Origin of the sequence: Thiohalocapsa marina (genome assembly GCF_008632335.1) — a bacterium.
GTDB classification, from domain to species: Bacteria; Pseudomonadota; Gammaproteobacteria; order Chromatiales; family Chromatiaceae; genus Thiohalocapsa; species Thiohalocapsa marina.
Map to the genome: position 1 here is coordinate 228,952 of NZ_VWXX01000004.1, position 44,134 is coordinate 273,085.

33 protein-coding genes and 2 tRNA genes are annotated in these 44,134 nt (G+C 65.7%); 23 read left to right on the top strand and 12 right to left on the bottom strand.

Annotation, left to right across the window (positions count from 1 at the left end; genetic code table 11):
* Window positions 1–67 precede the first annotated feature (67 nt).
* The 4 genes from F2Q65_RS04975 to F2Q65_RS04990 all read right to left on the bottom strand — a co-directional run bounded on the left by F2Q65_RS04975 (window position 68) and on the right by F2Q65_RS04990 (window position 3,362).
* Window positions 68–1,387: a TldD/PmbA family protein gene (locus F2Q65_RS04975; RefSeq protein WP_150091021.1), complete on the bottom strand. Its 1,320-nt coding sequence runs from the start codon at window positions 1,385–1,387 to the stop codon at window positions 68–70.
* Window positions 1,384–2,835, bottom strand: coding sequence for a TldD/PmbA family protein (locus tag F2Q65_RS04980; RefSeq protein ID WP_150091023.1), 1,452 nt, complete (start codon window positions 2,833–2,835; stop codon window positions 1,384–1,386). Before F2Q65_RS04980 ends, F2Q65_RS04975 begins: the two co-directional genes overlap by 4 nt.
* Window positions 2,836–3,093: 258 nt before the next feature.
* Window positions 3,094–3,169: transfer RNA gene (locus F2Q65_RS04985), tRNA-Glu, on the bottom strand.
* A gap of 117 nt (window positions 3,170–3,286) precedes the next feature.
* Window positions 3,287–3,362: transfer RNA gene (locus tag F2Q65_RS04990), tRNA-Ala, on the bottom strand.
* 151 nt (window positions 3,363–3,513) lie between these two features.
* Between F2Q65_RS04990 and htpX the strand changes: the two genes are divergently transcribed.
* From htpX to F2Q65_RS05035, 9 genes are all read left to right on the top strand, one after another.
* Window positions 3,514–4,389, top strand: a complete 876-nt coding sequence (gene htpX, locus F2Q65_RS04995) for a protease HtpX (protein ID WP_150091025.1) — start codon at window positions 3,514–3,516, stop codon at window positions 4,387–4,389.
* A gap of 191 nt (window positions 4,390–4,580) precedes the next feature.
* Complete coding sequence (gene uvrA, locus F2Q65_RS05000) at window positions 4,581–7,406, top strand: excinuclease ABC subunit UvrA (RefSeq protein WP_150091027.1); 2,826 nt, start codon at window positions 4,581–4,583, stop codon at window positions 7,404–7,406.
* Between the two features lie 223 nt (window positions 7,407–7,629).
* On the top strand, window positions 7,630–8,373 hold the full coding sequence (gene cysZ, locus F2Q65_RS05005) for a sulfate transporter CysZ (protein WP_150091029.1): 744 nt from the start codon (window positions 7,630–7,632) through the stop codon (window positions 8,371–8,373).
* Between the two features lie 214 nt (window positions 8,374–8,587).
* Window positions 8,588–10,006, top strand: a complete 1,419-nt coding sequence (locus F2Q65_RS05010; RefSeq protein ID WP_150091031.1) for a form I ribulose bisphosphate carboxylase large subunit — start codon at window positions 8,588–8,590, stop codon at window positions 10,004–10,006.
* Window positions 10,007–10,175: 169 nt separating this feature from the next.
* Window positions 10,176–10,532, top strand: a complete 357-nt coding sequence (locus F2Q65_RS05015; RefSeq protein WP_150091033.1) for a ribulose bisphosphate carboxylase small subunit — start codon at window positions 10,176–10,178, stop codon at window positions 10,530–10,532.
* Window positions 10,533–10,669: 137 nt separating this feature from the next.
* A complete protein-coding gene (locus F2Q65_RS05020) occupies window positions 10,670–11,476 on the top strand; it encodes a CbbQ/NirQ/NorQ/GpvN family protein (RefSeq protein ID WP_150091035.1) in 807 nt (268 codons plus the stop codon).
* 12 nt (window positions 11,477–11,488) lie between these two features.
* Window positions 11,489–11,920 (top strand): GxxExxY protein, encoded by a 432-nt coding sequence (locus F2Q65_RS05025; protein ID WP_150091037.1) that lies wholly within the window; start codon window positions 11,489–11,491, stop codon window positions 11,918–11,920.
* Window positions 11,921–11,967: 47 nt separating this feature from the next.
* The gene (locus F2Q65_RS05030) at window positions 11,968–14,349 is read left to right on the top strand and encodes a nitric oxide reductase activation protein NorD (RefSeq protein ID WP_150091039.1); all 2,382 of its coding nucleotides are present in this window, start codon (window positions 11,968–11,970) and stop codon (window positions 14,347–14,349) included.
* A 261-nt stretch (window positions 14,350–14,610) separates the two neighbouring features.
* Window positions 14,611–15,204 (top strand): Uma2 family endonuclease, encoded by a 594-nt coding sequence (locus F2Q65_RS05035; RefSeq protein ID WP_150091041.1) that lies wholly within the window; start codon window positions 14,611–14,613, stop codon window positions 15,202–15,204.
* A gap of 109 nt (window positions 15,205–15,313) precedes the next feature.
* On the opposite strand, the gene F2Q65_RS05040 is transcribed toward F2Q65_RS05035, so the two are convergent.
* From F2Q65_RS05040 to F2Q65_RS05050, 3 genes are all read right to left on the bottom strand, one after another.
* Window positions 15,314–15,799, bottom strand: a complete 486-nt coding sequence (locus F2Q65_RS05040; RefSeq protein WP_150091043.1) for a hypothetical protein — start codon at window positions 15,797–15,799, stop codon at window positions 15,314–15,316.
* A gap of 222 nt (window positions 15,800–16,021) precedes the next feature.
* Window positions 16,022–16,327 (bottom strand): hypothetical protein, encoded by a 306-nt coding sequence (locus tag F2Q65_RS05045; RefSeq protein ID WP_150091045.1) that lies wholly within the window; start codon window positions 16,325–16,327, stop codon window positions 16,022–16,024.
* Between the two features lie 118 nt (window positions 16,328–16,445).
* A complete protein-coding gene (locus tag F2Q65_RS05050) occupies window positions 16,446–17,489 on the bottom strand; it encodes a nucleotidyltransferase family protein (RefSeq protein WP_170265532.1) in 1,044 nt (347 codons plus the stop codon).
* Window positions 17,490–17,702: 213 nt separating this feature from the next.
* On the opposite strand from F2Q65_RS05050, the gene F2Q65_RS05055 reads away from it, so the two are divergent.
* Window positions 17,703–18,326 (top strand): twin-arginine translocation signal domain-containing protein, encoded by a 624-nt coding sequence (locus tag F2Q65_RS05055; RefSeq protein WP_150091049.1) that lies wholly within the window; start codon window positions 17,703–17,705, stop codon window positions 18,324–18,326.
* Between the two features lie 36 nt (window positions 18,327–18,362).
* Here F2Q65_RS05055 and F2Q65_RS05060 read toward each other — a convergent pair whose 3' ends face one another.
* The 4 genes from F2Q65_RS05060 to F2Q65_RS05075 all read right to left on the bottom strand — a co-directional run bounded on the left by F2Q65_RS05060 (window position 18,363) and on the right by F2Q65_RS05075 (window position 21,045).
* Window positions 18,363–19,007, bottom strand: coding sequence for a hypothetical protein (locus F2Q65_RS05060; RefSeq protein WP_150091051.1), 645 nt, complete (start codon window positions 19,005–19,007; stop codon window positions 18,363–18,365).
* A gap of 69 nt (window positions 19,008–19,076) precedes the next feature.
* Entirely contained in the window at window positions 19,077–19,901 is an 825-nt protein-coding gene (locus F2Q65_RS05065; RefSeq protein ID WP_150091053.1) for a glycosyltransferase family A protein, read from the bottom strand.
* A 33-nt stretch (window positions 19,902–19,934) separates the two neighbouring features.
* Window positions 19,935–20,777, bottom strand: coding sequence for a phosphoenolpyruvate carboxykinase (ATP) (locus F2Q65_RS05070; RefSeq protein WP_150091055.1), 843 nt, complete (start codon window positions 20,775–20,777; stop codon window positions 19,935–19,937).
* Window positions 20,770–21,045, bottom strand: coding sequence for a PqqD family protein (locus F2Q65_RS05075; protein ID WP_150091057.1), 276 nt, complete (start codon window positions 21,043–21,045; stop codon window positions 20,770–20,772). The genes F2Q65_RS05070 and F2Q65_RS05075 overlap by 8 nt, the downstream gene beginning before the upstream one ends.
* Window positions 21,046–21,236: 191 nt before the next feature.
* Between F2Q65_RS05075 and F2Q65_RS05080 the strand changes: the two genes are divergently transcribed.
* The 13 genes from F2Q65_RS05080 (at window position 21,237) to F2Q65_RS05140 (ending at window position 43,197) form a co-directional block, all read left to right on the top strand.
* Window positions 21,237–23,582, top strand: a complete 2,346-nt coding sequence (locus F2Q65_RS05080) for a glycosyltransferase (RefSeq protein ID WP_170265534.1) — start codon at window positions 21,237–21,239, stop codon at window positions 23,580–23,582.
* Between the two features lie 47 nt (window positions 23,583–23,629).
* Entirely contained in the window at window positions 23,630–25,546 is a 1,917-nt protein-coding gene (locus F2Q65_RS05085) for a glycosyltransferase family 10 domain-containing protein (RefSeq protein ID WP_150091060.1), read from the top strand.
* A gap of 574 nt (window positions 25,547–26,120) precedes the next feature.
* Entirely contained in the window at window positions 26,121–27,347 is a 1,227-nt protein-coding gene (locus tag F2Q65_RS05090) for an META domain-containing protein (RefSeq protein ID WP_170265536.1), read from the top strand.
* Between the two features lie 164 nt (window positions 27,348–27,511).
* Window positions 27,512–27,991, top strand: a complete 480-nt coding sequence (locus F2Q65_RS19610; RefSeq protein WP_211353947.1) for a hypothetical protein — start codon at window positions 27,512–27,514, stop codon at window positions 27,989–27,991.
* A 4-nt stretch (window positions 27,992–27,995) separates the two neighbouring features.
* A complete protein-coding gene (locus F2Q65_RS05100) occupies window positions 27,996–29,609 on the top strand; it encodes an ATP-binding protein (protein WP_150091064.1) in 1,614 nt (537 codons plus the stop codon).
* A gap of 17 nt (window positions 29,610–29,626) precedes the next feature.
* Window positions 29,627–30,880 carry an ABC transporter substrate-binding protein gene (locus F2Q65_RS05105; protein WP_211353948.1) on the top strand — a complete coding sequence of 418 codons (1,254 nt, stop codon included), beginning with the start codon at window positions 29,627–29,629 and terminating at the stop codon, window positions 30,878–30,880.
* Complete coding sequence (locus F2Q65_RS05110; protein WP_211353949.1) at window positions 30,877–31,803, top strand: carbohydrate ABC transporter permease; 927 nt, start codon at window positions 30,877–30,879, stop codon at window positions 31,801–31,803. The genes F2Q65_RS05105 and F2Q65_RS05110 overlap by 4 nt, the downstream gene beginning before the upstream one ends.
* Before the next feature lie 209 nt (window positions 31,804–32,012).
* Window positions 32,013–32,819: a carbohydrate ABC transporter permease gene (locus tag F2Q65_RS05115; RefSeq protein WP_170265538.1), complete on the top strand. Its 807-nt coding sequence runs from the start codon at window positions 32,013–32,015 to the stop codon at window positions 32,817–32,819.
* A gap of 4 nt (window positions 32,820–32,823) precedes the next feature.
* Window positions 32,824–34,017: an ABC transporter ATP-binding protein gene (locus F2Q65_RS05120; RefSeq protein ID WP_150091068.1), complete on the top strand. Its 1,194-nt coding sequence runs from the start codon at window positions 32,824–32,826 to the stop codon at window positions 34,015–34,017.
* A 214-nt stretch (window positions 34,018–34,231) separates the two neighbouring features.
* Window positions 34,232–36,220 (top strand): efflux transporter outer membrane subunit, encoded by a 1,989-nt coding sequence (locus F2Q65_RS19615; RefSeq protein ID WP_211353950.1) that lies wholly within the window; start codon window positions 34,232–34,234, stop codon window positions 36,218–36,220.
* A gap of 14 nt (window positions 36,221–36,234) precedes the next feature.
* Window positions 36,235–37,950, top strand: a complete 1,716-nt coding sequence (locus tag F2Q65_RS05130; RefSeq protein WP_211353951.1) for a helix-turn-helix transcriptional regulator — start codon at window positions 36,235–36,237, stop codon at window positions 37,948–37,950.
* Window positions 37,951–37,966: 16 nt separating this feature from the next.
* On the top strand, window positions 37,967–41,833 hold the full coding sequence (locus F2Q65_RS05135; protein ID WP_150091074.1) for a peptidase domain-containing ABC transporter: 3,867 nt from the start codon (window positions 37,967–37,969) through the stop codon (window positions 41,831–41,833).
* A complete protein-coding gene (locus tag F2Q65_RS05140; RefSeq protein ID WP_150091076.1) occupies window positions 41,833–43,197 on the top strand; it encodes an HlyD family type I secretion periplasmic adaptor subunit in 1,365 nt (454 codons plus the stop codon). Before F2Q65_RS05135 ends, F2Q65_RS05140 begins: the two co-directional genes overlap by 1 nt.
* Before the next feature lie 109 nt (window positions 43,198–43,306).
* On the opposite strand, the gene F2Q65_RS05145 is transcribed toward F2Q65_RS05140, so the two are convergent.
* Window positions 43,307–44,134, bottom strand: an 828-nt coding sequence (locus tag F2Q65_RS05145; protein WP_211353952.1) for a hypothetical protein, incomplete at its 5' end; no start/stop codon positions are given.

Consider the following 44,134-nt stretch of genomic DNA (forward strand, 5'->3'; position numbering starts at 1 on the left):
CTAAACTACGTCCCTGCACCGGGACCATGTTCTGACGGCTAGCGACTCTGGGCTGGCGATCCCGGGCTCAGAGCGCCAGTTCGATGCCGCCGACGAGGATGCCGGGGAGCAGGGCGCTGTCGCTGGAGCGTCCGCCGTAGGTGTCTGGTGAGAGGATCAATTCCCGCTCCGCCGTGAGGGCTTCAAGGCGGTCGCCGAGCAGATGATAGAGCGAGTCATCGAAACGCATCACCGCCAGGGGGGCCACGAGCGCCCCGTTCTCGACCCAGAAGGTACCGAAGCGGGTCATGCCCGTGACGCGACAGGCGTTACGATCAGACCAATTGCAGTACCAGAGGTTGCCGACATAGATGCCGGTGCCGAGCCGCGCCAGCACCTCGTCCGCGGGCAGATCGCCGGCGCCAACGGCGACGGACTCGGGCGACTCGACCGCCGCGTTGACCGGCTCGCCATACTCCTTGGCGCTGCGCGCATCCACCAGGCAATCCTTGAAGCGGCCCTGCTCGATCAGCGCCACCCGCGGCGGCTTGGCAAAACCCTCGTCGGTGAAACCGGCGCTCAAGCCCCGCCCGTGCTCTTCGTGGATGCTCAGGTCCGGATGCAGCCGCTGTTCGCCATTGACCAGCGCCAGCAGCGGGGTCTGGTGGGTGCGATGGTCCCGCAGCCCGAAACCGCCCCAGGCGAGCATGTCCATGAGTTCCTGAACCGCCGCAGGGGCCAGATAGGCGCGATAGCGGTCGGGCTCGATCCGCCGCTGCGGGCGCGCCATCACAGCCAGGCGCTCGCGCTGTCGGGCGATGCGCTCGGCAAGCGCCGCGGGCTGCCAGTCGAAGCCGCTATAGCTCTCCTTGACCGCCTTGTCGCGGTCCAGGTAGCAGCTCCAGTCCAGATTGAAGCTGTGGCTCTGCTGCCAGCAGCGATGCCCGATGGAGCTGGCGAGCCCGTCCGCCAGGCTGCCGGCGGCCCAGATACCCACCAGGTCGAGGCCTTCCGCAAATTCGGTGAGGGTGCCGATGGCCTCGTTGCTGTCGGGCAGCGTCGCCGGCAGATCGCGGTGAATCTCCAGCGCCGTCTCGCCGACGTTCAGGTAGGGGTCATCCGGCACATGGGGCAGGCGCTCGCGCAGCCGTTGCAGCAGACTCAGAGCCATGGCCTCATCGGCCGTCGAATCGCCGCTTAGTTGGCAGTCGCCTTCCACCTGCTTGCGGCCCTGGATCAGGGTCAGGCCCAGGTCGGCGCTGCGCACGCTGCCGGCCTGTCGGACCCGGTTCTGATTGAGCCGCACGAAGTCCGAGGCCTCCACGCCCAGGCGTGCGAACAGGACCTCGTCACCCTGCAGTCGGCCGTTCAGCCGATCCGCCAGACCAAAGAACGCCTCGCGCCTCATAACCCACCCCCGAACACCTCGACATCGCGGAACAGACAGGGCGGCGAGGCATGGCCCACATAGACCCCCTGGTTCGGCTCGCCCTTGCCGCAGTTGGTGACACCGCGCACTTCCAGCGTCTCAGGGCCGCCGACGCCGTCGAGCGTGCGCCAGAACCGGGCCGAAATGCCGCGGTAGCCCGGGTTGCGCACCAGGCCCTTGAGTTCGCCATCTTCGATGAGGCGACCCAGCTCGCAGCCGAACTGGAACTTGTTGCGGCTGTCGTCGATGGACCAGGAGCGGTTGCTGTCCATGAGCACGCCACGCTCGACCCGGGCGATCAGCGCGTCCAGGCTGCCCTCGCCAGGCTCCAGGTTGATGTTGGTCATGCGGTCGATGGGCGGCCGCGCCCACTCGCTGGCACGGGCATTGGCGGTGCCGGGCAGTCCCGCGCGACGCTGCGACAACACGCCGCCGAGGGGGCGCTCCAGGATGCCGTCGCGGATCAGGTGCACGCGTCTGGCCGGCGTGCACTCGTCGTCGGCGGCACAGCTCGCCAGCTCGCCGGGGACAGTGGGATCGAAGGTGACATTGAGCAGCGCCGAGCCGTAGCGGTAACTGCCGAACATCTCCGGCGTGACGAAGCTCAGGCCCGCATAGTTGCGCTCGTCGCCGAGGATCCGGTCGAGCTCCAGCGGATGGCCGATAGACTCGTGGATCTGCAGCGTCATCTGGCTCGGCAGCAGCACCAGATCGCGCCGCCCGCTCGGGCACTCCGGCGCCTCGACCAGGGCGATGGCCTCGCGGGCGACACGCTCGGCGTCCTCGATCAGACGACTCGCCGCGATGCGTTCGAGCCCGCCCTGACGGGCATGGTCTGCACCGCCGCCGTGGCGCGTCTGGGTCTGACCGTCGACATACGCCGTGGCGGACAGGCCCGGATGCACATACTCCCAGTGCTGCAGCACGTCGCCGCCATCGGCGGTGATGAGCCGCTGCACCGTCCGCCGGTGGCCGAGCCAGGCGACGCGTTCGACGATGCGCGCGTCCACGTCGAGCGCCGCGCAGGCCTCGAACAGCAGGTCGAGCTTGTCCCGCAGGGTCCGCGCGGCCCAGGGCTCGGTCACCGGAGACCGGTATTGCGCGCGCAGGGCGCTGCGTGGGTACAGACCGGCATCGAACAACCCACGACGCGCATGCAGCGCGGCGGCCCGCAGCGCCTGCTCCGACGCCCGCCGGAGCCCGGCCGCGCTGAGATCACTGGTCGCCGCATAGCCCAGCCCGCCATCCGCCAGCACTGTGACCATGGCGCCGCGTGACAGGCCAAGGCTGCTCGGCTCGGCGACGTCATCGCGGACCACCAGAGCCTCGTGTACCTCGTCTACCAGACGCAGGGTCCAGTAGCTCGCCCTTGGCGCCGACGCCGCAAAGGTGTCGACGATGTGCTGCAGTTCTTGCTCGAGATTCATCACGACAATCGGCATCCGCTACGGTTGGCGCCGGACAGTTCGGCGTCGATGAGTTTAGGGAAACGCTGATTCATTCAGCGTTTCCCGTGCAGGGCAGGAGGTCCCGCCATTGTTGGCTGCGCAAGCCGCTGAAAATGAAACGATTCGGAAACCGCGTTTTCGAATCGCGTGCTGATTTTTGGCCAGGATGGCACCGGGCGGCAAGAAGTCCGGGCAATAAAAAAGCGCCCCCGAAGATCGGCAGGCGCTTGATCGAATTGGCGTCCCCACGGGGATTCGAACCCCGGTTGCCGCCGTGAAAGGGCGGTGTCCTAGGCCTCTAGACGATGGGGACCTGAGACTGTTGGCGATGTTGTCAGCAGAAGGCCCGGTGCGCTGATTGCTGTCGGCGCTGGCCGGGCCTGATACTGTTCGCTGCGTTTTCGGACAAAATCGTCCGAAAATGATTTTTTGGTGGAGCCAGGCGGGATCGAACCGCCGACCTCAACACTGCCAGTGTTGCGCTCTCCCAGCTGAGCTATGGCCCCGTGCCAAGCCCTGCATATTAGGGGCTGCTGCCCGCGTTGTCCAGTCTTTTTTTGACCTTCGCGCCCACACCGGCCCTTGCGTCCATGGCACACAGCGTCCATGTTAGGGCGGCAACAATTTTCCTTACATTTCGCTGGGAGTCTGTTCGACATGTTACGCGTCCTTCTGTACGTCGGAACCAACTTCGCCATTCTGGCCGTGCTGTTCGTCGTGCTGAACATCCTCGGCATCGGCGACACCACCCAGGGCACCGGGCTGCTGGTCATGGCGGTGCTGTTCGGCTTCGGCGGCTCGCTGATCTCGCTGTTCATCTCTAAATGGATGGCCAAGCGCTCCATGGGCGTGCAGATCATCCAGCAGCCGACGACCCAGTTCGAGCAGTGGCTGTTCGAGATCGTGCAGCGCCAGTCCGAGCGGGCCGGCATCCGCATGCCCGAGGTTGGCATTTTCGAGTCGCCCGAGCCGAACGCCTTCGCCACCGGCTGGAACCGTAACGACGCCCTGGTGGCGGTCAGCACCGGCCTGCTGCAGCACATGACCAAGGACGAGGTGGAGGCCGTGGTGGGCCACGAGATCAGCCATGTGGCCAACGGTGACATGGTCACGCTGGCGTTGATCCAGGGCGTGCTCAACACCTTTGTCATCATCCTGGCGCGAGTCATCGGTGGCTTCGTCGATTCCGCCCTGCGCGGTCAGAATGATGAGGGCGGGCCGGGTATCGGCTACTTTGTGGTGTCCATCATCGCCGAAATCGTGCTCGGCTTCCTGGCCTCCATCGTGGTGATGTGGTTCTCCCGTTACCGCGAGTTCCGCGCCGACGCGGGCGGCGCCGATCTTGCCGGCCGGCAGAAGATGATCGATGCCCTGCGCGCGCTGCAGCGGGTGCATCAGCCCCACGACCTGCCTGCCGGCGAGTTCGCCGCCTTCGGCATCTCCGGCGGCATCGGCGACGGCATCAAGAAGCTGTTCGCCAGTCACCCACCGCTGGAGGAGCGCATCGCCGCACTGGAGAGCGGGCGCCGCTGAACAGCTCGTCACATCCGACCGTGCCAACCGCGGGCAGAACCGTCCCTGGAGACGCCCGCGGTTGCTTCTGACGCCGGTGCCCTGCGCGACTTGGCGTCAGCGGACAGCGCCCTGTTTTGCGCTTGCCCCCCGAAACCCCTCTCGTCTTTTCACTGTGCCCTCCGCGCCTCAGCGGTTAACGAAAGAGCCCCATGGACAGCATCCGTATCCGCGGCGCGCGCACGCACAATCTGAAGAATATCGATCTTGACCTGCCCCGGCAGGGCATGATCGTGCTCACCGGGCTGTCTGGGTCCGGCAAGTCGTCGCTGGCCTTCGACACCATCTACGCCGAGGGCCAGCGCCGCTACGTGGAGTCGCTGTCGGCCTATGCGCGGCAGTTCCTGTCGCTGATGGACAAGCCGGACGTGGATCAGATCGAGGGTCTGTCGCCGGCCATCTCCATCGAGCAGAAGACCACGTCGCACAACCCGCGCTCTACCGTCGGCACCATCACCGAGATCCACGACTACCTGCGACTGCTGTTCGCCCGGGTGGGCACGCCGCACTGTCCTGCGCACGGCAACCCCCTCACCGCCCAAACCGTCAGCCAGATGGTCGACCAGATCCTGGCACGACCCGCCGGCGAAAAACTGATGCTGCTGGCCCCGGTGGTCTCCGCACGCAAGGGCGAGTATCACCACCTGCTCAGTGAACTCAATGCACAGGGCTTCGTGCGCGCACGCATCGACGGCGACCTGTTCGAACTGGACGATCCGCCCGCGCTGGATCTGAAGAAGAAGCACGACATCGAGGTGGTGGTGGACCGCTTCCGGGTGCGCGACGACCTGCAACTGCGCCTGGCGGAATCCATCGAGACAGCGCTGAAGCTCTCCGGCGGCATCCTGCGGGTGGCGCGCATGGACGCCCCGGACGAGGCGCCGGAGACCTTTTCCGCCGCCTTTGCCTGCCCGGTCTGCGGCTTCAGCCTGCCGGAACTTGAACCCCGCCTGTTCTCGTTCAACAACCCCGCCGGCGCCTGCCCCAGCTGCGACGGACTCGGCGTGGAACAGTACATCGACCCGGCCAAGGTCATCACCCAGCCGGCGCTGAGCCTGGCCGACGGTGCCGTGCGCGGCTGGGACCGGCGCAACGGCTACTATTTTCGCATGCTGGAGACCCTGGCTCGGCACGACGGCTTCAACATCGACACCCCCTGGCAGGACCTGCCCGAGCAGATCCGACATCGGGTGCTGCAGGGCACAGGAACGGAAAAATTCAAGCTGAAGCTGCCGCACGAGCGTGGCAGCGGCAAGTTGCGCAGCTTCGAGGGTATCCTGCCGAACCTGGAGCGACGCTACCGCGAGACCGATTCCGCCAGCGTGCGCGAGGAACTGGCCCGCCTGATCTCCAGCCGCCCCTGCCCGGACTGCGGCGGCGCACGCCTGAACCCCGCCGCTCGCCATGTACTGGTGGGCGGACGCGGACTCGCCGAGGTGTCCGCCCTGCCGGTGGGGGACAGCCTGCGCTGGTTCGGCGAGCTGGCCCTGTCCGGCCAGCGGGCCGAGATCGGCGCCCGGGTGATCCGCGAGATCGCCCAGCGGCTGCAGTTCCTGGTGGACGTCGGCCTGGACTATCTGACCCTGACCCGCAGCGCCGAGACCCTGTCCGGCGGCGAGGCCCAGCGCATCCGGCTGGCCAGCCAGATCGGCGCCGGGCTGGTGGGTGTGATGTACGTCCTCGACGAGCCCTCCATCGGCCTGCACCAGCGCGACAACGCCCGGCTGCTGGGCACGCTCACGCGGCTGCGCGACCTGGGCAACACCGTGATCGTGGTGGAGCACGACGAAGACGCCATCCGCGCCGCCGATCATGTGGTGGACCTGGGCCCCGGGGCTGGCGTGCATGGCGGTCGCATCGTCGCCCAGGGCACCGCGGAACAGATCGCCGCCAATCCGGCCTCGCTCACCGGGCAGTACCTCAGCGGCACCCAGCGCATCGAGATCCCGTCGACGCGGCACGTCGCCGCCGGCGGCCAGGCATTGCGCGTCCTCGGTGCCGCCGGCAACAACCTGCGCAACATCGATGTCGCCATCCCGGTCGGCACCTTCTGCTGTGTCACCGGCGTGTCCGGCTCCGGCAAGTCGACGCTGATCAACGACACCCTGCACCCGGTGGCCGCCAGCCGGCTGAACAACGCTAGCCTGCGGCCGGCGCAGCATCGGGCAGTGGAGGGGCTGGAACACTTCGACAAGGTGGTGGACATCGACCAGAGCCCCATCGGTCGCACGCCGCGCTCCAACCCGGCCACCTATACCGGCCTGTTCGGCCTGGTGCGCGACCTGTTCGCGGCGGTGCCCGAGGCCCGCTCCCGGGGCTACACCAGCGGGCGTTTCAGCTTCAATGTCAAGGGCGGACGCTGCGAGGCCTGCAAGGGCGACGGTCTGATCCGGGTAGAGATGCACTTTCTGCCGGACATCTATGTGCAGTGCGACGCCTGCGGCGGCCGGCGCTACAACCGCGAGACGCTGGAGATCCGCTACAAGGGCAAGACCATCGACGAGGTGCTGGACCTGACCGTGGAAGACGCGCTGGCGTTCTTCGCGCCGGTGCAGGCCCTCAGGCGCAAGCTGCAGACGCTGATGGATGTCGGCCTCAGCTACGTGCGCCTGGGCCAGAACGCCGTGACCCTGTCCGGCGGCGAGGCGCAGCGCATCAAGCTCAGCCGTGAACTCAGCAAGCGCGACACCGGCCGCACCCTGTACATCCTCGACGAGCCCACCACCGGCCTGCACTTCCACGACGTGCGGCACCTGCTGGCGGTGCTGCACCGACTGCGCGATGCCGGCAACACGGTGGTGGTCATCGAGCACAACCTGGACGTGATCAAGACCGCTGACTGGATCATCGACCTGGGCCCCGAGGGCGGCGACCGGGGCGGCGAGGTGGTCGCCGTCGGCACGCCGGAACAGATCGCCGACTGCGCGGCCTCGCACACCGGCCGCTTTCTCCGTCCCCTGCTGCAACGCGGCTGGTAGCCGACGACAACGAAATCCTGCCTTTTTCGCGCCTTGTTCAACCGCAAGGACGCTGAGAACGCAGAGGCAATGCGGGGCATTTCTACTCTCTGTGTTCCTTTGCGTCTGCTGCGGCTCAGCGGTTTGAATTCGGCGCTGCTGGCCGGCAGCGGCTGGCGACTGACGACCAATAGCCGCATAATCCCCGGGTTTTATCCGCCTTCAACCCACCGGGGTCACCCTCATGCCGTCAAATCCCGCCCGGGGCGCGGCCTTCATGCTGCAAGGCATCCGCCTCATCGGCCGTCCCGGCCTCAAGCGTTTCGTGCTGGTGCCGTTGCTGGTCAACATCCTGGTCTTCTCCGCCGCCATCTGGTGGGGCGCAGGCCGGTTCGACGCGCTCATGACACGGCTGCAGGCCACGGTGCCGGGCTGGCTCGCCTGGCTGGAATGGCTGCTCTGGCCGGTGTTCGTCGTGGCGCTGCTGATCGTCGTGTTCTACACCTTCACGCTGGTTGCCAACCTGATCGCGGCGCCGTTCAACGGCCTGCTGGCGGAGAAGGCCGAGACGCTGCTGTCCGGCCACGAACCGACCCAGGGCGCGGATGACCTGAAGAAACTGATGCGCGCGCTGCCGCGCACGCTGCTGGACGAGCTGCGCAAGCTGCTCTATGCCGTGCTCTGGAGCGTGCCGTTCCTGATCCTGGCCTTCGCCGTGCCGCTGGTGGGCCCGGTGATCTGGTTCCTGTTCACCGCCTGGATGCTGGCGTTGCAGTACAGCGACTTCCCCATGGGCAACCACGGGCTCAGCTTCCGGCAGATGCGCGCGGCCCTGCGCCGGCGCCAGCTCATGAGCCTTGGCTTCGGCGCCGCCGCAGCAGGGCTGACGCTGATCCCGGTGGTCAACTTCATCGTCATGCCGGCGGCTGTCGCCGGCGCCACGGCGATGTGGGTTCGGGAACTCCGACCGGCTGAGCCGTCAGCCTGACCAGGAAGATTGACAATGGTCAATAATGCGCGCAACGCATAGGGGTTCTTCTATGGGTGAGATCAGAAACTCGAAACACACATTCCAACGCGCCCGCCTATACTAGCCGCCCATGAACTCCCGCCAGAAGTGTGGGAATTTGTAGCGGGCGCATCCGCGCGACTGCGTGACCACACGCAAATCACCACGACCCTTGATAGACGAGAGGCAACACATGGCGAAGAAATATGATGCCGGCGTAAAGGACTACCGCGAAACGTACTGGATGCCGGACTACACGCCGAAGGAGACCGACCTGCTGGCCTGCTTCAAGATCACGCCCCAGGCAGGCGTGCCGCGTGAAGAGGCCGCTGCCGCCGTGGCCGCCGAGTCTTCCACCGGCACCTGGACCACCGTCTGGACCGACCTGCTGACCGACCTCGACTACTACAAGGGTCGCGCCTACGCCATCGAGGACGTGCCGGGCGACGACAGCTGCTTCTACGCCTTCATCGCCTACCCGATCGACCTGTTCGAGGAAGGCTCGGTGGTCAACGTCTTCACCTCGCTGGTAGGCAACGTGTTCGGCTTCAAGGCCGTGCGCGCCCTGCGTCTGGAGGACGTCCGCTTCCCCATCGCCTACGTCATGACCTGCAACGGCCCGCCGCACGGCATCCAGGTCGAGCGCGACATGATGAACAAGTACGGCCGCCCGATGCTCGGCTGCACCATCAAGCCGAAGCTGGGCCTGTCGGCCAAGAACTACGGCCGTGCCGTCTACGAGTGCCTGCGTGGCGGTCTGGACTTCACCAAGGACGACGAGAACGTCAACTCCCAGCCCTTCATGCGCTGGCGTCAGCGGTTCGACTTCGTCATGGACGCCATCGACAAGGCCGAGCGCGAGACCGGCGAGCGCAAGGGTCACTACCTGAACGTCACCGCGCCGACCCCGGACGAGATGTTCAAGCGCGCCGAATACGCCAAGGAGATCGGCGCCCCGATCATCATGCATGACTACATCACCGGCGGCTTCTGCGCCAACACCGGTCTGGCCCAGTGGTGCGCCGACAACGGCGTGCTGCTGCACATCCACCGCGCCATGCACGCCGTGCTCGACCGCAACCCGCACCACGGCATCCACTTCCGTGTGCTGACCAAGATCCTGCGTCTGTCCGGCGGTGACCACCTGCACACCGGCACCGTCGTCGGCAAGCTGGAGGGCGACCGCGCCTCCACCCTGGGCTGGATCGACCTGCTGCGCGAGCCCTACGTCAAGGAAGACCGCAGCCGCGGCATCTTCTTCGACCAGGACTGGGGCGCCATGCCCGGCGCCTTCGCCGTCGCCTCCGGCGGCATCCACGTCTGGCACATGCCGGCACTGGTGACCATCTTCGGCGACGACTCCGTGCTGCAGTTCGGCGGCGGTACCCTGGGCCATCCCTGGGGCAACGCGGCCGGCGCCGCGGCCAACCGCGTCGCCCTGGAGGCCTGCGTCGAGGCCCGCAACCAGGGCGTGGCGATCGAGAAGGAAGGCAAGGAAGTCCTCACCAAGGCAGCGGCCAACAGCCCCGAGCTGAAGATCGCCATGGAGACCTGGAAAGAGATCAAGTTCGAGTTCGACACCGTCGACAAGCTGGACGTGGCGCACAAGTAAGCCGCCAGCGGCCCGCCGCCAGCCGGGCGTCAATCCATGACGCCCCGGCTGTCGGACTGATCGAACGTCAACACTGATTCGCCTGCCACCGCCAGTTTCGCCACCCGCACGCTTGCTGGAGGCTCGAGACTGGAGGCTGGCGGCCTCAAGCATCCGAGGATTTAACACAATGAGCGCAATGCAGGACTACAAGTCGAGCCTGGCCGACGTCACCAGCCGCAAGTTCGAGACCTTCTCCTACCTGCCCGAGATGGACGCCGAGCGCATCCGCAAGCAGGTGGAGTACATCGTCTCCAAGGGCTGGAACCCGGCCATCGAGCACACCGAGCCGGAGAACGCCTTCGACCACTACTGGTACATGTGGAAGCTGCCGATGTTCGGCGAGACCGACATCGACACCATCCTGGCCGAGGCCGAGGCCTGCCACAAGGCGCACCCCAACAACCATGTGCGCCTGATCGGCTTCGACAACTACGCCCAGTCCAAGGGCGCCGAGATGGTCATCTTCCGCGGCAACCCGGTCTGAGCCGCCTTCGCCCACGCGAAGCAATGACAACGGACTGACGAATAGCCCTGCTCCGCCCCGCGGGGCGGGGCTTTTTTCTTTCCGGATTGCCCGGCGCACCCGCGCCGCCAGCTCAACCAGACAGGCGAACCTCTGCCATGACAGACATCGACCGCGACCAGTACCAGATCAAGACCGAACCTTACTACCGCCCGGTGGCCGACGAGATCGCCATGTACGAGGCGGCCTACGCCGCGCGCATGCCGGTGATGCTCAAGGGCCCGACCGGCTGCGGCAAGTCGCGCTTCGTCGAGCACATGGCCTGGCGCCTCGGCAAGCCGCTGATCACCGTGGCCTGCAATGAGGACATGACCGCCTCCGACCTGGTCGGGCGCTTCCTGCTCGACATCAACGGCACCAAGTGGCAGGACGGCCCGCTGACCGTGGCCGCGCGCATCGGCGCCATCTGCTACCTGGACGAGGTGGTCGAGGCGCGCCAGGACACCACCGTGGTGATTCACCCCCTGACCGACCACCGCCGCGAGCTGCCGCTGGAGAAGAAGGGCGAGCTGGTGCATGCCCACCCGGACTTCCAGCTGGTCATCTCCTACAACCCGGGCTATCAGTCCCTGATGAAGGACCTCAAGCAGTCCACCAAGCAGCGCTTCGGCGGCCTGGACTTCGACTATCCGAAGACCGAGGTCGAGTCCGAGATCGTCGCCCACGAAGGCGGCGTCGACAAGGAAACCGCCGAGAAGCTGGTGCAGATCGCCCAGCGCTCGCGCAACCTCAAGGGCCATGGCCTGGACGAAGGCATGTCCACCCGCCTGCTGGTCTACGCCGCGCAGCTCATCAGCAAGGGCATCAGCCCCCAGGACGCCTGCCAGATGGCCCTGGTCACCCCGCTGACCGACGACCCGGACATGCGCGACACCCTTGGAGCGGCGGTAAATACCTACTTCTGAGGCCTTCGCAATTTGAACCGCAGAGACACAGAGGACGCAGAGAATGCGCAGAGATTCGACAAAGTTCAGGATGGACTCAACCGGTTGACAGAGCGGGTCATCGGCGCCTCGATCGAAGTGCATCGATGCCTTGGGCCAGGGTACCTTGAGGCGGTCTACGAGGAGGCGCTGGCGTGCGAGCTGACGGACCAAGGGATTGCGTTTCGGCGACAACACCCATTCGCCTGCGTCTACAAGGGGCACAGGGTTGGGGAAGGCAGACTCGACCTCTTCGTCGCCGATCAGCTCATCGTTGAGCTGAAGGCGATGGACTCGATCAGCGCGATACACCGGGCGCAGGTCATTTCCTACCTGCGGGCACTGAACCGGCCTCTCGGGCTGCTGATAAACTTTAATGTGCCGTTGCTCAAGCACGGCCTCCACCGGATCATTCTCAGCTCTTGACTCTGCGTCCTCTGTGCCTCTGCGGTTAACACAGGCAACCCAGCGCTATGAGTATCGAATTCACAGACTACGTCCAATGCCTCGACGAGAACGACCACGAGCACCGCGAGGCGCTCGAGTCGGCCTATCACGAGGCGCAGCGGGTGATGTCGCCGCGCGGCCTGCAGAACTATCTTGAGGGCATGCGCGCCATGTGCTCCATGGGTCGCGGGCAGGATCTGGTACTGACCTATGTGCAGGAGATGCCCGGGGTCGCCAAGGAGGTCGGCGAGGACGTGCTCCCGGACATCGTCGAGTCCATGATGAAGCTGGCCTCGCACACCTCCGGCAGCGTCATCACCATGATCCTCTCCACCATGCCGCTGGCCGCGTCGCGGCTCGGCGATGCCGAGGTGCTGCGTGGCTACCTGCGGCTGCTGCACCAGCTCGCCGGCAAGGCGCCGCGCGGGCTGCGGCCGATGATGGAGAACATGGACGAGCTGCTGTCCAAGCTCACCCTGGGCGGCCTGCGCCGCTGGGCGCTCTGGGGCGCCCAGGCCCATGCCCGCGACCTGGACGGCCAGATGGCCTACTTCGGCCTCAAGACCGAATCCGCCAAGGCGGTGCTGCAGAAGGAGCGTCGCGGCACGCTGTTCGTCGACAGCCAGCGCAAGCTCAACTTCTATCTGCGCGCGCTCTGGGGCCGGGCCTTCTTCATGCGCCCCACCGCCGGCGACTACGAGACCCGCCAAGGCCTGCGGCCCTTCATCGAAGACTTCCAGATCCACGTGCCGGACGCCTTCGACCCGTTCCGCGGCATCGACGGCATCGACCTCTACCGCGCCGCCGCCGCCCATGCTGCGGCGCACATGGTCTACACGCTCCAGCCCGTCTCCGCCGAGGAACTGTCCCAGGCGCAGATGCGCTTCATCGAGCTGTTCGAGGACGCCCGGGTGGAATACCTGGCCTACCGGGAGTTCCCAGGCCTGCGCAAGCTCTGGCTGCGGTTCTTCACCGCCGAGCCCGGCGCCGACGACGACTACGCACCGCCGCACGAGATGATGCGCCTGATGCTCGGCGTCACCCGTGCCATCATGGACCCGGACTACCGCCACACCGAGCCGCTGATCAACAGCGTCGCCGATGCGTTCCGCGCCAGGCTGGAGGCAGACCCCAACGATCCGCGGCTTGCCTGGATGGCCGGCATCGACTTCTACAACCGGGTCACCGCCATCGCGCCCATCCCCGGCGTGCGCGTGCTCTCCGACTGGCCCATCCCCTACCGCGACGACAACCGCTACTTCTGGAACTTCAGCGAGAACCTGTTCGTCTCCAAGGGCATCGACTACCTGCCCGCCAGCCAGGGCACGGTGCGGCGCAACGTCTCGGTGATGGAGATGGTCAACGAGATCGACTCCGAGCTGCAGGACGGCAGCCCGCAGGAGGTCTGGGTGCTGAACACCGAGCTCTTCCCCTACGAGGACATGGGCATCAGCTACAACGAGATGGAGGGCGTGGAGCCGGTCTCGGACCCCTACCACTATGCGGAGTGGGACTACCAGGTGCAGCTGGCGCGGCCGGACTGGGCCACGGTGATGGAGCGCCGCCAGGGCCGCGGCGACCCGGAGATCATGGACGCCATCCTGGACAAGCACAAGCCCATCGCCAGCCGCATCCGCCACCTCATCGACGCGCTGCAGCCCCAGGGCATCGTACGCCGGCGCGGCTACGAGGAGGGCGAGGAACTGGACCTGGATGCCGCCGTGCGGGCCATGATCGACATCCGCCGCGGCGTCATGCCCGATCCGCGCATCAACATCCGTATCACGCGCCATGTGCGGGACCTATCCATCGTCGTGCTCATGGATCTGTCCGAGTCCACCAACGAGAAGGTTGGCGGCCTGCAGGAGGGCGAGCCCGGCTACGACGAGCAGCCCAGCGTGCTGGACCTGACCCGCGAGGCCACCGGCCTGCTGGCCTGGGCCATCGACTCCATCGGCGACAACTTCGCCGTACACGGTTTCGCCTCCGATGGCCGCCACGACGTGCAGTACTTCCGTTTCAAGGACTTCGAGCAGCGCTACGACGACGACGCCAAGTCGCGCATGGCCGCCATGACCGGCGGCCTGTCCACGCGCATGGGCGCCGCCCTGCGCCACGCCGGCTGGCATCTGACCCAGCAGAGCGCGCAGAAGCGCATGGTGCTCTTGATCACCGACGGCGAGCCGGCGGACATCGACGAGCGCGATCCGCAGTACCTGCGCCACGACGCCAAGAAGGCCGTGGAGGACCTGGCCATGCAGGGCATCTACACCTACTGCCTGACCCTGGACCCCAACGCCGACCGATACGTGGCGCGCATCTTCGGCGAGAACAACTACGCCATCGTCGACCACGTCGAGCGGCTGCCGGAGCGGCTACCCAACGTCTTCGCTGCGCTCACCGCGTAACAGCGCCCACGACGCGATGGAACGAAACCGCCAGGGCACAGAGCACACAAAGCTCGGAGGAGCGGTTCCCCGGGACGCACCCTGGAAAGTCTCATCGGGTCAACCGCGGCGGCGATGCCGGGCCGCAGTGACAGATTCGCATGGCACGTTATTGAGAGGAAGGGAGGGTGGAACAAGCGCAACCTTTCCACCAACTACCAATTCCAATTGCTACTATTTGAAGACGGGGCGGCCTCACACACCGGCACGGAGACACCGAGCATGGGACTGGCGCAACGCGACGAAGCGCATCATACCTACGGCGACTACCTGACCTGGCCGGATGACGTGCGCTACGAACTCATCGACGGCGTTGCCTACCTGATGGCACCGGCGCCGACGCTGGACCATCAGGATGTCGCCGGCGAGCTTTACTATCAACTGCGGCAAGCGCTGGAAGGCAAATCCTGCCGCGTCTATATCGCCCCGGTGGACGTCCGCCTGCCCAAGGCCAACGAGGACGATGCCTTCATCGACACCGTGGTCCAGCCCGACGTGCTGCTGGTCTGCGACCCCGGCAAGCTCGACCGCCGCGGCGTGCGCGGTGGGCCGGATCTGATCGTCGAGGTGCTCTCCCCCAGCACCGCCAGTCACGACCAGATCCGCAAGCTCCGCGTCTACGAACGCGCCCGGGTGCGCGAATACTGGCTGGTCCACCCCGTCGACCGCATCCTCACCATCTATCGCCTGGACGAGGACGACTACGGCAAACCGGACATCCGCGAACTCGCCGGCGAGACCCCGATCGGCGTTCTGCCTGGCGTCTCGATCCACTGGGACGCACTGATCGCCCGCCTCGGCCCAGCCGAAGACTGAAGCACTCCCAGCCCCGATTCGGGGCCCGTTCAGACCAGGCGGTCTTCCACAGGCGCGGGTTGGACCGCTTGTCCTGCGCGGCTGGCCACGGCTTCGGTTGCGCCACGGATCATGCCTCGGTGTTGCCCGATACTGGTGGTGCAGGGTCCGGTGGCATCAAGGTGACAACCTTCATCGAGCCGACGGGCACCCGGCCCTTCATCGGCTGGCGCGACAGCAGCAGATCGACGGCCTTGGGCAACTCCGCCATCAGACGCCGCTGGGTCTGCTCCTGATCCGGGTGATAATGGACCACGTCCATGGACACGGGCGCGGTGAGCGAATCCCGCGGTTCGGCCGCCAGACGCTGCCAGGCCAGCAGGATCATGCGCCCGCCTTCGTCGCCGCGCACCGCATAGGCCTCGCTGTCGACGAACAACACCTCGTCCGGCGTGATGACGGCCAGAAACTGCATGCCGCGGATCGGCACGAAGACATGGGCCAGCCGGCTGCGGCTCAGCAACAGCCTGCAGCGGTTGAACAGATCCGCCCGGATGCGGCCATGCTCGCGTCTGAGCTCATCCGGACGAAAGAAGGTCTGGGGTTGGTTGAACATGTTCTTGGAGCCGCCAGCATCCAGTCTCCAGCCGCCAGCCGCCAGCCGTCGACCCCGGATTAACCGCAGAGGCCCAGAGAACGCAAAGTAGAAGAAGAGCTTCTTCGGGTGGGCGCCTACGGCACCCCAGGTATGAATCTCCGCTATTCCTCTGCGCACTCTGCGCCTCTGCGGTTAAAGCGGCAGCGACGGCAGCGGCGGCTGGCGGCTGGAAGCTTCCCCTCAATCGTCTTCCAGCGCGTTGTCCGGGTCCCAGCCCCTGTCCCGCGCCTGGCGCGTGGCCTCGTCGTAGATGCGCTGATGCCGCTGCTGCAGCTCCGGGGGCAACCTTGAGGGCAGATGGCCATAGGGCCCCCAGGCGGCGCTGACCTTGTCGTACAGCGCCTGGATGCCCTGTACGGTCCAGCCCGCGCAGGTCTCGGTCTCCGGGATGATGCCGAACACCCAGGCATCGCGGATGATGTTGCCGGTGGGATTCATGCCGGCGTTCGGGTCGTTGTCGATGCCCGGATACTTCTGGTCTCTCATGCTGACCCTCGTCTCTGTCATGCGTCGTTTCGATGGCCCGATTCTATACCGGATCCACTGGCCGCGAACCTCCGCGCGCGTACTGCGCGCTGCAAACCAACGCATTAGCCCGGGACAGTCACCAGTGTCGTCGCTTGTAATCCAGCGCCCGCAGAAGGTCACGGGGAGAGTCGTTGAGCCAGAGACCGAACAGCAGTCCCGCCCGCAGCGGGCTGCGCCGGAACAGTTGATCCGGCTGGCGATCAAGCCAGAAGCGCCAATAGCGTCTACGCAGCGGATCGACCCGCAGCGCGTTCATGAAGGACAGCGGGATCAACGCATCCGGCCCAGAAGAAAACAGATGGTTAACGCGGATCGCCGTCGCGAAGGCCGCATTGGCCAGGCCGAGGCGGCGCGCATCATCGGCAAGGCGCGGCCAGTCGACCGGCTCTCGACTGCGCCGCACCTGCAACGCAATGTCCAGCATCCGCACCAGACGCGCCGCCAGATACTCCGTCACCGCGGGATGGATCAGGCTGAGCAGCAATTCGTCATGCGCCGACAGACAGGGGTAGCCATCGATACGGCATCGACGGCCAAGCCAGCGTTCGGCGGGATTATGGCGCAGCCGGCCCTTGCTCATGGGGGCGTTGTGCAGGTCGATCTCAACGCCGCGCACGGTCAACGCACGTTCGTGACCTTGCACAGACCCCGCAATGGGCCGCGCGCCGGCGGCACGCAGCGCGGCCACCGCGGCATCCAGGTCTTGCGGACGCACCAGCAGGTCGATGTCCGCCGCAAGACGCATCCACGGGTACTCATAGACCGAACGCGCCAGCGCAAAACCCTTGATGAAGGCCCAGGGACCGCCCCAGGCGTCGAGGGCATCCCTGACAGCCGCGCCGGCAATCTTGAGCCGCAGGGATCGGCCGACGCAGTTCAGGCGTTGGGCGCGCCAGGCCGGATCCGGCAGCGGGTCATGATCGCGGTCGGGCTCGCGCAATCGGAGGCCCGTCGCCAGACCGGCAAGCACGGGCAGCAGGCCCTCTGCGTCCAGCCATCGCCCGTGGGTGGGCAGATCCGGCAGCGACGCCACATTATGCGGATGCCGTGCCGATTGGGCTTCGGACTCGAGCCAGTCCCGCAGCAGGCCGAGGGTTTGTTCCACGCCAGTCTTGTTCATTCTGCGATCATCGCGCATCCCCACTGTCCATGAAACACCGACTTGACAAACCAGAGGCCGCTTTCCAGACTAAACACTATCAACCGATGGCCACACTCTGCCTCGACGTTCCGATACTGACCGGCAAGACGGAAACAGGCGCCACGGCGATATGACCAGCCGCGCGGCAGCGCTCCCAGATCGCTTACCAGATCGCTTATAAGGACACGACCGATGACATCGCCCCAGCCGAACGAAGACAATGCCCTCCAAGTTGAGCATGTCGGCCGCCGTCGACTCCTGAAGGCCCTGGCTGCCGGCGGCGTCGGCGCCGCGCTGCTGCCGAAGGAATGGACCAGGCCCATCGTCGACAGCATGCTGCTGCCGGCCCATGCGCAGGGTAGCGTCGGCTCCCTCACCGGAACTTACACCAATTTAATCAACGGCAACGGTGTCGGCGCAGCGCAATCGCCAAGTGTGTTTGAACGGCTTGCCAATGCGTTCATTCCCGCTGCGCACGCAGTTGTTGTTGAATGCATCCCCAACACAATCCCGTGCGCGGTCATGCGGGTTTTTGACAACAATTTTGTCCGAGTCGCAATGCGCGCAGTCGATAACACGGTGGGACACGGCTCTTCCAACGTGAACCCCGTGAATGGCCAGATTCCAGAATTTGACGTTTTCTATGGTAATCCGACACCAAATGTTATCGCCACGTTCTCAAACTGCGTCGTAGGCGGAGGCAGCATCTCTGGACAGGTAAACTACGATTATAACTCCTTGTACTGCAACTCAGGCTTCACACTCAACCGTTACGACGTCGACCCGAACGCGAACGTCAGCTGTTCGGTTACATAACATCCACTCACAGAAGAACACAAAAGAAGACCGTTTCTAAAACTCCGTCACCCCCTGGTGCCGCGTCGGCACCTCGGGGTCGCAGAGGATCTGGAACCCCATCTCCCGCAGTCGGTGACAGATCCAGAAGTCCTCCGACAGATAGGTCCCGCCGACCACCCCCACCCGAAACACATCGTATTGTACCGCCGCCAAGGGGGTGCCCCGGCTGTGCTGCGGCCGGTAAACACGGCCCTCGGCAATGGCCTCTGCCACCAGCGCATCCACCGCCGCGCGCGACAGCATCAGCGCCGCAGTCCCCACATGCACGACGCTATGCAACGGCCCTCGCTCTCCCAGGCAGGGACCAACATTGAAGATCTTCTCGCCGCGCGCATTAAAACCCTTCAGCGCCACTGGCGCCGAGACCACGTCCGCCCCATGGCCCAGGAGTCGCTTCAGGCCCCAGGCTGGCAGAAAGACATCCCCGTCCAGAAACAGCAGATGGCTGAACTGCTGATCCGCATGGAACTGCGACAGGATGGCATTGCGCGCCCGCGTGATCAGGCTCTCATTGCCAATGGTGGACAGCGTAAAGCGGATGCCGGCGCGGAAATAGTCGGCGATGGATGACAAGTAGTCCACGTGTACCATGCCGCCGTAGGCGGGGGTACCGATGAGAACGTGCTGGTTTTCAGGCATGGCAGGAGATCGACGATCTCGGGGTTGAAGCAAAAAGTTGGAAATCGGATTCGGGAGACTGAGCAGGCACTAGGATACGGGGTGCTGAAGCAGTCCGCCCAGGGGGTCCAGCCGCTCGTATTTGCCCGGATTGCCAGTCAACTGGCGCTGCACCTCGCATAGAAAACGAAAACGCTCTGGCTGCATGGCGGCAAGTTCCCGCAACAGGGCCAGATTGTTGGCGTAGTGCGGCGAACCATAGGTCGTCTCGGCCGGGCGCTGATGCCACAGATGCAGCGCGTTGTGCTGGTGCAGTTCGGCAATATCTGCCGTGGTGCGCTGCAGACGCAGTGACATGGCATCGTCCTCGGCGCCCCAGCCAAGGAAACGCTCGTCGAAGCCGCCCATGTGGCGCAAGAGATCCCGGCGCAGCATGAAGGCGCCACCGCAAAAACACAGCGACTCATGGCCGGCCCGCTGGCGGCTGGCATCGTCGCGCTCGAAACACGGCGGCCGGGTCTGTTGCAGCAGCCCATCGCTCTCCGCCTGGCTCAGATCAGCCAGCGCACCATAGGGGTTCACCGCCAGCATCCGTCGGCTGCAGAGCATGGCCGCGGCCTGCAGGGCCTGGGTCGGTACCAGCAGATCGGCATCACAGAAAAACAGGACATCGCCACGCGCGGCCCGGACGCCCACGTTAAAACCCCAGGGCCTGTTGAACGGACCGGGGTTCACCACGAACAGGCGCTTGATGCCCTCCGGCAGCGCCTCGCTCTCGAGGACCGGAGCCTGATCCTGCTCAACCAGCACGAACTCCCAGTCCAGCTGCCGCCGGTACCAGGCCAGCACAAAGGCCAGATTGTCCAACCGGCGCGGGTCGCCGGCGCGGAAGGTGGTGATGAAGGTAACAGCCATGATCGTCCTGTGTCGTCGCCCGCCCGTGCGCCCTTATTCTTGTCCCCGCCGGGCAAGCTCGTCCGCGAGCCACCCGATGACCTGAGACGGGTGACTGTAAAAGACGGCATATCCCTGTGCCTGTCGCGCCAGGTCAAGCAGGCGCGGCAGGCCGCGCCGAGGCAGATTGCGGGCGTTGAGCAGCGTGGCCGTCAGCGCCACGGCACAGCGCGCCGGGCTCATCGGCTCGACAGTGAATTCATCGCCACCGACAAAACGCGGAAACAGCATCAGCGTGGCCAGGGCGGGTGTCGGCTCGGTGTCCTCGCAGGGCAGCAGGGTGATCGGGCCGCTACGCAGGGCCTGAGGCATTTGACGCTCGAGCCAGCCCAGGCCCTGCACGGCGGACGCGCCACGTTGCTTGAGATTCAGCGGGCGCGCGAGCCCATGCAACATTCCCCGGTCATCCACGGCCACCAGCTCGTCAGTCAGAAACCGGTAACCGTGCTCGATCATCCACGCCGACAGGGTTGTCTTGCCGCTGCCGCTGCGGGCCGCCATCAGGATGCCTTGCTCGCCCCTCGCAAGGGCGGCGGCATGCAGCATCAGGTGCTGGTCCTCGCCATTGGACAAGCCGTGCAACAGCGCCTGGCAGAGCACATGCGGCAGCTGCGCCTCGTCCAGCACCTGCGGCATGGACGGGCCGCCCCCTTCGATGCGGTAGCCCCCCGGCTCCCGGTGCACTCGAATCTGATGGGCGGCAGAGCCGCCGACCGGGCAAAGATGGCCCGCAAACAGCGTCTGCAGCGCCTCGATCGGCGCACGACAGTCTGCCTGGACCGCAACGTGCCGGTTCGCAAGACGAATGCCGATCAGGTTCTGCTCGGACTCAGACAACCGTCACCAGCTCTCTGGTCATGAGCATGCCCAGGGCGTCGCGCACCTGCTGTTCGATGTCATCCTCAACCTCGGGATAAGCATCACGGATCAGCTCGACCATGTCGGCGCCAGTGCGCTGCCCGTCGCATAGTTGCCAGATGATGCGTGCGGTTTCGCTGAGGTAGACGGTATCCTCACGCTCTGGCACGTAGGCGAGCAGATCGCCGCCGGCGTCTTCGAGTTCCAGGTCAGGGCGCGCCTGGTATCGCGCATTCAGGTCACTCATGCTCGTTCGCCTGTCTGGTGGGAGAACAGTGAATGGATGTTGCGAATGGTACCATTGCCCCGGAAGGAGAGGGGTCGGATATGGGCCGGATGCAGCGCCTGTCCGGCGGCAGCTTCATCGCAAATCAGGGCCAACAGATGATACCCCGGATCATACATCAGACATGGAAAACGAACCGTGTTCAACAAGGCATGCTACCGCTGCAGGCGAGCTGGAAAAGGCACCACGGCCACTGGGAGTACCGGTTCTGGACCGATGCCGACAATCTGGCCTTTCTGACGGCCCACTACCCCGAATTTCTGCCCATCTACCAGGGCTATGCCAGCCCGATCTGCCGGGCGGACGCAATCCGGTATTTCCTGCTGTACCACTTCGGGGGGTTGTACGCCGACCTGGACTTCGAATGCCTGCGGCCGTTCGATGCGCTGCTGGAGGGCAAGGGCGTGGTCCTGGGTCTGGAGCCGGACGCACACTTGGGGCAACACAAACACTTCGAACACGACCGCATCGTCTGCAACGCCCTCATGGCTTCCCGGCCCGGCCATCCGTTCTGGCGGTTCGTCATCGATCTTCTCAAGGACACCAGCCGTCACCCGGGCCCACTGGATGCGACAGGACCCTACCTCCTGACCCGTGCCGTCGCCGAGTACCGCGGCGAAGATGCACCCGAGCTCCTCTCCGCTTCGGTTCTCTACCCGATCACATCCGACCAAAGCACCGAGGGGCAGCTGTTTGATCTGAAATTTTTTCTGCAGGCCGTCGAGAACGCCCACGCCATGCACCACTGGGCCGGCACCTGGTGGCGCACGGAGAGGGTCCCGGATACCTTCGCCACCGCCGTCGCGCAGGTGCAACTGGTCGATCACGGGATGCCTGCCGGCGCGCTGGCCCTGCAGTTGCGCACGACAACGGCGGATCTTGATGCCTGGCCAACCGTCTCCTGCCTGATGGTCACCGGATCACGCCCCGCCCAGGCCCGGCTCGCCATCGCCGCCTTCTGTGCCCAGACCTACCCCAACAAGGAACTGGTGATTCTGGATGACGGCGCAGACGACACCCTGGCCGAACATGTTCAAGCACTGGCCGATGCGCGGGTCCGACACATCCGCGTACCCGCATCCGCCCGGACCCTTGGCGCACTGCGCAACCAGGCCGTCGCCCTGGCCAGTGGGGAATACATCTGTCAGTGGGATGACGACGACCTGTACGACCCTGCGCGCCTCTCGACGCAGATGGCCGTGCTGCGCGCGACGGCCTCAACCGCCTGCCTGCTCAGTCGCTGGCTGGTGTGGTGGCCGGCACAGCAACGGCTTGCTGTCTCGCCGTCACGCCCCTGGGAAGGCTCGCTGTTATGCGCCAAGGCCGCCCTGCCTACCTATGCCGATCTTGCCCGGGGCGAAGATACGCCGGTCATCGACACCCTGCTGCAGTCGCAGCGCGTTGCGCTGCTGGACCAGGCCCGGCTCTACCTGTACGTCCGCCACGAGCGTAACGCCTTTGGAGCCGCCCATTCCGAGCAGATCTGGGAAGCCGCGTCGCTGCAGGTGCCACCAGATCGCTACGACACCGTGCTGGACGAACTGGGCAAGCGCGTGGATATCGCAAACTATCTGCAAGCCCTCGACGGCCCCGAACCCGATCCCGTGGCTGCGGCACCCGTGGGTATCGCATCCGCGCAACCGGCTGAAGCCGCGGCGCCAGCGAAGTCGACCGTCGATGCCCCCGACATCCCTGGACAACCGAGACCCCTCCGACTGCGACCTGACGAATGCCCGTCGGTCCTGGTGCTGACGCCGGTCAGAAATGTCGCCGCCCTGCTGCCCGGCTTTTTCGAGCAATTGCTCGCGCTGGAGTATCCCCAGGACCGCCTTAGCCTCGCCTTCATTGACGGCGCGAGCGACGACAACACCCTCCCGGAGCTGCATGCGCTCTGCCAACAGCACGGGCCGCGGTTCGCCCGCACCAACGTCATCAGCGCGGACTACGGCTTCCAGTTCATCACCAACCGCAAGGCGCCGGAGCACCAATTCGAACGCAGGGCCATCCTGGCCCGTAGCCGCAATGAACTTTTCCGTCGCGCCTTTCAGGGCGAGACCTGGATCCTGTGGCTCGACGCGGATGTTGTTGCTTACCCCGCGGACGTGCTCATGCAGCTGCTGCGCTACGGCAAACGGGTCATCACGCCCCACTGCGTGCTGGCCCCGGGCGGACCCAGTTACGACCTGAACAGTTTCCGCTTCAAGCCCAACGCGGCGGCGCAGGCCTGGGAGGTTACCCTCGACGGCATCATGCAGCCTCCGCGGGGCCTTGGCCGGCAGTATCTCGAGGATTTTCGTGGCCAGGAACTGGTCGAACTCAGCGCCGTGGGCGGAACCATGCTGCTTGTTGATGCCCGCATTCACCAGGCGGGGTTCCTCTTCCCTGACTACAGCTACCGCGGCCTGATCGAAACCGAGGGCTTCGCCGCCCGCTGTCGCGACAGCGGCATCGCGAGCTGGGGACTGCCTGATCTGGAAATCGTTCATGCCACCCCCTGACCACCCGGATCACTCCCGCAAGCACACACAACACCGTGACCGAAGCCATGAAACTGACCCATGTCTGGTGGTCGAAAGGCCTCGGGCTCCTTGCTGACCAGAACGGAGGACTGGACCATGTGTTTGCAGGAACCGAACAGATTCTCGACCCCGTACAATTGCGACAGCGATACAGAACCGATGGCCGCATCTACTGGGTGAAGCTCGGCTCCCATGGCAAAGCGGGAAAGCACGGAAACCTTGATTTGTTCGCCCAGGAGGTTATGCCGTTTATCTCCCGGCCGTTCATCCTGATTACCAGCGATGGCGACTCAACCGTTCCGGACGAGATTCCCGACGAGACCCTGCACTCGATTCTTTCCAGCCCCCACCTGCTCGCCTGGCATACGCAAAATCTAAGAACGCCCAATCCCCATCGCGGGCTTAACGGCGTACCCATTGGGCTGGACCTTCACACGAACCGGGGCGCAGGAAATGGACACCACCTTCTGCGAGAACTGGAAACGATACGTAATAGTCACCAGGACCGCTACCTGCATCCCATGATTTTCGCGGATGCCTGCCTGAATCGGAGCTCGCCATCGCGACACCAACTCTGCCCCGTCCTGGCCGATTCGCCACACATTCACATCCCCCCAAACCGCCTGAACCAGAAGGACTTGTGGCGCGAGTACAAGAAACACAAGTTTGTACTCTCCTTGCAAGGAAATGGCCTGGATTGCCACCGCACATGGGAAGCGCTCTATCTTGGCGCCTTTGTGCTCTGCCAGCGCAATGGCCTGTCGCATCTTTACGAAGGCCTGCCGGTCTACGAATTCGACGATATTCAGGAGATCCTCGATCCGGCACTCATTAGAGATCTGGAGAGCGCATTCTCCACCAGAAAAATCAACCTTGAAGCACGCTTTCTGGATTTCTCCAAATCGCTACGGCAGACCCTCAACAGAAAAACACCTTCACCTCAGGACAACCTTGCGAGCTGCGATCCCCCAAACACGGGACTGACCGAGCCGGCTCGCAATGGAATTGAGCACGGACCAGCAAGTACACGCAGGAAGAAGATCATCCTCTTCTACAACACCATGTGGGACCAACCCCTGACTTACAACGACGAAGACATTCCCGAAAACTTTATACCGACAACGGACAGATACTACTTTCGGTACGCCGCCGCAGTTGTCTTCCACCTGCCATCGCTGCAGGTGCCCCAGCCGATCAGCAAGAGGGAAGGGCAAATCTGGGTTGCATGGACCATGGAATGCTGTGAAGCACACTACCCAAGGATGTGCGACCCTGCTTTTGCGAGCTTATTCGATCTTCGCATGGATTATCATCCCGAATCAGATATCTTTGTATCTTACATCCCCGATGATCTTCAAAATTTTCACGCAGCTCCAGTTCCGAAATACGGCAAAGAATTCCTGATCAACTCCTTCATCTCCAGCCCTTACAACCATAGCGGCAGAGTAGAATATCTCACGAAACTCATGCAATACATGGATGTGCACTGTTATGGAAGACTGTTGCAGAACAGACTGATCCAGCACGACAAAGGAAGGGTATCGAAACTTGAAACAATCGCAAGATACAAGTTCACCCTTGCCTTTGAAAACGCCATCGCACAAGATTATGTCACGGAAAAATTTTACGACCCTTTGACAGCCGGTTCGGTCCCCGTCTACCTCGGCGCCCCAAATATCGATGAGTTCGCGCCGGGAGAGGGATGCTTTATCAATATTGCAGACTTCCCATCTCCTCAGGCCCTGGCTGACCACCTGCTACAACTGGCAAACAACCCGACTCGATACAGTCACTATCTTGAATGGAGGCAGAAGCCATTCAGCAAGCCATTCTCACGCCTCCTGGAGAAACAAAAAGCACCTCCATTCACGCAATTGTGCAGGAAGGTGGAAGAACGACTCCGCCGCCATCAAATTAGGACTGAATTGCATTCCGCCCAGTAACAGCATTTGCATAACGTTGAAAAGGGCCTTGATCATCGTTCCGGCCACCTCCCGAAGCGGGGTTTGGTGGACGGCGCTGCGCTTGTCCACCCTACCGGCTACCGGCCGGCGCGACGATCAAGACCTTGAAACGAGACCGCAGACTCTCGGCTCTTCAGGGCAAAACTACGATATAAATAGGACTTGTTTTATGCAAGTGGCGCCGCGGCAGATTCCTTATCAGTAACGCATGATCGTCCTCATATAATTTTTGACCTTGACGCCGCCCTGGCACAACCGGAACTGGACTATCTGCTGGGGGCGAAGCCTGGCGGCGGTATTTACGTGATCGGGCAGGTCGCGCAAGAATGGCACACGATCAGGTGTGCGAAATGCGCTGGGAGGCGGGCAAAACACGGGTCGCGACGCCGGCATGACGGTGTCTCCTGCGCTCGAAAGTTCTTCGTTTCGTCTGGCTTTACCTGTGTTGCACCTTGGAGCCCGGCGGCCTGCGTCAGTATCATGGCCTGGTCCATGGCGTCGGGGACGACCACCCGGCGCCGCGCGTTTTCATCCATCCTGGGTCCCTATCATCATGATCCATCTTCGCTCGCTTGTTCTGCTGTTGCTGGCTGTGGCCGGCCCCTCCGCCCTGGCGGACGAGCCCGTGCGGTCCATCGAAGGGCGCGTCACCTACCTGGCACGCATCGCCCTGCCGCCCGAGGCCCGGCTGGTGGTCGAGGCCCGCGGGCTGGACGGCGTCCTGCTTGGCGAGACGCGTTCGGTCTCCGAGGGGGCGCAGGTGCCGCTGCCGTTCGCGCTGACGATTCCGGAACGGGTCGCTGCCGAGCTGCGTGCGGCCCTGTTCATCGACGGCCAGGCGCGCTGGGTGAGCGATGTCGTCGAGGTGGCTCCGGGTGACGCACCGGTGGATCTGGGCGAGATCCTGCTGAACCCCTACACGCCGATGGGGTTCACCAGCACGCTGCGCTGCGGCGCGGAACGGGTGCGAATCGGCTTCGCCGGCGAGCGGGCGCTGCTGGACCTGGCCGGCCGCGTGCTCGAACTGGATCAGGCCATCGCGGCCTCCGGCGCCAGGTACACCAACGCCGACGAGAGCGTCGTGCTCTGGATCAAGGGCGACACCGCGCGGGTGGAGCTGGACGGCACCGCCCTGCCAGCCTGCGTGCCTGTGCCACCGGAGGCCGATGCCGGCTGGCGCGCGCAAGGCAACGAGCCGGGCTGGTCGCTGCGGCTGCAGGGTGACCGCATGACGCTGACCACCGACCTTGGCGCCTCGACGCTCGAGGCGCGACTGCCACAACCGGAGATCGCCGACGGCGGGTTCCGCTACGTGCTCGCCGACGACGGCATCCGTCTGACCATCGTGGAGCAGATCTGCCGCGATAGCATGACCGGCATGCCGCATCCGCAGCGCGTGCGCGTGGATGCCAGAGGTGAGCCCCTGCAAGGCTGCGGTGGCGATCCGCTGCGCCTGCTGACTGGCCGCGAGTGGACGGTGGAAGACATCAGCGGGCAAGGCATCATCGACCGCTCCCACGTGACGCTGCTGTTCGATCGCAACGGCGCCCTCAGCGGCAGCGGTGGCTGCAATCGCTACCATGGCCAGGCACAGCTCACCGGCGAGCGACTCACCATCGGCCCGCTGGGCAGCACCATGATGGCCTGCAGCGAGGCCCTGATGAACCAGGAGCGCACCTTCTTCAACGCGCTGGCGCGGGTGGACGCCTTCGACATCGACGACAGCGGGGCGCTGCATCTGCGCGGCGGCGGCGAGAGCCTGATCCTGGCGCGGCACTGAGATCACGCGCCCCGGCCCAGCGGGCCACGCCCACCCCGCCGGCTGGGAGAGTCGCCGGGCCTGTCGGTGACGCCTGCCCCCCGGGTACCCAGCGCCGCGATTCAATTCGCGGCGTCTGGGGTTAAACTTGCTGATTCACGAAGCAAGCGTCCGGCCCCGTCATCATGATCGAGTCCGCCCCTGGCTCCGCCGCATCCGACCACACCGACACACCACAGGACCCCTTGCTGCTCGACATCGAGCAGATCGAGGCCCTGGCCGACGCCGGCGTGATCCGCGCCGCGCTGCGCCACAGCACGGACCATCGCGTCACCGCGCTGGATCGCAGCGAGGACGGGCTCTGGGCCGAGGTGGAGGACGAAGAGACCGAGGCCGACCTGAGCCCGCTGCTGGCGGATCACTTCGATGCCGCCGGCCGTTTCCGCCTGCGCATTCCAGACGAAATTCACGGGCCAACAGGCGCAGATCATCCAGGGGCCAACCGAGACCCGCGCCGTGCAATATCGCAAGGGGCTCGGCTTCTACGTGGTGAACTACGAGCTGGTCATACGCGACCAGTTGCCCGGGTACCTGAGACCCTGCTGACCGCACTCGCGGACGACACCGCCGCCTTCCTGCAGCAGACCGCGGCACGGCTAAACTGAAACCATGTCCTGCAAAAAGCTCCCCATCGGCATCCAGACCTTTCGCAAGATCCGCGAGGAGGACTGTTGCTACGTCGACAAGACCGGCTTTGCGCTGCAGTTGATCGAGGACGGCACCCATTACTTCCTCTCGCGGCCGCGACGCTTCGGCAAGTCGCTGTTCCTCGACACCCTGGCCGAGCTCTTCAGCGGCCGTCGCGAGCTCTTTACGGGGCTGGAGGCCGAGCAGGGCTGGGACTGGTCAGTGCGCTATCCGGTCATCCGGCTGGATTTTGCCGCGGGGGTGCTGCAGGACCGCGACGCCCTTGACCGAAGACTCCAGGCATTGCTGCGGCTAAACGCCGAGCGCCTGGGCGTCTCCTGCGACTGGCAGAAGACCGACCTGCCGGGCTGTTTCGGCGATCTGATCCGCCAGGCCCACAGCCATTGCGGCCAGCGCGTCGTGGTGCTGGTGGACGAATACGACAAGCCCATCCTGGACAACATCGAGCGCCCGGAGATTGCCGCCGAGATGCGCGAGGGCCTGAAGAACCTCTACTCGGTGCTCAAGCCCGAGGACGCCCATCTGCAGTTCGTCTTCATGACCGGCGTGACCAAGTTCAGCCAGGTCAGCCTCTTTTCCGGGCTGAACCAGTTGCGCGACATCACCCTGAGCGCCGACTACGCCACCCTCTGCGGCTATACCCAGCAGGATCTGGAGACCACCTTTGCCGGCCACCTCACCGGTGTCGACCGCGACGAGCTGCGCACCTGGTACAACGGCCACAGCTTCCTCGGCGAGCCGGTCTACAACCCCTTCGACATCCTGCTGTTCATCAGCGAGGGGCACAGCTACCGCAATTACTGGTTCGAGACCGGCAGCCCGAGCTTTCTGATCAAGCTGTTTCAGCGCAAGCGCTACTTCCTGCCCGAACTGGAGGCGCTGGAGGTCAGCGAGGAGATCCTCGACGCCTTCGATGTGGAGCGCATCAATCCGGTCACCCTGCTGTTTCAGAGCGGTTATCTGACCATCGCCGAGACGGTGCGCCGACGCGGCCGGCTGCTGTTTCGCCTGCGCATCCCCAACCAGGAGGTACGCTTTGCCCTCACCGATCAGCTCATCACCGGCTACACCGGCATCGAGAACGACCGCACGCGCTGGCAGGACGGGCTCTACGACACCCTGGCCGCGGGCGACCTGCCGGGCCTGGTGGCCACACTCAAGCGCCTGTTCGCCGGCATCCCCTGGCGCAACTTCACCCACAACGACCTGCCCGAGGCCGAGGGCTACTACGCCAGCGTGCTCTATGCCTTCTTCGCCAGCCTCAATGCCCAGGTCATCCCCGAGGACATCAGCAGCCAGGGCCAGACGGACCTGACCATCAAGCTCGAAGGCTACATCTACGTGATGGAGATCAAGCTGCAGCGCGGTCCCGCCGGGCCAGATTCCGAGCAGGATTCCGAACAGGGCGCCAAAGCGGGCGAGACCACCGCCAATCCGGCGCTGGCCCAGATCCAGGCACGCGGCTACAGCGCCAAATACCGCGACGCACCGGGCAAGGGGCTGTTCGAGGTGGGGCTGGTATTCAGCGCCAGCGAGCGCAACCTGGTTCGGGCCGACTGGCAGCGGGTGGCCTGACCGCCGGAAAGCAACCCTTGAGTGCGCTTCGCGACATCCCGTGCCTGCTGTGCGTACTGGCCGCCCTGACCGGTTGCGACAAGGGGCCAGCCACGCCGCCCACGCTGAGCTGGTACGTGTTCGACGAGCCCTCGGGTGCCTTTGCGCAGGCCGCGAGACGCTGCGGCGAGGCCTCCGAGGGCCGCTATGACATTGAATTGAAGCCGTTGCCGGCGGACGCCGACCAGCAGCGCGAGCAACTGGTGCGGCGTCTCGCCGCCGGCGACGACGATATCGACCTGATCGGCATGGACGTGATCTGGACCGCCGAGTTCGCGCGTGCGGGCTGGATCCTGCCCTGGCCAGAGCCGCTGGCCGAGCATGCGCGCGCGGGACGCATCCCGAGCACGGTCGATAGCGCCAGCGACGGCGGCCGGCTCTGGGCCGCGCCCTTCACCACCAACACCCAGCTGCTCTGGTACCGCACCGACCGCGTGCCGGCGCCGCCGCGGACCTGGGACGAGATGATCGACCAGGCCGAGCGCCTGAGCCAGTCCATCGGCAAGGGCGCCAGCATCCAGGCCCAGGGCGAGCGCTACGAGGGGCTCATGGTCTTCTTCGTCTCCCTGCTGGCCTCGGCCGGCGGGGCCGTGCTCGATGCCGATACCGAGCAGCCCTCCCTGGCGCCGGAGCCCACCCGAACGGCCCTGCGCATCCTGCGGCGACTGGCCAACTCGCCGGCCGCTGATCCCGCGCTGGCCACCGCCCGCGAGGATCAGACACGGCTGGCCTTCGAATCCGGCGAGGCCAGCTACATGCTCAACTACACCTATGTGTGGCCCAGCGCCAACGCCAATGCGCCGGAGATCGCAAAACACATGGGCTGGGCACGCTGGCCGGCGGTGAGCCCGGAGCGGCCGAGCCGGGTGACCATCGGCGGCATCAATCTCGGTGTCGGCGCCGACTCCCGCCATCCCGAGCTGGCCTTCGAGGCCGCCGCCTGCATCAGCGGCATCGACAATCAGCGCATCGCCGCGACGCGCGGCGGTCTGCCGCCGACGCTCGAGGCCCTGTATGACGCTCCAGCCGTCCGGGACACATTCCCGTTCGCCGATCTGCTGCGCGCGACCCTGCGCGATGCCGTGCAGCGGCCGCGGACGCCCCTCTACAACGACGTCTCGCTGGCCATTACGCGCATCCTGCATCCGCTGGCTGAGGTCGATCCGGAGCGGGGTCCGGCACGGCTGCGCGCGGCCGTGGAGCGCGCCTTGCGCTCGGAGGGCCTGTTGTGAGCAAGGCGACCGGCCCTCCCGACCGACGCGCCGGCACCAACCTTGGCACCCACCTGGGCACCCGCGCCGAGGAGCGTCTGGCCTGGTTGCTGTGCATGCCCGCCGTGCTGGCCATGCTGCTGGTCACCGCCTATCCGATCCTCTATGCCCTCTGGCTGTCGCTGTTCCGCTACGATCTGCGCTTTCCGGACGAGCGCGTCTTCGTCGGCCTGGCCAACTATGCCAGCGTGCTCACCTCCGAGGTCTGGTGGCAGGCGGTTCTCAACACGCTGATCATCACGGTCGGCTCGGTCAGCCTGGAGCTGATCCTGGGTATGCTGCTGGCGCTGGTGATGCACCGCGTGCTGTTCCTGCGCCGCACCCTAAGGGCATCGGTGCTGATCCCCTATGCCATCATCACGGTGGTCGCGGCCCTGGCCTGGAAGTTCGCCTTCGACCCGGTCACCGGCTTCGTCAATCCCTGGCTCGGGCTCGATCGGGCCTGGCTCGGCGAGCGCTGGTCGGCATTCCTGGTCATCATCCTCACCGAGGTCTGGAAGACCACCCCCTTCATGGCCCTGCTGCTGCTCGCCGGCCTGACCCTTGTCCCCAAGGACCTGCTCGACGCCGCCCGCGTCGATGGCGCCAATGCCTGGCAGCGCTTCTTTCGCGTCACTCTGCCGGTGATGCGGCCCGCGCTGCTGGTCGCCCTGCTGTTTCGCACCCTGGACGCGGTGCGCATCTTCGATACCGTGTTCGTGCAGACCCGCGGCGCCCAGGACACCGAGACCCTGTCCATCGTCGGCTATCACACGCTGGTGACGCGGCTCAATCTCGGCCTGGGCTCGGCGGTCTCGGTCTTGATCTTTCTCGTCGTGCTGGCGATCGCCATCCTGTTCGTGCGCGGCTTCGGCCTGCGCCTCTCGCGCGGGGGGCAGACATGAGCCGCGACGTCCCTCGCTTAGCGCAAAACCATGAGGGCGCTCAACGCCTGCCCGTGGCCAGCAATTCCAAATTCAAACCGCAAAGGCGCAGAGGACGCAAAGAACACACGGAGAAACGCACGAAGCCTTTGTCTTGTCTCTGCGTTCTCTGCGCCTCTGCGGTTAATCGAGCCTCGACAAAGGGACCATTCGAGAGTGGCTGGGATCGGTTGTTCTGGCGCCTGGGCAGCCTGCTCATCATTGCCTATGCGCTGCTGCCCCTGGCCTGGATCCTGTCGCTGTCGCTGAAGCCGGCGGCGGATCTGGGCGACCGGCGCTTCATCCCGGCCCGCATCAGCCTGGAGCACTACCGCGCCATCTTCAGCGACGCGCAATTCCCCGCGGCACTCTGGAACTCCATCGGCATCGCCGCCATCGCCACCCTGTTATCGGTGCTGCTGGCCATGCTCGCTGCCTATGCCATCGTGCGTCTGCGCTTTCGTGGACGCGAGCTGATCCTGGGCGCGGCGCTGGCCATCGCCATGTTTCCGCCCATTGCCGTCATCGGCCCCATCTTCGAGCTCTGGCGCCACCTGGGCCTGTACGACACCTGGCTCGGGCTGATACTGCCCTACATGACCTTCACCCTGCCCTTGGCCATCTGGATCCTGGCGGCCTTCTTCCGCGAGATCCCCTGGGACCTGGAGCAGGCCGCCCGCGTCGACGGCGCCACGCCGCTGCAGGCCTTCCGCCATGTCATCGTGCCGCTGGCCGCGCCGGGCGTGGTCACCGCGGCCATTCTGGTGTTCATCTTCGCCTGGAACGACTTCCTGTTCGCTGCCGCGCTCACCTCCACCAACGACGCCCGCACCGTGCCGGCGGCCATCGCCTTCTTCACCGGCAGCTCGCGCTTCGAGCTGCCCACCGGCGCCATCGCCGCCGCCTCGGTGGTGGTCACCCTCCCGGTGACGCTGCTGGTGCTGATCTTTCAGGAACGCATCGTCGCCGGCCTCACCGCCGGCGCGGTGAAGGGATAATCCCATGGCCAACATCGAGCTCGATGGCATCGCCAAGCGCTACGCCGACGGCACCGAGGCGCTGAAACCGACGAGCCTGCGCATCGCCGACGGCGAGCTGTTCGTGCTGGTCGGCCCCTCGGGCTGCGGCAAGTCGACGCTGCTCAAGCTCATCGTTGGCCTGGAGCGGCCCAGCGCCGGCGAGGTCCGCGTCGGCGGCGAGCGCGTGACCGACCGCGATCCCAAGGATCGCAACATGGCCATGGTCTTCCAGAGCTATGCGCTCTATCCGCACATGAGCGTGCGCGAGAACATGGCCTTTCCTCTCAAGCTGGCACGGCTGCCCAAAGACGCGATCGAGCGACGCGTGGCGCAGGCCGCGGCCATGCTCGAGCTGACCGACCTGCTCGACCGAAAACCGGCGGCCCTGTCCGGCGGCCAGCGCCAGCGGGTGGCCATGGGCCGCGCCATCGTCCGCGAGCCGGCCGCCTTCCTACTCGACGAGCCGCTCTCCAACCTCGACGCGCGGCTGCGCACGCAGATGCGCGCCGAGCTGGCCCAGCTGCAGCGCAGGCTGGGCACCACCACCATCTATGTCACCCACGATCAGACCGAGGCCATGACCCTGGGCGACCGCATCGCCGTCCTGCGCGGGGGCGAGGTGCAGCAGGTTGGCAGCCCGCGCGAGCTCTATTCGGAGCCGGCCAATCTGTTCGTCGCCAGCTTCATCGGCTCGCCACCGATGAACCTGATGCCGGCCCGGCTGCAGGATGGCCAGCTGCACCTGCCCATGACCATGCTCAGGCCGACCGAAACCCTGTTCGGGCGGCTGCCCGCCGGGGATGCAGATCTGATCGTCGGCATCCGCCCCGAGCACTTCGATGCGACGGTCAGCGGCGAGGACCAACCGCCAGGCGAGACCAGTTTCGAGGTCCGGGTCGAAGCTATCGAATGGCTTGGCGCCGACCTCTATCTGCACTTCGACGTACCAGCGGTGAACGACCGGACCTCGGATCGACTGCACCAGCACCTGGGCCTCGAAGCCCGACAGAAGACGGGACTGCGAACGATCGCAAGAGTCAGCGCAGACACCCGGATCAACCCAGGCGAAATATCGCGGCTGACCCTCGACCCAGACCGAGTCCTGCTCTTCGATGCCCGCTCTGGCAGGCGAATCGCTGGTCCATCCATCATTTGCCCACCCGACACACCATGCTGAGCGACGTTGTCTGACATTCGGCGCCTGCATGTGGCAGGTGCTATTTCCTTTTCGCGCTGATCGCCTACACTTCTCGGTACCGCAATCACCTTGACGTCCGCCGTTTCGTGGATGCAGTGGTTAAACGCCATGTGTCCGGACCGAGGATTCGAGGAGCCGGGCTCGGATACGTGGTCGCACGAATCAGGACAGCATGATCAGGAGACGTCACTCAATGGTTGCACGTACGGCTATAGTTGCATTGCTGACCCTGCTGATGCTGTCCGGTTGCGCCGTCAAGCGCGATCACTACGACACGCCACAGGTGCCCTTGCCCAGCCGCTACGCCAACGATGCGGGCAACACCGCGCCTGATCCCTCCCCCGACCAACGCGAGCCCGACGCGCCGGACCTGGACAACTGGTGGCGCCTGCTGGGCAGCGAGACCCTGAATCAACTGGTGGACCGCGCCCTGGCCAACAACGCCGACCTGCGCATTGCCGCGCAGCGCGTCATGCAGGCCCGCGCCCGGGCTGCGCAGGCCAAGGGCGGGCAGTATCCGGAGGTCTCGGTGCCACTACGCTATCAATACGAGGCGCCGGACGAAGGCATCGGTGACGTCCCCCGCGGGGGTGATGTCGAAACCGACGAGACCTATCAGATCGGCCTGCGCGGCGACTGGCGGGTGGACCTCTGGGGCGAACTGGCCTCGCTGTCGGACTCGGCCAGCATGGAACTCTGGCGCGCCATCTTCGAGCACGACGACCAGGCGCGACGGCTTGTGGCCGAGGTGGTGGCCGCCTACGTCGACTACCTGGCGCTGAATGACCGCATGCGCGTGGCGCGGGACACCGAGGCGGTGCTGGCAGAGATGCTCGACGGCATGCTGACCCGCCTGGACGTGGGCGACGCCACCACCATCGACGTCGAGCAGGAACGCTCCGCGGTCTATGGTGTGCGCGCCGACATGCCCGCCATCGCGCTGCGCCAGGCTCAGGTGGCCAACCGCCTCGCCTTCCTGGTCGGCGGCGTGCCGGACGGCCTGCACCTGCCGCGGGACGGCCTCAATTCGCTGCGCCTGCCGCGCGTTCGCGCCGGCATGCCGGCGGCGCTGTTGCTGCAACGCCCGGACGTCCGCGCCATCGAGGCCCGCCTGATCGCCGCCGACGCCCGCATCGATGTCGCTCGCGCCCGCATCCTGCCGCCGCTGGACCTGACCGCCGAGATCGGCTACGGCAGCACCTATATCGAAGAAGTCTTCATGCCACATACGGTGTTCTGGAACTTCGTCGCCAATCTGTCGGCAACGGTATTCGACGCCGGCAAGCGGCAGCGGGAGGTCGACTACTCACGAGCCGTGCACGAGGAGATGATCGAAACCTACATCAAGGTCATCTACGGCGCCACGGTGGAGGTGGAGGATGCCTTCGCCACCATCTCCCACTCCCGGGAACGCCTGCAGTTGCAACAGGTGGCCACCGACGCGGCCCGGCGCGCCTGGGTCGACAGCCGCGATGCCTATCTGGCGGGCGCCATCGACTATCTGGTCTGGCAGAACACCGCCCGCACCTATTACCGCTATCTGGACGATCTCTACAGCTTCCGCGGCGACATGTACAAGGGGCAGATCGAGCTGTTCTCGGCGCTGGGTGGCGGCGCGCCGGAGCGCGCGCCCCTGCCGGGTGATGGCCGGCGTCCGGCCAGGCACCTGGGCAGCATCCTGGTGGGCGAGGCGGCGCCGGTGCAGGTCAGGGACCACTGGCTGCCAAGTGGCGGATGGGGCACGTCAGACACAAAACAGCAACAGCAGGGCCGCGACCAGGACGACGACCAGACGCAGCCGCAATGGCTGGTGGCGCTGACTGGCAGCCACACGCGCGACGGCGTGGAGGCCATGTGGCGCGACCTGCACAACCGCTATCCCGCTGCAGTCGACGGACATGCGCTGCTGGCCTACAAGCCGACCGAGACGGTCGCACCGGAGGGAGAAGACGCCACCTGGTACCGCCTCACGGTGGAGCGATTCCACACCCGCGACGCCGCGGCCGGATGGTGCCAGTCGGTGCGTCTCGGCCAGACGCGCTGCGATGTGGCGGAATTCGACCCCAACCTGACCGTCGAGGGCCGCTTTCCCTGGCCCGACCCGCTGGAAAAAACGCTATCGGGCACGACCCACGGGGGCCATCCCGCCGCACCGGCGCGGCCGACGGCGGTGAGACACTAGGCCTAGGCACGGCAATGGACACGCGCCCCGTCCGGGACTCCTTTGTCTCTCGCGGATCGGTTGGCCTGACACCGCGTCAACGCCAGATCCTGCGACTGCTGTGCGAAGGCAAGGCAAACAAGGAGATCGCGCGCGAACTCGACATCGGCGTCGGCACGGTAAAACAGCACCTGGTCGGGCTGTTCAAGCGCCTGAACGTCCGCAACCGGAGCATGGCGGTCTCCCGGGGCTTGTCGCTGCTGGCGGCGCCGGACGCCCGGGCGGAGCAGACTGACCTGGACACCGCACTGACGGATACCGACTGGCTGCAACAGCGGACCCTTGCCCGCCGCCCCTGCGTGGTGCTCAGCCTGGCGCTGCCGGACGCCGCACCCGCCGAGCTGCGCACGGCGCTGCAGCGGGCGCTGGCGGCGCGCGCCTTCGACGCCAGGGCGCTGTTGATTCCGCGCGACCAGGGCCTGGGCGATCTGCTGTTTGGCGTACGCCGCTCCAGCGAGAACGACCTGCTGGCCGCCGCGGCGCTGTTGTCTAACCTGTGTCAGGACGCACGGGCGGCGGCACCCACCGGCCCTGACCAGCTGCGCGTCGCCATCGACGCTGGCATGGCCGTCGTGAGCAAGGACCGCAGGGGCGCCTGGACCGGCGAGGCCGTCGCCACTCCGGCAGTCGCCAGGACCCGGCACCTGCTGCAGCAGACAGCGGACGGCGAACTGAGCCTCGGCGCCGGAGCACGGGATCTGCTAAGGGCCTTCGGCGCAGCCCCGGCCGCCACGGCACGCAAACCCTTACCCTTGTGCGATCTCCCGCGGCTGTTTCTCCTGCCCTCCCGGAGCCGCGCATCGCTGGTCGGCCGCGATCACGAATGGGCGCGGCTCAACGCCGCCCTTACCCCGGGCGCGGCAGGTCGGGTCATCCGCCTGGAGGGCGAGCGCGGCATGGGCAAATCCAGCCTGTGCCAGGCCGCCCTGAGCCACTGCCAGTCGCTGGGTGGCCGCGGCCTGTATCTGCGGACCTTGCCCGACGCGGGCGGCGCGCCGTTCCGCGACGCGGTCAGCGGCGCGCCGGTCGGGCTGGAACAGGCCATCGACGCCCTGTCGGCGCCCATCGCGGGCCAACCGGACCTGCTGGTCATCGACGATCTGCATCTGCTGCCCCGGCCGACGGCAACGCGCGTGCTGGCCCAGGCCTCCCCCGCGGCGGCGCGCGGGCGCGTCGTGCTGCTGAGCGGCGTCCGATCGGCCCCGGCCGGCGCCGCGCATCGGGCGGATGACGCGGATCGGGCGGAGCCAATCCGCTTGCGCCGGCTGCCAGACGCGGCCATCCGCCGCCTGATTGACGATCTGGCGGCCGCCGCCGACACACCGCCGGATCCGGAGATCCGCCGCCATATCTGCCGGCAGGCCGCAGGGGTGCCGTTCTTTGCCGTGGAACTGGCCCGGGCCTCTGGCGACGAACTCCCGCTGCCGCTGCTGGCGGTGATCGCGGCCCGGCTGGACGGCTTCGAACTGGACTGGCGGATGTTGCAGACCCTGGCGGAGACCGCCACCAGCCGCCACCACCTGGCCGGACTGAGCGAGGACCTGGGACAGCCCTTGGCGCAGGTCCGCGATGCGGTCAGCGCCGCGGTGCGCGCGGGCATCCTGACCGGCGGACCGGGCCAGGACGGCGATGAGCCCGTCGCCTTTCGCCACCCCCTGATTCGCCGCGCCGTCGCCACCCTCGGAATCTGACAGAGTTGCACCTGATATGAGCAATCCCGCGAAAGACGCGAAGCCTGGCCACGCGACCGAAGCCGGTACGGTCACGTCGGGCTCCCTGATCAAACTGCTCGGCGCGCCCGACCTGCGCAAGGTGCTGCCGGCACTGATCGCCAGCGCCCTGGTCTCGAACGTGCTGGTGCTGGCGCTGCCCCTGGCCATTCTGCAGATCCTGGACCGGGTCATTGTCAACCAGGCCCTGTCCACCCTGGGCTTTCTGGCCATCGGCCTGTTCGCGGCCCTGATCCTGGAACAACTGCTGCGCGTCATCAACGGCATGCTCACCAGCTGGCTCGGCGCGCGGTTCGAACACCGCGCCACCATTCAGGCCCTGGACCACCTGTTTCGCGTGCCCCTGCGCCGCTACCAGCGCAATGAGCCCAGCGTCTACGCCGAGATGATCCAGGCGGCCAGCCGCGTTTCCGGGTTCTATTCCGGCCAGGCGCTGCTCGGGCTGCTGGACCTGCCGTTCGTGTTCCTCTTCCTCGGACTGATCTACCTGATCGGCGGCGCGCTGGTGCTGGTGCCGGTCACGCTGCTGCTGCTGTTCACGCTGCTGATGATGCGCCATGGCCGAGCCAGGCAAGGTCTTGTCCAGGGCCGGGCAGGCATAGAGGACCGCCGTACTGGTTTCCTGTACGAGCTGCTGTCGGGCATCCACACGGTCAAGACCATGATGATGGAGCGCTCGATGCTGCGGCGCTACGAGATGCTGCAACGCGCCAGCGCCGAGGAAGAGGAGCACAGCACCACCCTGAGCGACCGGGCCGACCGCCTGGGGCACTACTTCTCGCAGCTCATGGTGATCTGCATCATCTCGGTCGGTGCCTGGATGGTCATCCAGGGCGACATGACCTCGGGCGGCCTGGCCGCCTCGCTGATCCTGTCCGTGCGGCTCATGCGCCCGCTGCGCCAGGGACTGCAGTTCAAGCATCGCTACCAGGAGTTCATCAGCGCCAACCAGCGCCTGCGGGAGCTGATGGCCCTGCCGGTGGTGGATGAGCCCGGCAAGCCACCGCTACCACCGATCGAGCGCGGCATCGAGTTGCGCGACGTCGAGGTCCGGTTTACCGATCAGCCGCTGTTCTCCGGGGTCAATCTGACGGTTCCCAAGGGCGCCTACATTGCCATCCGCGGGGCAAGCGGTTGCGGCAAGACAACCCTGCTGAACGTCATCCGGGGCCTGGAACAGGCGGATGCCGGCGAGCTCCTGGTGGACGACCGTCCGCTATCCGACTTTGCCGCAAGTTCATGCTTCCGCCGCATCGCGCTGCTGCCCGAGGCGGGGATCGTCGTCTCCGGTACCATCCTCGAGAACCTGACCATGTTCGACGCGTCGCTGAATCGGCGGGCGCTGGAACTGGCCTCCGAGCTGGGCCTGGACGCCGTTGTCGCCGGCATGAAACTGGGCTACGAGACACGGCTCGGCGAAAACGCCAGCGAAACCCTGTCGATGGGCTTTCGCCAGTTGATCAGCATTGTCCGCGCGCTGGTCCGTGATCCGGACGTAATCCTGTTCGACGAGGCCAACATGGCGCTCGACATGGATCGCGACCGGGATCTGCGCCGCTACCTGGAACAGCAGAAGGGCAGATGCAGCCTGATCCTGGTGTCGCATCGCCCGTCGTATCTCGCCCTGGCAGATCGGAATTATTACCTGCACGATGGCCGGCTCCACGACACCGCGCCCGAGCAGCCCCTGGCCGATCAGGAACCTGCGCAAGCCCCGCCGCGGCCGGAGACCGATGGCCACCTGGCCCGGCTGATCGAAGAGCGTCTGACACACCCCACCGACCTGTCGCGTTGCCTCCAGCCCCTGCTGTATGCCCTGGATTGGCAGGGTCAGACGCAGGATCTGGCGGAAGCCCTGCCGCACATGGATATCGAGCTGGACCTGTCCGGGCTGTTTGCGGTGCTGTCGGAGCTGGAATACGCAGTGCACCCGCTCGGGGCCATGCGCAAGCCGCCGGACGACCGGCTGGCCCCTTACCTGTATCTGCCCAGGCGCGGTCCGGCGCAGGTCGTCATCGAGCGCACGCTCGAGGGCCAGTTGCGGGTGTTCGACGGCGGCAGCGGAGAACAGATGCTGGTGGACCGCCTGTCCGGGGCCGGCACCTTCTACGTGTTCAAACCCGCTCCGGCACGGGACACGCCCGACAGCAAGACAAGCTGGGTGACCGGGGTCCTGCACCGGTTTCGCGCCCATCAGCGCCTCATCCTGCTGATCACGGTCCTGACCACCATCCTCAGCCTGGCGCCGCCCCTATACACCCGCACCACCTGGGACCGTGTGATCCCGGTGGGCGACATCCAGATCGAGCTGTACCTGTTCGTCGGTGCGCTCATCGCCGTCGCCATCGGCTGGATACTCAGCATGGTGAAGGGCCGCATGCTGGGCCATGTGGGCGGTCGCGCCGAATACATCATCGGTATCGGCCTGACGCGACGCATCCTCGGGCTGCGATCCGTATCCATCGAGGGCGTGCCCGTCACCCGACAGGTCCGGCGGCTTCGCGGACTGCACCGCCTGCGGGAATATTTTGTCGGCCCCATCGCCCGACTGGCCTTCGACCTCCCCGCAACGCTGATCCTGGTGGCCGTGCTGGTACTGATCAATCCGTGGATGAGCATCGTGCTGCTCGCCTCCGTAAGCGCCTTCGCACTGGCCGGGTTTTTTGTCTTTCGCGCAAGCAAGCGGCCATCCCAGGCGGCGTCCGTGGCATCGGCGGCGCGCCGCGAATTCATCGACGAGACGCTACATGCGCTGCGCCTTATTCGCGAGAGCGGCGCCGAGCCCGCCTGGACCGAGCGGCTGCGCACGCTGAGCGCCGAGGCGGTGCTGAGCGGATTCCGCAGTCGCCGCCTCACGCAACAGGTACAGGGCCTGTCGCGGGTGCTGGCGGGTGGCACCGGCGTATTGACGCTGATCACGTCCGCCTTCCTGGCCATCAAGGGTGAGATCAGCAACGGCACCCTGCTGGCCACCCAGATCCTGATCTGGCGCATCACCGGGCCGATGCAGAACCTGTTCCTGGCGTCGACCTCGGCCACGCGCATCAAGGAAAACATCCGCCAGATCGACAACCTGATGCGGTTGCCGCTGGAGCGTGATCGCGGCATCCACCAGACCATCCGGCCCGCGGTCCAGGGGCAGGTCAACCTGGAGCGGGTGTCATTCCGCTACTCCAATGACAGCGACCCGGCGCTGCTCGGCGTGACCTGCGAGATCGCCTCCAGGCAGTTCCTGGCCATCACCGGGCCGGACGGCGCCGGCAAGAGCACGCTGCTGCACCTGATCCTGAAGATGTATCTGCCCCAGGCCGGCAGCATCCGGCTCGACAACATCGACATCCGGCAACTGACCACCACCGACCTGCGCTCCCGCATCAGCTACATGCCGCAGAGCTGCGACCTGTTCTACGGCACGATCACCCAGAACCTGCGACTCGCGCATCCGGCAGCCAGCAACGACGAGATACGCTGGGCCGCCGACATGTCCGGGCTGCTGGCGGATATCGAAGACCTGCCCGAGGGCTTCGAGACCCGCATCTCCAGCAGTCGCGCGCTGCAACTGCCGCGCGGGTTCCGTCAGCGACTGTCGCTTGCCCGCACCATGCTGCGGCCCGCGCCCCTGGTGCTGATGGACGAGCCGGGCACCGGCATGGACACCGCCGGCGACCTGGCGCTGGAGCGCTGCATCCGCTGGCTGATGGGGCGAACCACACTGATCGTGGTCACGCTGCGGCCCGGCCACATGCGGCTCGCAGACCGGGTGTTGTACCTGGAGAAGGGCCGCGTCACCGCGATCGGCCCCTTCGATCAACTTGAGGCAAAGATAATGGCGGGGTTGCGTTGATGAGCACCGAGACCAAAAACGCGAACAGTCAGACGGGCAATCACGACGTAAAGCTCGGCAGCCGCCAGCGGCGCCTGCTGTCGGAGGCCGCCCAGGTCGAGGAAGAACTGATACCGGCATTCTTCCGCCCGGTGCTGTTGCTGGTCACCGGCATGGTCATCATCTTTCTTGCCTGGGCCGGAACCACTACACTGCCGGAAATCGCTACGGCACGCGGACAGATCATCCCGTCCGGCAAGATCAAGGTGGTGCAACACCTCGATGGCGGCGTGGTGGAATCCATCGAGGTCGACGAACGGATGCTGGTGCAGCAAGGCCAGGTCTTGCTGAGAATCGACGGCTCCCAGGCCATGGCCGATCAACAGCAGATGCTGGCGCGCCTGGCGGCACTGCAGCTTCGCGCCGAGCGGCTCGATGCCTTCGTCAGCGACCGTGATCCGGATTTTTCCGACTATGTCGACCGCTATCCCGGGCTCGTGGCCGATCAGCGCGGGATCTTTCTCAACCAGACCGCCACGCGAGACTCCACCCTGGAGATCCTCGGCCGGCAGATCGATCAGCGCCAACACCGCCTGGCACAACTGAAAGACGCGCTCGACATCGCCCGGCAGCAACAGGCCCTGACGACGGAACTGATCGAGATGCGCGAGGAACTGGGCGAGCGCAAGCTCATCGACCGCACCACGCTGCTCGAGACGCGCCGCGCCCAGATCACCGCCCTGGGCGAGGTCGCGCGCCTGACGCAGGAAATCGACCTGGTCACGCAAGAACTGGCGGAGGCCGAGACGCGGCTGCTGGATACCGAAAACCAGCTCCGCCGCGATGCGTCGACCGAACTTGGCACCGTCCGCGCGGAGATTGCGGAGGTGGAGGAAAGCCTGCAGCGGCTGGATGCCCGCGTGCAACGCCTGGAGGTGGTGGCGCCAGATCACGGTTACGTGCATGACCTGAAGGTCCAGACCGTGGGCCAGGTGATTCAGCCCGGCGAACTGCTGATGCAAATCGTCCCGGATACCGCTCCGCTGGAGGCGGAGGTCCGCATCCTGCCCAAGGACATCGGCTTCGTCCGGCCCGGACAGGACGTCAATCTGCGCGTCAGCGCCTACGACTACTCCCGCTACGGCTATGCCCGGGGCGTGCTGAAACGCATCTCCGCATCCAACATCCTGGAACCGGGCGGCGCGGTCTATTTTCTCGGCTGGGTCGGCTTCGACCAACCCTACGTGGGCGACGATCCGGACCTCAATCCGCTGCAGGTCGGCATGGCCGTCGAGGCGGAAATCGTCACCGGCCAGAAGACCGTTCTCGGCTATCTGGCGCAACCCATCGCCGACGCCGTCTCCCGGGCCTTCAGAGAGCGCTAGCGGAGGCCCTGAAAAAATCAGCACGCAAGCCGAAAACACGCTTACCAGCGCGCCCGGCCTCACCGGGCGCGACCGCCCCATGTAACCAATGGCCAGCTAGCGGCACCCCTCATCGCCAACTACATTGATAGTGCAGAAGTCGCTTTCTGGAGCGGAAGTCCATGGCTGAGCCGAACACCCCGTTAGACGAAACCAACCAGAATCCATCGTCGGAACCGACGAATGAGGAAGGGGTCTCGTTCGACGAACAAACCGCGCTGCAGGACGTTCCGGACGCCACGCCGGAGAATCCCGAAGAGCTGGAAGCTCCGCCCGACCGCGCCATGGGAGAGGGCAACGAGAACATCCAGACGCGCACGCCCGGCGAAGATGCCGACACCCTGCCGGACCTTGGCGGCGAACAGGAACAGCCGCAGATCCCCAGCAGCGCGCCAGACATCCCGCGGTCGCCAGAGCCCACCACCGACGTCACCGCAGGCAGCCAGGACCCTGTATCTCCGCTCGACTTTCCGCAGCCAGAAAGCGACATCACGTCCGCTGACGAAACAAGCCAGACCGAACCCGACATCGAATACCGCTCATTCGACGTTGTAGAGCCGCTCGGCGCCGATATCGGTACAGCTGATGCGGCAGATGAGCCGACTTCACCGACCAGTCCGACTTCACCGACCAGTCCGACTTCACCGACCAGTCCGACTTCACCGACCAGCCCAACTTCGCCAACGAGTCCGACGTCGCCGACCAGTCCGACATCGCCGACGAGTCCGACGTCGCCGACGAGTCCGACATCGCCGACCAGCCCGACGTCGCCGACGAGGCCGACATCGCCGACCAGCCCGACCTCGCCGACGAGCCCAACATCGCCAACGAGTCCGACATCGCCGACGAGCCCGACGTCGCCGACGAGCCCGACGTCGCCGACGAGTCCGACGTCGCC

Coding starts and splice junctions, on each gene's coding strand:
- F2Q65_RS04975 (WP_150091021.1), bottom strand. CDS start 1,387: ATGAGGCGCGAGGCGTTCTTTGGTCTGGCGGATCGGCTGAACGGCCGA.
- F2Q65_RS04980 (WP_150091023.1), bottom strand. CDS start 2,835: ATGAATCTCGAGCAAGAACTGCAGCACATCGTCGACACCTTTGCGGCG.
- htpX (WP_150091025.1), top strand. CDS start 3,514: ATGTTACGCGTCCTTCTGTACGTCGGAACCAACTTCGCCATTCTGGCC.
- uvrA (WP_150091027.1), top strand. CDS start 4,581: ATGGACAGCATCCGTATCCGCGGCGCGCGCACGCACAATCTGAAGAAT.
- cysZ (WP_150091029.1), top strand. CDS start 7,630: ATGCCGTCAAATCCCGCCCGGGGCGCGGCCTTCATGCTGCAAGGCATC.
- F2Q65_RS05010 (WP_150091031.1), top strand. CDS start 8,588: ATGGCGAAGAAATATGATGCCGGCGTAAAGGACTACCGCGAAACGTAC.
- F2Q65_RS05015 (WP_150091033.1), top strand. CDS start 10,176: ATGAGCGCAATGCAGGACTACAAGTCGAGCCTGGCCGACGTCACCAGC.
- F2Q65_RS05020 (WP_150091035.1), top strand. CDS start 10,670: ATGACAGACATCGACCGCGACCAGTACCAGATCAAGACCGAACCTTAC.
- F2Q65_RS05030 (WP_150091039.1), top strand. CDS start 11,968: ATGAGTATCGAATTCACAGACTACGTCCAATGCCTCGACGAGAACGAC.
- F2Q65_RS05035 (WP_150091041.1), top strand. CDS start 14,611: ATGGGACTGGCGCAACGCGACGAAGCGCATCATACCTACGGCGACTAC.
- F2Q65_RS05040 (WP_150091043.1), bottom strand. CDS start 15,799: ATGTTCAACCAACCCCAGACCTTCTTTCGTCCGGATGAGCTCAGACGC.
- F2Q65_RS05045 (WP_150091045.1), bottom strand. CDS start 16,327: ATGAGAGACCAGAAGTATCCGGGCATCGACAACGACCCGAACGCCGGC.
- F2Q65_RS05050 (WP_170265532.1), bottom strand. CDS start 17,489: ATGAACAAGACTGGCGTGGAACAAACCCTCGGCCTGCTGCGGGACTGG.
- F2Q65_RS05055 (WP_150091049.1), top strand. CDS start 17,703: ATGACATCGCCCCAGCCGAACGAAGACAATGCCCTCCAAGTTGAGCAT.
- F2Q65_RS05060 (WP_150091051.1), bottom strand. CDS start 19,007: ATGCCTGAAAACCAGCACGTTCTCATCGGTACCCCCGCCTACGGCGGC.
- F2Q65_RS05065 (WP_150091053.1), bottom strand. CDS start 19,901: ATGGCTGTTACCTTCATCACCACCTTCCGCGCCGGCGACCCGCGCCGG.
- F2Q65_RS05075 (WP_150091057.1), bottom strand. CDS start 21,045: ATGAGTGACCTGAATGCGCGATACCAGGCGCGCCCTGACCTGGAACTC.
- F2Q65_RS05080 (WP_170265534.1), top strand. CDS start 21,237: ATGCTACCGCTGCAGGCGAGCTGGAAAAGGCACCACGGCCACTGGGAG.
- F2Q65_RS05085 (WP_150091060.1), top strand. CDS start 23,630: ATGAAACTGACCCATGTCTGGTGGTCGAAAGGCCTCGGGCTCCTTGCT.
- F2Q65_RS05090 (WP_170265536.1), top strand. CDS start 26,121: ATGATCCATCTTCGCTCGCTTGTTCTGCTGTTGCTGGCTGTGGCCGGC.
- F2Q65_RS19610 (WP_211353947.1), top strand. CDS start 27,512: ATGATCGAGTCCGCCCCTGGCTCCGCCGCATCCGACCACACCGACACA.
- F2Q65_RS05100 (WP_150091064.1), top strand. CDS start 27,996: ATGTCCTGCAAAAAGCTCCCCATCGGCATCCAGACCTTTCGCAAGATC.
- F2Q65_RS05120 (WP_150091068.1), top strand. CDS start 32,824: ATGGCCAACATCGAGCTCGATGGCATCGCCAAGCGCTACGCCGACGGC.
- F2Q65_RS19615 (WP_211353950.1), top strand. CDS start 34,232: ATGGTTGCACGTACGGCTATAGTTGCATTGCTGACCCTGCTGATGCTG.
- F2Q65_RS05130 (WP_211353951.1), top strand. CDS start 36,235: ATGGACACGCGCCCCGTCCGGGACTCCTTTGTCTCTCGCGGATCGGTT.
- F2Q65_RS05135 (WP_150091074.1), top strand. CDS start 37,967: ATGAGCAATCCCGCGAAAGACGCGAAGCCTGGCCACGCGACCGAAGCC.
- F2Q65_RS05140 (WP_150091076.1), top strand. CDS start 41,833: ATGAGCACCGAGACCAAAAACGCGAACAGTCAGACGGGCAATCACGAC.